Origin of the sequence: Coleofasciculus sp. A1-SPW-01 (assembly GCF_040217205.1) — a bacterium.
Classification (GTDB): Bacteria; Cyanobacteriota; Cyanobacteriia; order Cyanobacteriales; family Coleofasciculaceae; genus Coleofasciculus; species Coleofasciculus chthonoplastes_A.
On the sequence record NZ_JAVJNP010000083.1, the window covers coordinates 1 to 57,671 of the forward strand.

A 57,671-nucleotide genomic window follows, 5' to 3' on the forward strand; every position below is an offset into this window, starting at 1 on the left:
AGTACTACCAACAGGCTTTACCTTTATTCCAAGCTGTAGGCGATCGCGCTGGAGAAGCAATAACTCTGAATAATATTGGTTTTGTCTATGCTGACTTAGGAGAGAAAAAACGGGCATTAGATTACTACCAACAGGCTTTACCCTTATCTCAGACTGTAGAAGATCGCGCCGGAGAAGCAATAATACTGAATAATATTGGTATGGTCTATTTAAACTTAGGAGAAAAACAACAGGCATTAGAGTATTGGCAACGGGCTTTACCCTTATCCCAAGCTGTAGGCGATCGCGCCGGAGAAGCAATAATACTGAATAATATTGGTGGTGTCTATAATGAGTTAGGAGAAAAACAACAGGCATTAGAGTATTGGCAACAGGCTTTACCCTTAAGGCGGGCAGTAGGCGATCGCGCCGGGGAAGCTGTAACTCTCTTCAATATCGCCTCAGCAGAAAGAAGCCGAGGCAATCTCCAACCAGCGCTGACTCAAATACAATCCTCGATTGAGATTATCGAAGACTTGCGGACTAAAGTAGCTAGCCCTGAACTACGGCAAACCTATTTTTCTACTGTACAAATTTATTACCAAGTCTACATCGATCTGCTGATGCAACTGCATCAACAAAATCCGGATCAAGGCTACGATAAACTAGCCTTCCACGCCAGTGAACGTTCTCGCGCCAGAACCCTATTAGAATTACTCACCGAAGCCAATGCCAATATTCGAGAAGGTGTAGATCCTGACTTACTCCAACAAGAACAAACCTTAAACGCCAAACTCGATGCAACCGAAAAACAACGGATTGAAATTTATAGTAATCCGGAATCCACCCCAGCCCAAAAAACTGCCATTGAACAACAACGACAACAACTTTTAGCCGACTATCAACAACTGCAAGACCAAATCCGGGCGACAAGTCCTCAATATGCTGCCCTGAAATATCCACAACCGCTAACCTTAGAACAAGTCCAACAACAGATTCTGGATGAAGACACTATTCTATTACAGTATTCCTTAGGAGACGACAATAGTTATCTCTGGGCAATCACCAAAGATGGCTTTACCAGTTATCAACTTCCTCCCAGAGATGAAATTGAAACTTTCGCCCGCCGCTTCTATAACCTCTTACAAATTCCCGGTTATGAAATTGGCAATCCCAGAGGCATTGCTAAAGTTGTTCCCCGCGATAATTTAAATTCCGTGGCACAACTGAGTGAACTCCTGTTCGGACAAGTGGCTGAACAATTAACAAAAAAACGCATCCTGGTTGTTGCAGATGGGGCATTACAATACATTCCTTTTGCGGCTTTAGCCACTCCCGAAACCGCCGATACCGATACTCCCATCCCCCTCATCAATCAATACGAACTGGTCAACTTACCCTCCAGTTCCACTTTAGGGATTATTCGTGACCAAGTTAACGGACGTCAGAAAGCGCCCCAACAATTAGCGATTCTGGCTGATCCCGTTTTCATGGATAATGATAACCGCCTTAAAAATTCCTCAAGCCGAGGCACAGAACTGGATTTAAACCAACTCTTACTCAACCGTTCTGTTCGCGTTTCTGACATTGAATTAAGTCGCCTCCCCGGAACTCGCACTGAAGCGGAAGCCATTCTCAATTTAGTCGCATCAGCCACCCAAGTTAACGCCTTTGACTTTGATGCCAATCGTGACTTTATCGACAATCCCCAACTGCAAAATTACCAAATCATTCATCTAGCCACCCACGGCATTCTCAATAGTGAAGCGCCTGAATTATCGGGTGTGGTGTTATCCTTAGTGGATAAACAAGGGAATCCGCAAAATGGCTTTTTACGCCTCCATGATATCTTTAACCTGAATCTGCCAGCGGAATTAGTCGTATTAAGTGCTTGTCAAACGGGATTAGGAGAAGAAATTCGAGGCGAAGGATTAGTCGGTTTAACGCGAGGGTTTATGTATGCAGGGGCGCCGCGTTTAGTGGTGAGTTTGTGGAATGTGGATGATGCAGCAACGGCGGAGTTTATGACTCGATTTTATCAGTTAATGTTGAATGAGGGGTTAAACCCTGCCCAAGCGTTGCGGGAAACTCAGTTACAAATGCAACGGGAAACTCAATGGAAATCTCCCTATTATTGGGCAGCGTTTACATTACAAGGCGAGTGGAATTAACTCTAAGCTGTTCGGCATTTAAACCTTAATGTCAATAATGGTGAAAACCTTGTAGTGCGTTTAGCGAAGCCATGCCGCAGGCTTTAGCGAAGCCATGCCGCAGGCTTTGCATCTTGCTCGCTACTAATACCCAATTTAAATGCATGACAGGGGGAAGCCAGAGGATGCTTCGCTTTTTGTTCCATGGGGGATTTAGGGGGATCTAAACTTTGATGCCACGCCACTACGAATACTGTTCGCGTCTCCGAGATTAACTTACCAAGCCGCACGGCGATGCAGTTTCAAATTTTCGGCTGGGGGAACTTCCGTTTAATCAACGCAAGCAAGGCTAAAGCCATAACTACCAACGAACGGGCGTTAGGGCGATCGCACGGCTTGAGTAACCTGAATTTGGCATCATTTCTATGCAATCTGAACAACTGACCCCCCCATCCAGCCGGAAAAGATGTCAAAATTCCTCTAAAGTAAGACGTTTGTTGGTCAATGCCTCTCTAAGATAGGGAGTAAAGTGGAAAAGACTACCATGCCAGGATTGGTATCAGGGCTTCTTGACGATGTACCCTCGCTTACCAACAGCGTGACCGATAAGGAGGAAAGAATATGGCAGATGTCGAGCGGTCTCTAGTGGAAGAGCATTCTCTGGATCGGGATTGTACCACGCTATCCCGTCACGTTCTGCAACAGCTTAAGAGTTTTAGTGCTGACGCCCAAGATCTCAGTGCCTTAATGAATCGTATTGCCTTAGCCGCCAAAATTATTTCCCGACGGTTGAGTCGCGCTGATTTGGTTGAAGGTGCGTTGGGATTTACCGGGAATGTGAATGTGCAGGGCGAATCCGTCAAAAAGATGGATGCTTATGCTAATGATGTATTTATCTCGGTGTTTAAACAAAGTGGACTCGTTTGCCGCTTGGCGTCCGAGGAAATGGAAAAACCCTACTACATTCCCGAAAACTGCCCGATTGGTCGGTATTCCCTGATCTATGATCCGATTGACGGCTCCTCGAATGTTGATATTAACTTGAATATCGGCTCAATTTTTGCAATTCGTCGGCAACAAGGCGAAGATATGGACGGCGAAGCCACGGATCTGTTGCAGGATGGACACCAACAAATCGCGGCTGGATACGTGATCTATGGACCGAGTACAATGCTGGTCTATTCCATTGGCACGGGGGTTCATGCGTTTACCCTTGATCCCAGCTTGGGTGAGTTTATTCTGTCCCAGGAAAATATGCAAGTGCCAGATCATGGACCGGTTTATAGTGTCAATGAAGGGAACTTCTGGCAATGGGATGAATCGATTCGCGACTATATTCGCTACGTCCATCGCCATGAAGGGTATACAGCTCGCTATAGTGGAGCTTTAGTGGGAGACTTCCATCGCATCTTGTGTCAAGGGGGCGTATTCATTTATCCCGGTACCGTGAAAAAACCGGAAGGGAAGTTGCGTCTACTCTATGAAACCGCGCCCTTAGCCTTTTTAATAGAACAAGCTGGGGGTCGAGCCAGTACCGGTACCGAAAACCTGATGGATGTGGTGCCAGAAAAACTCCATACGCGCACACCGTTGGTTATCGGGAGTAAAGAGGATGTGGCGTTAGTGGAGTCCTTTATTCAAGAACGAGCGCGAGAATCCAAAGAAGCGATCGCGTCTCGTTCTTAGCCTAGTATCAATCGTAACGAAGAATTCAGGGTTACTTAACCCAGGGATATGTCCTTGAATCCAGACGAATAGTAATCTATACCCTAACTTAGGAGTTTAAGCATGACAGCAACAGCCAATAATCCTATCTTCCAAATCGAAAATGATTACGGTCAGAGTATCTGGATGGATAATCTTAGCCGTACTATTATCGAATCCGGTGAACTGAAGCAGTTAATTGAAAGTCGCGGGGTTCACGGGATTACCTCCAACCCAGCGATTTTTGAAAAAGCGATCGCCGGAAATGCCATTTACGACGCCGATATCGAAGCTGGGATTAAGGCAGACAAATCGGTAGAGGAGATTTATGAATCCCTAATCTTTGAGGATATTCGCAACGCTTGTGATATTCTCAAGCCGATTTACGACCAAACTGATGGACTTGATGGTTACGTCAGTATCGAAGTTCCTCCTACCATCGCCAACGATACCGAAAGCACGATTAATGAAGCCCGTCGGTATTACCAAGAGATTGGTCGGGAAAATGTAATGATTAAAATTCCCGGCACTTCCGAAGGCTTACCTGCGTTTGAACAAGTGATTAGTGAAGGGATTAACGTCAATGTCACCTTACTCTTCTCTGTACAAAGTTACATTGATACCATTTGGGCATATATCCGAGGCTTAGAAAAACGGGCAGAAAAAGGAGAAGATATTAGCAAGATAGCCTCCGTTGCCAGTTTCTTCCTCAGCCGGATTGACAGTAAGATTGACGATTCCATTGACGAAAAACTCGAAGCTGGGGTAGACCGGATCGAGAAAGAGGCAAAACTAAAAGACGTGAAAGGCAAAGTCGCGATCGCTAATGCCAAAATCGCCTATCAGAAATTCAAAGAAGTCATCCAAACCGATCGCTGGAAAGCCCTATCTGCTAAAGGTGCCAACGTACAACGCCTACTCTGGGCAAGTACCAGCACCAAAAATCCCGACTACAGTGATGTCATGTACGTGGATGAGTTGATTGGTCCTAATACGGTCAACACCCTACCCCCAAATACTATCGAAGCCTGTGCCGATCACTGTTCTCCGGAAAATCGGATTGAAACCGATGTGGAAAAGGCATACCAGTTAATCGAAAACCTCAAAGATCCCGATGTCGCGATCGATCTGGATCAAGTCATGGATGAACTGCTTGAGGAAGGCATTGACAAATTTGTCAAGCCCTTTGAGTCCTTAATGTCCTCCCTGGATAGCAAAGTCAAAGACTTAGCAACGGTATAGCGATACCTTAAGGCGTGAGGTATACCCTACAGTAGGGGCGCAAGCCTTGCGCCCTTACCGATGTAGCGCATTAAACGGGAAATTGCCGATGAGCCGTGTAAACCAATAACCCATGGTATAAACTTGGTCGGGGCGGGTTGAGTCACATCCGGGTGAGGTCTAGAAACGAGATATAGTAAAACCCGCCCCTACACACTTAAAACCAAAGACGCGCCATGGCGCGTCTCTACACTCAACTCAAAACTCGAAATGGTGACATTTACAGAAAATCCCCTGCGCGTTGGTTTACAACAGGAACGGAGTCCAGAACCGCTGATCTTAGTGATTTTTGGCGCATCTGGAGACCTAACCCAACGCAAGCTAGTTCCCTCCCTGTATCAGCTTAAACGCCAACGACGACTTCCTTCAGAAATAACAATTGTGGGAGTCGCTCGTCGCGAATGGAGTCATGACTATTTTCGCGAACAGATGCGGGAAGGGATTGAGGAGTTTTCTGACGGAATTCACTCTGAAGAACTGTGGAATGATTTTGCTGAAGGGCTATTCTATTGTCCCGGCAATATCGATAAACCAGAAAGCTATCAGAAATTGAAAGCATTTTTGGCAGAACTGGATGGTAAACGGGGAACCCGAGGAAATCGAGTATTTTACCTCGCCGTTGCGCCCAAATTTTTCCCTGAAGCCATCCGCCAACTGGGAACAGCCGGAATGCTGGATGATCCAATGAAGCATCGCCTGGTAATTGAAAAACCCTTTGGTCGAGATTTGAGTTCAGCGCAAATTCTCAACCGCGTCGTGCAGCAAGTGTGTCGTGAGGAACAGGTTTATCGCATTGATCACTACTTGGGCAAAGAAACCGTTCAGAACCTGTTAGTCTTCCGCTTTGCCAACGCCATCTTTGAACCCTTGTGGAATCGCCAGTTTGTCGATCACGTTCAGATTACTGTAGCCGAAACCGTGGGCGTCGAAGATAGAGCGGGTTACTATGAAACATCGGGTGCGCTGCGAGATATGGTGCAGAACCATTTGATGCAACTCTTTTGCTTAACTGCAATGGAGCCACCCAATTCCCTAGATGCGGATAGTATCCGGACTGAAAAAGTAAAAGTAGTTCAGGCAACACATTTAGCCGATATTAATAACTTAGAATGTTCAGCGGTTCGGGGTCAGTACAAGGCAGGTTGGATGAAAGGAGAGGCAGTATCAGGATATCGAGAAGAAGAAGGCGTTGATCCCAACTCGATCACACCCACTTATGTGGCGATGAAACTCATGATCGATAACTGGCGTTGGCAAGGTGTTCCCTTCTACCTGCGGACTGGGAAACGGTTACCGAAGAAAGTCAGTGAGATTTCGATTCAGTTTCGCGATGTTCCCTTACTGATTTTCCAATCCGCCGCCCAACAAACCAGTCCCAATGTGCTGACGATGCGGATTCAACCCAATGAAGGCATTTCCCTGCGATTTGAGGCGAAAATGCCGGGTCCCCAGCTTCGTACCCGCACAGTGGATATGGATTTTAGCTATGGTTCGTCCTTTGGCATGGCGACATCCGATGCCTACAATCGATTATTACTCGATTGTATGTTGGGAGATCAAACACTATTTACCCGCGCTGATGAAGTGGAAGAAGCCTGGCGGGTGATCACCCCAGCCCTATCCGCTTGGGAAGCACCCACTGATCCCGAAACCATTCCCCAATACGAAGCCGGAACATGGGAACCTACGGAGGCGGAACACCTGATTAATCGGGATGGACGACGCTGGCGTAGACCTTAGTTTTGGAGATGGGGAAGATGAGGGAGATGGGGAAGATGGGGAAGAGTGTGTAGGGGCGGGTTTCACTACTAACGTTTCGTTTTCACCCTGATATAACTAAACCCGCCCCGACCTAACCGTTCAAGTATCACATAAGACGAATGACGAATGACGAATGACGAATGACCAATGACCAACAACCAAAAACGAAGGATAATTAACAATGGTACAATCGCCTCCAATCCTATCTCTACAATCACCTAAAGACGTTTCCTTAAGTGAAATTGAGGAAGAACTGCGTCATATCTGGCAAAGCTACAGTACAACAGATAATAATACGGATGTTCCTAGTGCTGTACGAGCAACTACTTTTACGTTGGTGGTTTACGAACCGGAAGAAACTCAACTGCTTTTAAGCGCATTGGGATATTATTCGGGTCCCATTGACGGAATTATTGGACCGCGCATGTTTGCCGCCATCAAAGCTGCCCAGAAAACTTATGGATTGCCGAGAACAGGGAAGGCGGATGACAAAACTAAGGAAAAACTGCGCGAAGAGTATAATGAACGGCATCAGCAAGAGGTGGAGGGAAATGGGGAAACCAGACGGCATCCCTATTCGGCTGATGTAGAAGGATCGGGAATTGCTGATGCGATCGCGGCGGCGAATCCTTGTCGAATTATCGCCCTGTGTCCAATTGTTGGTGAAGATGAAGGCGTAACGGCACAGGTTTCTGCTTCTTGTCCGATGCAAAAGCACAGTCAAAGTACCCTAGTTTGCTGTGAATATATTACCTTGAGTGGCACACCAGCAGCTTTAGAGCGCATCGGGGGTATGATCTGTGAACTGATGATTAGTGATCTACCCCAATTTATTTGGTGGAAGGGAACCCCTGATCCAGATTATGGGTTGTTCAAACGACTGGCTGGAATTAGCAATAACGTGATTGTGGATTCCAGTGCCTTCCAAAAACCAGAAGAGGCGTTGGCGCGACTACAGGAGTTCATCACCCAGGACATCCCCATGGCTGACCTGAATTGGCAACGGTTAGCCTCATGGCAAGAATTGGCGGCTGAGGCATTTGATCCGCCAGAACGCCGCTCTGCGCTCAAAGAGGTTGACCAAGTTACTATCGATTATGAGCAAGGTAATCCAGCTCAAGCGTTAATGTTTCTGGGGTGGCTAGCATCTCGACTCCAGTGGCGTCCGGTTTCTTATACGAAAGAGGGCGGGGAATATGATATCCGGCGGGTTAAATTTACGACTCCTGAACATCGCCCAGTCGAAGCTGAATTAGCCGGAATTCCCACGGCTGATGTGGGAGAAGTGGCGGGAGATTTGATTAGCCTGCGTTTGGGTTCGACAAATATGGATGCAGACTGCTGTACTGTGTTGTGTTCCCAAACCACGGGTTGTATGCGGATGGAGGCACATGGCGGGGCGCAAGCGTGCCGGATTCAGCAGGTTACGCCGATGTTTGACCAAAAAACGGAGCAGTTGTTGAGTCAGCAGTTGCAGCGTTGGAGTCGCGATTTGCTCTATGAAGAAAGTCTGGCGGTGACTGGGCAGATCATGAACGCTGGGAGTTAGGGATTCGGTGATGAGTGTCGGGTGTCGGGTGTGGGGGTTGTAGAGATGTTCCGGTGAACGTCTAGGATTAGGGGGAGAGGAGGGCGGGTTTCGTACAAACGTTATCCTCAACAACCAAGCATAAAGTCCCTAAACCCGCCCCTACCCATTCACGCGCAATGTCCGACTAACGAAGTGAAGGAGCAAAACTTCCCCAATTCCCCCTATGGCTTTAATTATTGCTGGTGAACGGAGTGGGGTAGGCAAAACAACGGTGACGCTTGCCCTACTTTCGTGTTTATCGCGGCGGTATCGTCGAGTGCAATCCTTTAAAGTGGGTCCCGATTACATTGATCCGATGTTTCATCAACGGGTAACGGGACGTCCCTGTCGCAATTTAGATCCGGTGTTAACGTCGGAAACTTATGTTCAAGCCTGTTTTAAGCGTCATCTGAATGGGGTAGACTATGCTCTGATTGAAGGGGTGATGGGGTTGTTTGATGGGGCATCAGGACGCGATGATGTTGCCAGTACAGCGCATATTGCCCGACTGTTAAATGTCCCGGTGCTGTTGGTTTTAGATTGTAGTCGCTTATCCCGTTCCGTCGCCGCGATCGCACAGGGGTATTGTTGCTTTGATCAGAGCATCCAAGTGGCTGGGGTGGTGTTGAATCGAGTGGGGAGCGATCGCCATTTAGAATTGCTTCAAGATGCCCTAGAACCCCTACAATTACCTATACTCGGTGTACTCCGGCGTCAGGATAGTCTGACGATTCCCGATCGCCATCTGGGATTAGTTCCCACCGATGAACTGACGTTTCTGGATCAGTTAATTGATCAACTGGCTGATATTGGCGAAACCTGCTTTAACTGGGAGCGTTTATTGCCTCTGTTGAGGGCAGAGATTCACGATTTAACCGTTACCAATCAACCGTTAAATACCTCTGTAACTCAATCCGTTACCCGAATCGCCATCGCTCGCGATCGCGCCTTTAGTTTCTACTATCAAGATAATCTGGATTTATTGCAACAGTTGGGAGCAGAATTAGTTCCCTGGAGTCCCCTGGGGGATACCACATTACCCGAAGACGTGCAGGGACTTTTTTTTGGTGGGGGATTCCCCGAAGTGTTTGCCCAGGAATTGGCGCATAATATCGAGGCGCGTCAGGCAGTATGGAATGCCATTGTTCAGGGAATGCCTACCTATGCTGAATGTGGTGGGTTGATGTATTTATGTCAACAGGTTACAGATTTTGAGGAAAAATGTTGGTCGATGGTAGGGATATTACCCACAAAGGCGGTAATGGGCAAACGTTTAACCCTGGGATATCGTCAAGCAACGGCATTACAACATACGCCATTGGTATTAGTGGGTGAAAGGGTTTGGGGACATGAATTTCATCGTTCCCAGTTAACAGCAAGTCCTGAGCATCCTTTGTTTGAAACAAGAGGATATGATCCGAAGGGAAAAGTTGGGATTGAGGGGTGGCGAATGCATCAATTACATGCGTCCTATATTCATCTGCATTGGGGTGGAACAGTAGATATTCCTCAGCGTTTTTTGAAATGTTGTCAGCAATTTAATCCAAATTAAGTAGCGTAAGACACCGTAGCCCTTCGACTTCGCGGCAACTGAGCCTGTCGAAGTTCAGGCATGCGACCAAGGAAGCCTACACCGTAATCTCTGATTCGGTGTAGGAGGATGTCACCGATTATAGGAAACCGTTGCTACCGATGGTTCCTTAATTTGAGTAACCGATAATCCTTGAGCATAAATCTGGGGCTTATCTTGGGCGACTTGGAAATACGCTTCCCGTAGCTGCGCGTTAACCGCTACCGTCTTCGCGTCATAAAGCTGGGTGGCGAGTTTGGGATAGAACCCAATACCCAGAATCAGCACTAAAAAGCAAGCGGCAATAAAAACTTCCCGTGGTTTAGCATCGGTGTAAACGGCATTAGCAGGCAAAACACAGTCTGTCCCAAAGCAAACGGCTCCTTCTTCATCCTTATTCTCGAAGTTGGAATTATCAAGTTCACAGGTTGGGGCGACGCCTGCTCCGTAAAAGACTTGTCTGAGTAGAGAGAGGAGATAGATAGGTGTAAGGATCAGTCCCAACGCCGAGAGGAAGACTGTTACTGTGCGGAAGGTTGAGCTATAAATATCACTGGTTGTCACCCCGACAAAGACAGAGAGTTCACTGGCAAACCCACTCATTCCCGGAAGGGCGACTGATGCCATCGCGGCGGCGGTAAACAGGGCAAAGACTTTGGGCATAACCTGACCAATACCACCCATACTATCTAAGGCTAAGGTGTGAGTGCGATCGTAGGTAACCCCAGCTAGGAAGAATAGCACAGCGGCAATTAAACCGTGGGAAATCATTTGCAACATCGCCCCACTAATCCCTAAGTCCGTGAATGAGGCGATTCCGAGGAGGACAAACCCCATGTGAGACACGGAGGAAAAGGCAAGACGCCGCTTCATATTCGGCTGGGCAAAGGAGTTGAGTCCACCATAGACAATATTGATCACCCCTAGCATCGCCAGAATTGGGGCAAAGTAAACGTGAGCATCAGAAAGGAGCTCTAAATTCAAGCGAATTAATCCATATCCACCCATTTTCAGGAGTACCCCGGCTAAAATCATTGATACAGGAGCAGATGCTTCACCATGAGCATCAGGAAGCCAGGTGTGCAAGGGGAAAACCGCTAATTTAACTCCAAAGGCAATTAATAATCCCGCATATAGCAGCAGTTCTAATGCCAAGGGGTAATCCTTGATGCCGAGTTCAACCATATCAAAGCTGATTGTGCCCTCGCCATAGAGTGCCATGGCTAACCCAGCTACCAAAATAAATATAGAGGCGGCGGCAGTATAGAGTAAGAATTTGGTCGCGGCGTATTGACGCTTCTGTCCCCCCCAAATCGAGACGAGGAGATAAACGGGAACCAGTTCCAGTTCCCACATAATAAATAGGAGCAGAATGTCTTGGGCGATAAAGACGCCAATTTGTGCCGAATACAGCACCAGCATCAAAAAATAGAAGAGGCGAGGCTTGTGATCGACTTGCCAAGCTGCGAAAATGGAGAGCGTTGTCACCAGTCCCGCCAGAAGTACCAGGGGAAGTGACAGTCCATCCACAGATATTGCCCAACTGAGACCTAATTGAGGTATCCAGGTATACTTTTCGGTGAGTTGGAATGTGGCGCTGCTGGAATCGTAATGCTGCCAAAAGGTGTACAGCATCAACAGAAAATCTGCGATCGCGACACCGAGGGCATACCATCGCACTGTCTTACCCCCCTTATCTGGCAGTAGAGGAATGGCAAGTGAGGCAATGAGTGGTAATAGGACGATCGCACTCAGCCAGGGAAATGAATCGGCTATCATAACGATGGTAAAAATGCTTAGTTAACAGATGATGTTATTTTACTAAGCTTTGTAACACTTTTCTCATAAATATTTATATCAGATCACCATAAGGCATCTCCCCACCATCTACTGAGCTGATTGATCTTGTTTCGCTTCGCATTCTACCTCTGGGAGATGAGGGGAAAAATCTAACCTTTATGTTAAGGTACACCCATCTGAAATTCATTCAATTTTCAATTGTCTAGGGCAAGCGTTGCTCAAAGAGTATTTTGAACGACTAAGTGAATGTCCCACAACCACCATCACCCTCACCATCACGACCACGAATCCTTCAACTACAATCGCGCTTTTGCCATTGGTCTGATTCTCAATGGCGGGTTTGTCATTGTTGAAGCCTTTTCGGGTATCTTCTACAACTCCCTGGCGTTAATGGCAGATGCGGGTCACAATCTCAGTGATGTCTTAGGCTTGGTTCTGGCTTGGGGTGCGAATATGTTGTCCCAACGTTCTCCAACCAAGCGCTATACCTACGGCTTCCGTCGTTCCTCGATTTTGGCGGCTCTTTTAAATGCTACCCTTGTCCTCGTGGCTATGGGTGCAGTGGCGTGGGAAGCGGTGAGAAAGTTCGTTAATCCTCAATCTGTACCCGGTGGTATTGTGATTGGTGTTGCCTTGGTTGGTGTGGTGATCAATACCATTACAGCACTCCTGTTCATGTCAGGTCGTCAAGAAGATATGAACATTCGCGGTGCATTTGTACACATGGCGGCGGATGCGCTGGTGTCTGTGGGAGTCGTGCTGGCGGGTATTGCGATCGCGGTGACGGGGTGGCTGTGGTTCGACCCGGCTGTCAGTTTAGTTATTGTGGTGGTTGTGGTGGTCAATACTTGGCAACTGTTTCGGGAGTCGCTAAATTTAGCCCTAGATGCGGTTCCGGAAGGGATTGAACCCCTTGCCATCCGCACGTATCTAACTGAACTTCCTGAGGTTGATCAAGTCCATGACCTGCATATCTGGGCAATGAGTACGACAGAAATAGCGTTAACGGCTCATCTGGTGATACCCAAAGGGTATCCGGGTGATGCGTTTTTGACTAGGGTATCCCAGCATCTGCATGACCAGTTTGGCATTGAACATCCGACGATCCAAATCGAAACGGGTGATCCGAGTCAACCCTGCACTTTGGCTTCAGAAAATCGGGTTTGAATTGGTCTTATGTCAGGGAATAGGGAATAGGGAATAGGGAATAGAAATTTTGTCTCCCATCTCCCCCATCTCCCTCAGCTTCCCCAGCTTCCCCATCTCCCCCAGCTTCCCCCGCTTCCCCTGCTCCCTCTTAACCACAACACTTATTCAGCAAGCCCTATTATAGGTAGGGTCAGTGGTGCAAAATGTCAGTGTAATGAAGGAATATCCGCTTGTTTTAGGATTGGCTGCACTCCCCGCTTTGAGTAATTTTGTTGGTGGACTTTTGGCAGAAGTCTTACCTGTGTCAAAGCGGACGCTGGGTTTGGCATTGCATGTCGTTATTGGTGTGCTGTTAGCGGTTTTATCCTTGGAGTTAATGCCAAGAGCGATCGCGGTACAACCCGTTTGGGTGCCAATTCTGGCTTTTATCGCAGGTGGAGGGTTCTTTATCCTGACTCATCAGGCGATCGAATTAGCCAGGGTAGTGGCTACAAGATAGCCGCGTTTAGACAAGGATGCGCTGTTGGCTAAGGCTGAGAGCCAATTCCGTCACACAGACTGCGATCGCGTTTGTCCAGACTAGGGTTATTCTGGAGATAATCTCGTAGGCGATCGCAACTACGCTCGATGAGCTGATTTGGCTGCAAAAGCTCCATATCCCACAGAATCAGAGTCTTACCATTAATTGCTGAGGCAATGAGTTCATTCTCAGATTTAAATCTCACCTGCCAATCAAAATCCCTAGGTCCCGACAGGGTATTGAGCAAATCACCGTCTCGATTCCAGAGTCTGACGGTTTTATCTTTACTCATTGTGGCAATTTTCTCACCATTTGGGCTAAACACGACTCCGCTAACTTCATCGGTATGACCCTTTTGACCTTCTAAGGTTTCTAGCAACTCGCCGTCTCGATTCCAAAGTCTGACTGTCTTGTCTTTACCCACTGTGACAATCATCTGACCATCTGGGCTAAACGCTACTCCGTTAACTTCACCGCTATGTCCGTTTAGGATTGCCAGTGACTCGCCGTCTCGATTCCAGAGTCTACCCTCGTCGTCCCAACTCGCCGTAGCAATCATCTGACTATCGGGGCTGAACGCTATTCCCTGAACCTGATCACGATGTCCTGCCAAGGTTGTTACCGAAGTGCCATTGAGTGTCCAGAGTTTGACGGTTCTGTCCTTATTCGCCGTGGCAAGGATTTGGTTATCAGGGCTAAAAGCTAGGCTGTTAATATCGTCAGTCTGCCCGACTAGAGTTGCTAGAAGAGTGCCGTCAGCCTGCCAAATTTTTACAGTATTGTCCCAACTGGCTGTAGCAATAAGTGTACCATCTGGGCTGAAAACAACTTTGTAGACGCCAGACTGATGTTCTTTAAGGATTTTTTCCCAAGTATCGTCAGTCTTCCGGAGATTAACAGTGCTGTCTTCACTTGCTGTAGCAATCTTCTTACCATCTGAACTGAAATCTATACTATAGATCTCTTGAGAATGCTTTTTTAGGATTCTTTTATTTAAGCTTTTATCTCGCTTCCATAGTTTGACTGTGTTGTCTTGACTTGCTGTCGCGATCATCTCACCATCAGGGCTAAAGTCTACGCCAAAAACGCCGTCAGTATGCCCTTCTAAGGTTTCGAGTAAGATGCCATCATTACTCCAGATGTTAATCGTTTTATCCCAACTTGTTGTCGCAATTCTATTGCCATTGGGACTGAAATCTACTCGGATCACTCGCTCAGTATGACCGTTGAGTGTATGGAGTAATGTACCATCAATATTCCAGAGTTTAGCTGTATTATCCTGACTCACAGAGGCAATTATATGACCATCAGGGCTGAATGCTACTCCGAAAACGCGATCGCTATGACTCTTGTCTTCTTTTAAGCTTTCATCTGTTTTTAAGGTTTCATCTGTTAGGATACGGAGTAATGTGCCATCCGTAGTTCTCCAGAGTTTGACTGTCCCATCCCAACTCGCTGATGCAATTGTCTCACTATTAGGACTGAATGCTATTCCGTCAATCACATCTTCATGTCCTGTCAAAGTTTTTAGCAATTTGCCATCTTCAGTGTTCCAGAGTTTGATTGTTTTATCTCCACTTGCCGTGGCAATCAGTTTTCCATCGGAGCTAAAAGCTACGCCAAAAACTCCATCACTATGCCCTTTCAAGGTATGTACTAGGGTTGTATACAACTTATCGTCTATCTTGTTTTCCACCTTCCAGAGTTTGACTGTGTTGTCGAAACTTGCTGTGGCAATCATTTGACCATCAGGACTGAACGCTAAATTATTCACTTTACCATTTTCTTTTATAGTATGAACAAACTTGCCGTCAGGCTGCCAAAAGTTAACCGTATGATCAAAACTTGCTGTGGCAATGATATTTTTGACCGGGCTAAAAGCAACTTGGAGAACTGCATCCTTGTGACCTTCGAGGCTGTTATACTCTTGATACTCTTTAAAACCAGAAACAACTCGCTGTAGCATCTGTTCGACTTGCGGCTTAATTTCTGCTTGAGAATTACCTAATTTTTGCATTTCTTTCCATGCACTTACAGCTGTTTTAAGTGCGTCTAATTTTTGATTATCTCCAAAAAGCTTTTCCGATTCAGCTATAGTTCCTTCAACAGTCACTGCGATTTCATTTTGTCGTAGCCGCCATCCTACTATTGGAGTGGCGAAAACTATAAACACGAAACCAGCCACTGTTACAGTTTGTAGAATTCGCAGTTGTCGCCGTAAAAGTTTATCAAGTTGCACTTGAGTCTGGTGGAGTTTTTCTAAAGTATCATCTCCAATTTTTTGGCGAATAAAAGTAACCAGATAATCATGAATTAACTGATAATGATTATCCGGGACACTTTGCCACAGAAAGACTAAACCTGATTCTTTGAGAATTTGCAAGACAACTTTGAGTGTTTTATCTAACCTTAAATCCTTGCCTTTTGATTTGGTCGTCAAATCAAGAGTAAATATATACCTCCAAAAATTATTCCTGAATCCTTCTAGTAGTTTAGACTTTCGGGAAATCTCTAGTAGCTCCAGAATCTCTTTTTTTAAATCCTCCTGAGTTTTCAATGGACGAGTTTTATTTTCATCCGTCAATAAAAACAAAACTAACCAGGCAATCTCTTCATTCTCGCTACCACAGTCTTGAACAACAGATTCCAAATAGCGTTGGACTAATTGTTGTTTAGCTTGAGAGCCAAGCTGCTTATACTGTGCCAGGGTAGTAATTCCTTCGGCTTGCAATTGTGCGCCAACAATCTGTAACTCAATGGGACGGACTTCTCCCTGATTCTTGGAGAGTTCTCGTACTATTTCATCAATCAAAGATGACTCTAAAGAAAATGCCGAACTCTCCGTTAAACTGTGGATTACATTTTTGGCATCTTCTGGTGATAAATTTCCTAATGTATAGAGACAAGTCTTGCCGAGAACATCCTTGTTAACAATTGCCATTGTCTTGAGACGATTACAAGGCAATAAATAATGGATATAATCTTCCCGGATTGACAGAATAACCTTAACAAAACTCATCCTTAAGCATTCAGCGATAAACTCAAAGAAGATTTGCCGTTGCTTCCGTTCTGTGCTAGCAAAGAAAAACTCTTCAAACTGGTCAAAAATTAAAACCGTAAATAAATTCTCCTCTTCATTGCGTTGTAACGCTTCAAGCAGAGTCACAGTGGAATCCGGTGGAGTCGGTAAGCTTATTCCTCGTTGATCAAGTGCCTTAGCTAAGGATTTACCTAACTCCCGACACCAGTCGGTGTAAACTCTTAGGAGAACAGGCAAGCTATCGCGAATACCGATACTGCGACGATTGAGTTCAGGAATTAAACCCGCATTCACCAGAGAACTTTTACCCACACCTGAGGGTCCACAAATCACCGTCAGTTGATGCTGATTGTTACCCATGCGGGCAATCAAATGCTTAACATCCCGTTCTCTTCCTGAAGCGATAATCTCTGGGGCAATTGTTTTTTGTATTCGCGTAACACCAGATTTTGGCTGTCGCTGGGGTTGTAAATTACCAGCACCAATAAATGCCCGAAATCCAAACTGTTGCTCGATGGAACGCTGATATTGTTTAACCTCAAAAGCCTGGAGATAATCTTGTTGCTCAAAATAGAGCGATCGCAATTCCTCAAGAATCTGAATGTAAAGCTGCGGATTGTCCTCTGGATCACCATTTTTTGCCGCTTCTAGTGTCTCCAACGCCTCTTGAATCTGCCCCAGTTGTCGCAAACTTTGTGCCAATACCAGCAGATGTAACCCCCGATACTGCTGTTGTTCACTGGGGAGACGATTGACAATTTCCAGGGCTTTTTCCGACAGTTCCTTCGCCTCAGTCGGTTTGGGCGGCTTCTGTTTGAGTGCGACTTCTGCCAAAAAGCTGTAATCTTGAGCCAATTCTAGGCTCATCCCATACCTTTCGTGCAGTGGTTTGAATTGATTTGTCAGCTTCTGTAATTTGTCCCAATTCTTAAGCTGTCGCAGTACCTTGCCCAATTCATTGCTAAACTTAGCCACTAAATCCTGCCGCTGTGCCTGTTTAAACCGTTCCAGACATTGTTGTAAATAAGGTAAGGCTTCTTCACAGAAAAAACAGTTATCTGAGCGACACAGTTTTCCGGTGCGGGAATAACACAAGCCAATGTGAAACAGTAGCACTCCTTGTCGCTCTAATAAGCAGGGGGTAGGATTATCCTGAGTTGTGGACTCCCAAAAGTCTAGACTGTTTTGGTAATAGGTTAATGCTTGTTCCAGTTGACCGACGACAAACGCATCTCGCCCCTGCACAAATTGCCAGCAAGCTTCGAGTTCTGGTGACAATGGCAGATTATAGCGCTTCAAATCTGCGATCGCACATTTAATTTCTGAGAGATAGCGCCAGCCAAAGATAGCTTCATTGGAGAGGAAGCGATTAGCCCCTGCATTTAGAACTGCTTTAAAAAGTTGCCTCACCCGCTTGTGGAGAATGTCTTGCAACTCTTGCGGCGTAATCGTTAATTCAGTCAGGGTTCCCCAATTTTTTAAATCAGGCGCAATCCGTGTCAGTTGCTGGGAAATGGAATCATTAATCCATATCAATACTGGGAAGGGGCAATGCTGGCGAAACTCCTCTCGCACTGAATTCATTGAACTCAGCAATTGCTTAATCTCCCGCACTGACTCTATGCCTAAAACCATTAAAGCTGAAGGCTGTTCATCTCCTAATTGCTCACGAATTGTAGCGTAGAGCCTAGTTACTGATGGTTCGAGGACAAGGGTTCGCATCTCTGGATAACGTTGACGCAGCCGCCGCACCATCTGTTGTTGTAAGAGTGCATAGTTACAGTGAACCCAAATTAGGGAAAATTCCCCTTCGGACATGGAAATTGCCCACGTTAGATCCTCTAATGACTGCTCGCTAGGGGAAAGATTTTTCCGAGAAGAGTAAGATTCAATCATGACTGTAATTCCTTTGCCTCTGCCAAAATTGGATTAATATCAAACCAGTACCCATCGTCATCTCGGTACTCATAGACAAACAGGCTGCGGATTAGAGTTTTATAGTCTTGAGCGCCTGCTACCTTTTTGTGTTGGGCAACTTGTCGCAGTAATTCCCACTCGGTATCAATAACGGCTAAAACCGCATCATTACGATGTTCTCGAATTACCTCTTCTAGACAGTCGCGACAAATGGGTAATCCTTTTTGTTTTTTAATCGAGTCATTTAATAGCCGCAGTAAATTCCGCACATGACCGCCACTAATTTGACACAAACGATCTAATGTTGCAGGATGATCAAAAACCTCGGTGATCCGATTAAGACGGTCTGGCTCATTCAAATCAGGAAATGCTCTTGCCAGCACCATTTGTCGCAGTCGCTTCATTCCTTCAGCACATTCTGTTCCATCCCGCAATCGCACGGGGATCATCGGTAACACCTGAGGATTGACCAAAAATCGCTCCACTAAAGTACCAAAGTCCTTGGAGAACCGTAACGCCAAGGGCATGGTATAAATAACATGACAATTCAGTTGACGTAACTGTTGACCTCGGTCTACAAATAAATATTCTTGTTGCGGTCGTCCAAAGGGTTTGGGAGTATTACTGATGCGGTCAAGATTATCGACGATTACCACCAATCCCTTTTTCCCTTTTGCTCTCAGCTGTTCCTGTCCCGGTTCTAATAATTCGGAGTTAATTGCCTCTAAAATTCCCTTGGTTTGCGGTTCCAGATAGCTTCTTAACTTATTCCGTAACTCAGGAGACGCCTTCGCCTTGGCTGAAATCTTGCCAATTAAAGGTGCAATTAGGGAAAGTCCTTCCTCAGAGGATAGGCTGACTTTGCCAATTCCGGGAATACCAACATCCACGGAGAACTCTTCTTCAATTTTCCCGGTAATCTTACCCACTCCCAGTACTGAAGCTTCGGCAGATAATTCAATTTCCGTTTGCAACAGTTTACTGACTTGCTGTAGCCTGGTCTTGAGACTGCTTGATTCTTCAAGCTTCAGGGTATCGAGACTATTACTCACCTGGCGAGCGATGGCTAGCAAAATATCGCTAATATCGACATCCTCAAACTCTAGGTCTTGATCAGACACAAAGTAAACTACATGAAACCCGCGATATTCCAACTCTGCTTTTAGGCGTAACAATTCTGTAGATTTGCCACAACCAATATGCCCAGTGAAGAGCTGACAGGTTGGCGTATCCGGTGACCATAAGGTGATATTTTCCCGTAACTCTTCAATCACCTGACCACCACGCACCACAGAAAAATCAATGTAATACTTATAGTCTGCTTCTGCGTTGTTCAAAAACAAGGTTTTGCCAGGATTTGTGGCTTGAAAAAAACTCCGTAAATCCAGCATCATAACAATATCAATTCATTGTAGGAAGGTATTTCAATGTAGGTGTAATACTTTGAAATACCACCTTGTAATTTAACATCACTAATATATAACTTGTCAAGATTTTTATAAAACTATAGTTTTTTTAAGGAATTATTGGGGTTGGTGTTGTCATTGGTTGGGTTGATAGCAGCTTGCAACGGCGTGAGGTACTTTATTTCGTCCTTTATCTGAGGATAGAACGGATGAAGGGAACATGAGTTTCTAATTCATCTTTCTTAAAACCAATGTTGCTGACTTACGGGTTGGTAGTAAAGGATGCAATCGCTTCTGGTCTGCTTTGTGCTAACTACGAATCTGTGTTAAGTCCATGTCATTCTTCTTAAAACTCAGTCATATTACAAAAAAAGTCCGCGCTAGCCTAGCTTGCCGTAGGCTAACGCAGACTGGACTATAAAAGGGGGGGGGCAACCCAGGTTTGGTATAAAATTACACTCCCATGGGGAAGGTTTCGGGTGCTTCACCTCGATCCCATCGAGGCGTGCGTTCTAAGGGTTCGACGGCGCGAGTCTCGTCAAAATGGATAATTGCATCAAACTGTTCCGGTAATCGCGCCTGGAAATAATGGCTGACGCGCTCAGTTTGGGGCAGATAAATCACCCCGATCGCACGTTCTAAACGCGGCTTGTGTAACCCTTGCACGGCGGGGTTTTGCTCCTGTAAGTTCAGCCAAAAGTTCGGCTGTCCGGTTTGATGAAACAAGGCTTCATAACTTTCCGGTAATGCCCGACGCACTTGCTTGCGTTCCGCTGATGCACCCCAGTTGGATGCGGCGGTAACGGTTCCGGTGTAGGTACTAAAGCCAATCAGGAAGGCATCATCCTGGTATTGCTGACGCACCAGTTGACCGACATTTAGTTCCCCCGCCGCGCCCATATCGGTGGCTCTAGCGTCGCCGAGGTGGGAGTTATGTTCCCAAACTACAACCTTCGTGGGTTGACCCTGTTGCTCAAAGTGAGTCACCAATTGGTTCAGGGTTTCCGCCATGTGGCGATCGCGTAAATTCCAGGAGGAAATTCGACCCCGAAACATGGAACGATAGTATTCTTCGGCATTCTTAATCAGTCGGGCATTCTGTTCGGCATAGAAAAACTCATCTTCAGGAATCCGCCCATCCCGTTGGGCATAATCTGCCGCACGGCGTCGTAAATCTACCAGTTGGTCAACCACCTCATTTTCACAGGGTTGATTCATGCCAATGCTGGTTGCATATCCGTAGGTTTGGGTATCTTCACCAAAGTGATCGAAACAGGAGTAACGGTAACGCGCATGGGCGGCGGCTTCTGGATCAATGGTATCCAGATACTTGAGAACGGCTTCGATTGAGGTATAGAGGCTGTAGAGATCTAACCCATAAAACCCGGCTTTCGTGGCATCCTGCGGTAAGGCGTCATTGTACTCTCGCAGCCAACCGACAAAATTTAATACATCGGCATTGCGCCACATCCAAGTGGGGAAGCGTTGGAAATCTGCTAATGCGTCGATACTGTCGGGATCATCACTAACACCTCGAACGTAGCGATTAATCCGATAAGCATCGGGCCAATCGGCTTCAACGGCGACAGCCGTGAATCCCTTTTCTTGGATCAGCCGTTTGGTGATTTCTGCCCGTTGTTGATAAAATTCGTGGGTGCCGTGGGAGGCTTCGCCGATGAGGACAAAACGAGCATCCCCGATTTGATCGAGTAGGGCATTATAGTCTGATGATGTCCCGGAAATAGGATGTGCGGCTTGACGCACAGCATCGGTAAGTTTAGTTTTTGTAGGCATGATAATTTTATAATCTATAACGTCTGAGCAATTGATCGGATTTTGTGGATCACTTATTTGTGGGTTGGGTTGAGGTAGGAAACCCAACGATAGTGAGGCAGGGCGGGTTTTGTTGTTTCGTTATTGGTGGATATCTGAATTGAGTCCCTAAACCCGCCCCTACAATTGTCCCTAAACCCGCCCCTACAATTGTCCCTAAACCCGCCCCTACAATTGTCCCTAAACCCGCCCCTACAATGTCCCTAAACCCTTACAAATGACGAATGACAAATGACGATCCCTTTAATTGTCCCCACCTACTTAAGCTCTAGTCGGTTGTTGACTGGCTGCACGCTCTATCAAGTCACGTACTTCTTGGTCAGTGGTTTGGTCAAATTTGTCGTACCACAGACCGACGGCGTGGAACGGTTGCGGTGTTTCACTACAGATGATTTTGTCTACCTTGACTTTAAACTCCTTGCAGGTTTCTGGCGCAGCAACGGGGACAGCGGCAACGATTTTCTTTGGGTCATGCTGTCGCAAGGCAACGGCAGCGGCGTGCATTGATGCGCCTGTCGCTAAACCGTCATCCACTAAAAGTACGGTGCGATCGCGTAACTCCAGAGGCGGCAGATCCCCTCGGTAAGCCTTTTCCCGCCGTTCTAATTCTTGTTGCTCTTTTGCCGCTACTTGGTCAATCGCTTGCTCGGATACACCCAGCGATCGCACTACGTCCTTGTTTAAAATGCGGGTACCACCACTGGCGATCGCACCCATGGCTAATTCTTCGTGACCCGGTGCGCCTAATTTGCGAACCAGCCACACATCTAGAGGCGCATTGAGTCCTCTCGCTACTTCATACGCCACCGGTACACCCCCACGGGGTAATCCCAAGACAATCACATCGGGGCGGTTGGCATACTCTTTCAGATCGCTGGTGAGTCTTTGACCTGCTTCTTTTCTAGTTTTGAAAAGCATAATTATTCTAGTTTGTAAATTTTAGACAACTAATTTTAGTCAGTGAATTAAGTTGAAACTGTTCCCTGTTTCCTCGTCTTTTAGATTAGATCGCTAGGTGCCATAAATTCGTCAACCTACAGATAGATACCTGAACAACTCAAAACCCTAGCTAATTTCCTTCGCAAGATCCATGTCATTTAAGGAAATTTTTCTTGGCTGTTGCGATCGCGGTTTGATCGGAATCTCGATTATGAACGTTGTCCCTTTCCCTGGGGTGGACAGGCAACTGAGTTGCCCCTGGTGTTTTTCAACGATAATTTGGTAGCAAATGGATAAACCCAAACCTGTACCACTGCCCACGGGTTTTGTTGTAAAAAATGGATCAAAGATTTGCGGTTGCACCTCCTCAGAAATGCCAATTCCATTGTCAGTAATGCGGATGATCACAACGTCGGTCTGCTGGTTTCCATTTTTCGGGGGTGGTTGTTGGTGAGCATCAGCGACTTCGGTGCTGATCCTAATTACTCCAGGTGACGAGTGACTTTCTATGGCATCAAGAGCATTAACAAGTATATTCATAAACACCTGATTCAATTGATTCGCATAACAAGTCACTGGGGGGAGTTGACCATACTCTTTAATCACCTGAATTTCCTGTCGATTTCCAGGGCTTTTGAGTCGATGCTGTAAAATGAACAGGGTACTGTCTATCCCTTGATGAATATCCACCGACTTCAGGTCAGCTTCATCGAGTCGAGAAAAGTTCTTTAGGGAAAGAATAATCTGATGAATCCGCTCTGACCCTTCTTGGATAGAATTGAGCAGTTTATGCCAATCTTCTTGGATAAATTGTAAGTCAATGGCTTCCGCTATATCTTGAATAGATGAAGAGGGATTGGGATAAGTTTCTTGATAGATATTAATCAGCCGCAGCAAATCATTAAAGTATTGACGACCAATGGTAAGATTGCCCACAATAAAAGAAACTGGATTATTAATTTCGTGAGCTATTCCCGCAATCATTTGCCCCAGACTGGACATTTTTGCCGTTTGCACAAGCTGGGATTGGGTGCGTTTTAATTCTTCGAGGGTGCGTTGGAGTTGATGCGCTCGTTCTCGTTCGCGTGCTTCTGATTGTCGTAGGGCGGTTTCGGCTTTTTGGCGTTGGGTGATATCTAAGGCGGTGCCGAAGAGTTTAATTACCCGATGGTGTTGATCAAAAATGGGTTCAATTCTTACCTCAAGATGCCGAACGGTTGTGCGATTTTTCGGTACAATCTGAAAGTCTAATTCGTAGCAGAGTCCTTGCTCAATGGCTTGCTTGACTGTTTCCTCGAATTCCGAGCAGTCATCGGGATGAATGAAGTCTAGGAGTTGTTGATAAGTGGGTTCCGTGTGATTGGGTTCCAGACCAAAAATCCGAAACAGTTCTGCTGACCAAATAATTTGATTCGTGATTACATCAAATTCCCAATTACCAATATGAGCAATCCGTTGAGCTTGAGCCAGATTTTCTTCTGAGAGGCGCAGTTTTTCTTCCGCCTGCTTGCGCGTGGTAATATCAATGCCAAAGGATTGAACTTCTATAACTTGTCCTTGTTCGTCCAGAATGGGTTGATCTTTCCACTTAAACCAATGAAGTTTCCCCTGATGAGAAATCATGATATGTTCCGAGGTTTCTGGACATTCGTGGTTGACAAGCAATTTGACAAAATCACTGATCTGGTCTTCAATAAAATCAGGCAGTAAATCTACATATTTAGTGCCAATCAGTTCTGTTTGAGACTTAGCAAAAAAACGACAGTAAGACTGATTGACAAACGTGAGGGTGGTATCCGGTTTCCAGCGACAGACGAGGACTTGTTCCTGAAATTCTACCAGTTCTCGATAGCGGATTTCGCTTAAACGCAATGCCTCTTGTGCTTGTTGACGTTCTGTGATATCACTGGCTGTACCGGTTATACCGACAACCTGACCCTGGTCATCAACCACGGCGATCGCGTTGAGTAATAATTGAATGGGTTCCCCTGCTTTAGTGAGATGGGTGGTTTCATATTGGAACACCGATTGTCCCTGAAGTAAACGCTCAAAAAGATTGATATCCGCTTCGCGACGTTCCGGTGACAGAAACTCGGTAAACGAATGTCCCAGCATTTCCTCTGGAGAGTAGCCATAAAGGTGGTGTACAATCGGATTAACAAAGGTGTAAGTTCCATCCCGATTAATCGACCAAATCAAGTCTTGTGACGCTTCAACCAGATGGCGATATTTTTTTTCACTCTCACTCAGGGCAATTTCTACCTGCTGGCGTTCCTGAATTTCTTGTTGCAGTTGGATATTTTGTTCGGTTAGCTGCTTTTGTAACCGTTGCAGACGCAGTTGACTCTCCACCCGCGCTAACACTTCTTGCACTTGAAACGGTTTAGTAATGTAATCGACGCCACCGACTTCAAAGGCTTTTACTTTATCAAAGGTTTCATTTAAACCACTTAAAAAAATGACCGGAATGTTCTGGGTTTTCGGAGAGGCTTTCAACTGTTGGCAAACTTGATAGCCGTCCATATCCGGCATGATAATATCCAGTAAAATCAAATCGGGGGGATTGTTAGCAATAGATTTCAGCGCCAGTCTACCAGTGGGAATGATCCGGATTTTGTACCCTTGTGCGCTTAACATCTCGGTTAACAGGTGCAAATTATCCGGGGTATCATCAATCGTTAGTATTGTCCCTTTGTATAGAGGAATTGACTCCAGAGTCATCGTCTTCATCTGTAGGTGGTTTGGTCAAAGCTAATAGGTACTCGAATTGAAATTCATGAGTTAAAGTAGAGAGAGAATTGGCTAAGGATTCATCGCGATCGCGGATGCCCTCGATGAGGCTCAACATCTTATCAAAATCCCCTTCAATTGTGGCTTGATGGAGCGATATTCGCCACTCCCTCGGTAAATCAGCCAAATCCGTTGGCGTCAAGGTAATGGTTATCGGGGATTCGGGAATCTTGGGTAGCATGTCAGACAGCTCAAAATTTGCAGTATCCCGAATGTGAGTAGACTGGCTTTTGGTTAAGTCTAATAGGTTTTCCAGCAGTTCCAGCAAATGCTTACCCGCACTATAGATAATTCCTACATTTTTCTGATCCTCGGATGAGAGAGATTGAGAACGGTGCATCAGTTGAGCAAACCCGAGAATCGCGTGGAGTGGTGTTCTAAATTCATGGTTTAAATTAGCTAAGAAAGCACGTTTAACTTGGTTAGCGGCGGCGGCTTCGTCTTTGACTTGTTGCAGTTGTTCTTCTAACTTGGCATATTGGCAGAGGTTTTGCTGCAATTGCTCATTGATTTGACTTAACTCCTGGGTTCGCTCATCCACTTGTTGACGCAAAAGTTCAACTGTGGCATACATTTCTATGGGGTTCAGCGCTTCTAGGATTGTACTTTGGGTAATGATTCCGGCGAGTCTTCCAGCTTCGTCTACAACCACTAAACGACGAATTTTATGGCGTTTCATCATTTCATTCGCCAACATCATTGAATCATCGATTTTAATCGGAAGCAGTGGGGTACTCATCACGGTTTCCGCCGACGTTATCGCAAAATTAATTCCCATTTTTTGGAACTGAATAATATCGCGTTCTGTAATAATTCCCTGGGGAACAATATCTGCGTTATTTTGGGTTTTAGTAATCACGATGCAGCTTTTTTTATGGGTCAGCATTTGCTGAGTAATTTCTAGGAGAGACGCCATGACAGAATTCTGAATCACCTGAGACGTCATCACATCTGCCACTCGTTTAAACTTTAATAAGTCAGTCGGTTGAACAACCTCTCGAATGGTTTTAGGCGTAATCACTCCAATAATTTCACCCCCTTTATCGATGACAGGTAAATGACGAATATGATGCTGGCGTAGCAGGTAAAGAATGGAAAAAATGCCTTGATCTTGGTCAATAGAAACGGTGATCGGATCAGGCGTCATCACCGATTGAATGCTTAAGTTTTCCAGGGATAGCTGCTGGGCAGCGATGCGGACAAAATCCCGTTCCGTGAAAATACCCACTAACCGTTTTTCTTGGACGACTAATACATAACTACTCTGATGTTCATTGAGCCGATTAATAACCTCCGTTACCCGCATCTGGGGAGTAACGATTAGGGGATGGCGATCAATAGATTTTGATTGCGATAATTGTGCCAAGAGAGGACTGAAAGATGACATTTTTCCGTTTTATTAGGATTTTTAAAGCCAATTAGTTTAATTGTAATCTATATCGTCATTCGTCATACTCACTTCCGAAAAGTCTTAAGTAGAATAGCACTGAAATAAGCATTTGGGGAGCGCAAAAACCATTTATCTATCGTAGGGTGGGCATTGCCCACCAGCCTTAAGTCAGTGACATTCGTCTTAAGTAGAATGTCACTGACTTAAGCTGGGTTCGTAGTAGGCACTTTAGTGCCAGAAGCGCTAAAGCGCTTACTACAAACTCTAAAGTCAGTGCCATTCGTCTTAAGTAAGAGTTTGAGCAAGGAAAAAGTCGCCAAGGGATAAACAAAATAATTGAGTTATACAATTCAAATAGACCAACTATATAACATGTCGCTCAGTCAAGGTAAGTCGTTGGACAAAAGAAAAGGGGAATGCATAAAGTTTTGTAAATCGCCCTCAAACCCTTACTGTTCCCTGTTCCCTAATCTCAACCGTTAACTTTAATTGTGTCTACCCACTTATTAGGTTAGAATTTGTTCACGACTGATTTAGACGAGATCAGGGTTTCACATTTCGTTATCATTTCATGATTCAGACTCCTTACTTACCCAAGGTTCAGTAATATCGAGTAATCGTTCAAACTGAAAATCATGAGCCAAGTAGGTTAGAGTCTTGGCTAAGGTTTTATCCTGATCCTGGATTTTATTGATCAAGCTTAACATCTCCTCAAAATCTCCCTCAAGGGTAGCTTGGTGCAACGAGGCTAACCAATCAGTAGGAAACATAGCCAAATCATCCGATGTTAAGACAACAGTCTCCGTTGGCATAGGCGTTTCTTCTGGTTCATCATAGATAAAGCTGATTCCCAGATGTTGGTTTATGGCTGCAAACAAATCAGATTCGTGAAACGGTTTGGCAATGAAATCCGCGCAACCCACCTCTAAGGCTTTTAACCGTTCTTCTTCTATTACACTAGCACTTAGGGCAATGATGATTGGGGATGTAGAGACGTAGCATGCTACGTCTCTACACTGTCGAATGTGTTGGGTAACAGCGTAGCCATCCATTCTCGGCATTCGCAAATCCATTAAAATTAAATCAGGTTGCCAATTCTGCCAAATCTCAATCGCCTCTTCACCATTACTCGCCGCTTGGAGTTCAAACCCCAAGGGATTCAGCAATTGCATTAATAGTTGACGGTTTTCCCCTTGATCATCCACAATCAAAATTCGATAGTGGGGTTGATTTGGGGCAAGGGCAATGACGCGACGTGAAGTCGTTTGAGGTGTGCTAGAAGTCACCTGGGTTTCCTTTGCCTGAATATCAAACGTAAAGGTTGTTCCCTGGCTAACTTGGCTTTCAACTCTGATTTCCCCACCCATCAGTTGGATAAACTTGCGCGTAATCGGCAATCCTAAACCCGTTCCACTCTGGGATTGAACTCCGCTTTGGCTTTGCACAAACGCTTCAAAAATACTCTCTAATTCATCCGCCGCAATACCGCATCCGGTATCTTTAATTTCAAAATAAAGCGTCATTCGTCCGTCGTCATTTGTCCGTTGTTGAGTAACCGTCACAACCACACTACCGGCTGAGGTAAATTTAACCGCATTACTCACGAGATTAATTAAGACTTGACGTAACTTAATTTCATCAGTTTGGATTGTGGCAGGAACATCCGCCGCCCAGTTAAACCGTAATTGTAACCCTTTCTCATTTACTTTGAGTCGAAACATATCTTCAACTTCACCCAAAAGATGATGCAGGTTAAACGTAGTTTCATTCAACGTAATACGTCCAGCCTCAATTTTGGATAAATCTAAAACTTGGTTAATTAGCGTCAGTAAATGTTCTCCACTATGGTGAATAATCCGTAGATTGTCTTGGTATTGCTGGGGAAGAGTGACACTATTACTCATCAGTTGAGCAAATCCCAAAATGGCATTTAGAGGACTTCGCAATTCATGACTCATATTTGCCAGGAATGTACTTTTTGCCCGATTCGCGGCATCGGCGGCTTCTTTTGCCTCTTGTAAGGCAATTTCAGCTAACTTGCGTTCGGTAATATCGGTATTCGTGCCAATCATGCGGATACCCTTCCCTTGGGCATCTCGGATGGCTTGTCCCCGGACGACAATCCAACGAATTGAACCGTCTTTGTGCATTATCCGATGTTCAACCCGGTACTCTGAGGTTTCTCCGGCTAAATGTGCCTGGGTTGCGGTTAGGAACGTGGACTGATCATCGGGATGAATTAAGATAATCCAATCGTTAAAGTTATTAGCAATTTCTGTCTCATCGTAACCGAGAATTGCCTTAATTATGGGGTCAATATAAAATTTATTCGTCTCTAGATTCCATTCCCAAACCCCTACCTTTGCCGCACGAGTAGCTAACTCATAGCGCTGTTCACTCTCTTGTAAGGCGGCTTCCATCTGTTGGCGTTCGGTGATGTCTGTAGCGGTACCGAGAAGCTGGTTAACCCTACCGTCAGCAGTTCTAGCAAAGGGAGTTTCTCGACCCAAAAGTGTGCGCCATTCTCCATTGGCATCTCTGACGCGGTACTCGATTTCAAAGATTTCTCCATCCGCCGCGTTTTGGACTTGTTGAAAATAGGCAGGTAATCGGGCTAAATCCTCTGGATGAATCAGAGTTGGCAGAACATTTGCACCCATAGCTTGAATTTGTTCTGTAGTATAGCCTAGAAACACTGCCATTTCCCGGTTGGCGTAGATATTGCGTTGTTCATTCAGGTCAAAAATATATAAAAGATTGGGAGAGGCTTCAGCAATTCGTTGCACAAAATGCTGACTTTCTCGTAGTGCAGCTTCGGCTTGTTTGCGTTCAGTAATATCGCGAACAATGCCAATTCTTTCTCCTCCGGGTAATAATGTAACCGAGACTTCATGGGGAAATGTGCTACCATCACGGCGTAAACCTTGAGCTTCGGTGCGGCAATATCCCTGCTCTAACAATAAGGGTATAGATTCCGCCAGCAGCCGTTGATATTCGCTAATATCGTACAGCGTCTGCCAATTTTGACCTAGGAGTTGGGCAGCACTATCATAACCAAAGATTTGGGCGTGCGCCTGGTTAAGACAGACATACTCTCCCCGCTGATTCAAAATTGCAATCCCATCGGTAGCGGCTGACATGGCGGCGGCTTGCAACTGTAAGGTTTTCTCAACCTGTTTGCGATCGCTAATATTAAAGCTAGTACCAATCAGTCGATAAATTCGCGAGTTGCTATCCCGCAGAGGGGTTAAATTGGTAATCCACCAGGTTTCTTTTCCCTGAATCTGTAGGCATTCTTCATAGCTCATTCGTTCTCCCGCTGCAACACAGGCATGATACCGTTGAGACACTGCCTGTGCCGTTTCTGGAGTTAATGCTTCTTGCGGAGTCTTACCGCTTAGTTCTGAGGAGAGAAGACCAGACATCCGTTCATGGGTGGGATTAATACTAACATAACAGAATTCGCCATTTTCGAGAACATCCACGATAAAAACAGCCGTTTCAATCCCGTCATAGATACTGCGTAAAAAGGTTTCTCGTTCTCTGAGGGATTCCTCGGCTTGCTTACGTTCGGTGATATCCTGAACGACAACCATACCCGCCATAATTTCTCCAGCATCATTTTGCACTGCCCGAGTTTGTACCAGATGAATGCAATGGCGATAGGGTATTTCCAGGGTTTTTTCTATCCCCGCCAAAGCATCACGATACAGCGGTTCAACCAGCGCACATTCTGGTTCCGATAAAGCCTCCCAAATTGTTTGTCCTTCTAATACATTCCGACTATATCCTGAACCTGACTTGCCTAAACTTTGACCATCGGCAACCAAATAACGTAAATTATGATCAAACAAGAAAATTGCCCCATTGGGGAAATGTTTTGCCATGGTACGGTACAGTTGTTCACTGTTGCGTAATTCAATTTCTGCTTGCTTGCGATCGCTGATATCAATTACCGTACCAATCACCTGCTTAACAGTACCATCTGAGGTTCTAGCGAATACCGTTTCTCGACCAAATAAGGTATGCCATTTCCCGTGGGAATCCTGCATCCGGTACTCTATCTCTAAAATTTCTCCATCCGCCGCCGTCGCCAGCTTTTGTAACTGTTCTGAGGCGATAGTGACATCATCGGGGTGCAACAAGCTGGAGATAAACGTTTCGCCCATGGCTTGAATTTGTTCGGGTGTATAACCCAGAATTGTGGTAATTTCTTGGTTGCTGTAGATATTCCGATTTTCAATCAGATCATAAATATATAAGCAATAGGGTGAAGCCGCTGCAATTTGTTCAATAAAATGTTTACTTTGGCGCAGTTGTTCCTCGGCTTGTTTTTGAGCGCTACTATCAATACTGACACCCACATAGCCGATGGGATTTCCTTGGTGATCTCGAATTAGGGTATTCGTGGCATAAACTGGAAACGTGCTACCATCTTGGCGTTGAACGGTAAATTCCCCCTCCCAATAACCGTTTTCTTGTACACCCGCTAAAATTTCCTGCGCCAGGGCTTTATCTTGGGGGAGTACGGTAACATCAAGAATGGATTGACCGAGTATGGTTTCGGGATTGAGTTGATAGATACGCTGAGCAAATTGATTGGTGTAGATAATGGTTCCAGCTAAATCGGTGGCAATCACAGCGTTACTGACTTGATCCAGTAGAGAGGCTTGAAAGGCAATTTGGGCTTCCGCTTGTTTGCGATCGCTAATATCGCGGATGATAGAAAGGATCTCCTGGTTACTACAGGGAACAATACGGGCTTCATAATCCCGCCATTGATTCTTGATCTGGAGTTGATAGTCGAGTTGTTGCACTTCACCCGATACCAAGCTTTCCTGATAAGCCGCCCTAATTTTCTGGGCTATGTCTAGGGGGAAAACATCTTCCGGTTTTTTGCCTAAAAAATCCTGGGCTTGGGCGAATGAGGGGATAGTCGGTGCGGGTTTAAAATCGATAAACGTACCATCCGCCTGGGAACAGAAAATCATATCCGGAATCGCCGCCAGTAGCGCCTGATTTCGGGCTTGGCTATGGCGTAATTCTTCGGTTTGTTCCGCCACCTGTTGCTCTAATTTCTGATTATAATCGGCTAGAATCTGCTCAGGCGGCTGACGTTCACTGATATCAACAAACGCCGCGATCGCATGAGTCAGAGTTCCCTGACAATCATAGATAGGGGCGCCCCAAGCTTCGAGGGAAATTGTGCGATCGCGGTGACGGATTTCCATATCATCAACTCGTACCCGTTTCCCTTGTAACGCTTGCCATAGGGGATGGCGATTCCGGGGATAAAATTCATCGGTTCCCGCCTGATAAATCCGATAGGTTTCAATGAATTGATCCGCCGTCACTGACTCAACCCCCCCTTGACCCAAAATTTGCTTACCGATTTGATTTACATAGTCAGGTTTCCCATCAGCTTCTGACACAAAAATACCCACAGGTACAGCATCAAGAATTTGTTTGAGGCGATGTTCACTCTCTTGGAGTTGGGCAATTAATACGGCTTGGTCTCGATTGGCGTGGTTGAATCCTTGATTCATTGCAGTTGCGCTGTTTTTTGAGGCAAGTCTTGGTCTTAATTATAGCGTCGCCGCGTTTCTTAGCCTATTTATTTGCGATTCAGAACCCCGACTTCTTTAAGAAGTCGGGGTTCTCGTCTCGTCTTCAACTTTAATCCTATTTCTGTTTTTTGTCTAACCCCATTTTCCTGGCGGCATCATGGTAGGTTTTCAACGCTTTAGCCCCTACATTACCTGACTGTTTTTCCTTAGGTGATTTTTCCGAATCCTCTGAATCTCCAGCAGCTTTTTTGAGGGCTTCGGTATGAGCAATTCCTTGCTTTGCCCGATCTGATTCAGTCAGTTGAATCGCATGTTTGTCGGGAACAATGCTTGAGCCAAACTTACGGGCATAAACTTGGGTAAATTCTGCACCGATAAACAGAATTTGGGCGGAATAGTAAACCCAAGCCAGAAAAATTACTAATGACCCCGCTGCGCCGTATGTTGAGGCAAAACTTCCTCGCCCTAAATACATGCCAATTAAAGACTTACCAATCGTGAAAAGTATGGCAGTAATACTCGCACCAATCCAGACATCACTCCAGCTAATTTTAACATCCGGTAAAAACTTGTACATCATCGCAAACAATAGCGTAATTACACCCAGGGAAAGCACCCAATTTAACAGTGACCAGAGGAATCCTACTCCAAAAAGTAAATCATTAGCATAATTACTCAACGCCGCTAACGCTGCACTGACAATCAGAGACACTAAGAGTAAAAAGCCAATCCCTAGCACAACCGAAAAAGACAATAACCGTTTCTGTAAAAAACCTTTAACCGGTCGTCCAGGTTTCGGTTGTACTCCCCAAACGGTATTCAAAGCATCTTGCAGTTGAGCGAAGACTCCCGATGCACCAAACAGCAGCACGACAATACTGATAATTGAGGCAATACTGCTAACATTTGGTCGATTCGCATTTTGAATCGCCGTTTCAATTACCTTAGCCCCCTCAGTGCCAACTAGCCCTTGAATTTGCTCGACAATCTCCCCTCGTGCGGCTTCCGGACCAAAAATCGAACCCGCGATCGCGATCGCGATAATCAACAACGGTGCCAAGGAAAACACCGTGTAATAGGCTAAGGCGGCGGCTAACCGTGACGCTTTATCCTCTTGCCATTCTTGAATCGTTTCCTTAAATAGTTCTCCAACAACCTTAAAATTCATCACCAACCACTCCACGCAGGATTTTCGATATCACATTGTTTTCACCATTTATAAAATTTTAAGCGTTGCAGCGCAACCCTCTAAAGTTATAATTTTAGCCTTATACTAGATGCTATCCTCCCTCTCTTCTCACATTCCCAAGCGCTCTGCTCAATCATGGATTTCAGTCAAGAGTTACTCAAGAAACTAGACTCTATCGTCAACAACTGGGTGGAAGTCGTTCGCCAAGACGGGCAACTGGAGAGTAGCCGTGAACTCACCTATAAGGCGGTGCTAGATGGTTTACCCTCAGTGCTGCGGGCGATCGCCAAAATCCTTTCTGACTCAGAAAACGGCGCACATCAAACAATTGTCGAGAAAAGTTTAGAACATGGGGTAATCCGAGCCAAACAAGGCTACGATCCCAGCGAAGTTGCCCGAGAATATCGAATTCTGCGCCAGATTATCTTTGCTCATTTAGAATCGGATCTATTGCAAGGTTCAACCGCTCAGATTTTGCAAGCTACCCGAATCATCGATATGGCACTAGATGAAGTGATTGGTCGTTGTTTCAACAGTTATACTGAAGAACGATTACAGGAGTTAGAAAAACTGCAAAGTCAAGTCAACCTCACCAATCACGAACTGACCCGCTTAGTGGACACTCATCGAGATAATTTAGCCCATTTAGCCCATGATTTGAAAAATCCGCTACAGTCAATTCTCCTATCCTCTGATCTATTTCTACGTCAACATAACACCCAAGACACTGTTATCAGTCTGGATCACATTGAGCGGGTACTCAGAAATGGGCGACAAATTTTACACCTGATCAACGATGCGTTAGAAGTCTCTCGTCATGAGGCGGGACAGGTAACATTGCAGCCAGAGGTAATTGATGTCTGCACGTTGATCGACAATGTGGTCGATACGTTAACACCCTCAGCCAGTGAAAAAGACCTGACAATAACCGTAGATTACGAACTAGCGCCGAAGCAAGTCACGACTGATCCCTTGCGACTCGAACAGATTATCACCAATTTGGTCAGTAATGCGATTCGTTACACGGAAACAGGAAGCATTACCATCACCTGCCTAGTTGAGTGTAATAATCAACCTAATCAAAATGATCATTTTGAGCATTTTGTGATCGTGATTACCGATACCGGGATTGGTATTGCTCCAGAAGACCAAGCTAAAGTTTTTGACCCGTATTTTCGCGGCAGTTCCCGTGCTAAACGTTTACCGGATAGTACCGGATTGGGGCTGGCGATTGTTGGGCGGCTGGTGCAACTTTTGCAAGGAGAAATTCAGCTTGACTCTCAGGTTAATGTTGGCTCAACGTTTAAGGTGACTTTACCGTTAGCCGTTCAAACCCCTGAGAGAACATCAGTGAATGTAACCCCCGTTAACGAAAACAGTAATGGTTAAGTCTGTAGGCACAATAAAAGTTAACGAATGGGAGCATTACAGCGCTTGGCGCTGTAGATCAAAGTCCCCCTATTAGATCCCCCTTCCGTCCCCCTATTAGATCCCCCTTCCGTCCCCCTTAAAAAGGGGGAAACCAGATGTTTGTTGAGGGGTGTTTGCAGAATTTAATCTAGTGAAAATCATTGCCATTAACCTACTGAATACGCTTTCAAGCGATGCTTGATTTTATTGGCGACAACGGCGACAATTACTACTGCAACTGCCAACAAAACGGCTCCTATTTGCAGCCCCGAATCATCCGCCAAAATTGCCAACGCTGCGAAAACAATCGCCACTCCTACACCCAATTGTTCCACCCGCTGCGAGATCTGATAGGCTCGGTTACAAGAGTGACAAAGTTCAGTATGCCAAAATAACGGCTTCACTGACATTGTATTCAACTGACCTTCAGATTCATTTTCCCTATCTTTCGAGGTTAAATAACCGCGATAATAGGGCAAAGACGCCCCAACCCGATCCAGCCATTTGCGATATTCCATAGCAAACGTGTCACAGGTTGGAATAGGGGAATAAACCTGTTTCACAGGTTCTCCTAACCGTTCAACTTCATGTTGTTGTCCTAATAGTATGGAAATATCCTGAGCCAGAATTTTATTCTGTTTTAGATGAGTCCACCATCTGGGCATCAGCTTCACGGGTTGAGTGACAAAATTGCGATAGGTTCGTGATAAAATTCGACATCTTCCTTTGCTCAAGGGGAATAGGTAAAATGCCTGCCCAAAGAACCAGTCTTTATCAGGAATAGAAAAGTAAAAATGAGCTAAACTCGGAGCAATAAAATCAAACTTAATCCAGGTTGAGTTGGGTTCTCTTGTATTCCGCGATTGACCCCGAAACCCGTTTACGGAACTCTCCAGGATTTCCATTTCCAAGGGTTGAGCTTTGGCGCGATCGCCCTGATTCCCATGATGGGTAATATGAATATGTGCTGGATCTAACATGTGTTCAAGCACATAGCTGATATCACAAGGCACTTCCGTGAGTTTGTCAGAATGGACAAATCCGGGCTGATCCAATTGCGGAATGGTGGGAATCGCTTGTTCATCCGCCAATTCAGCCGCACCGGGCCAAATCCAAATCAGTCCTTGGCGTTCGACAACTTTATGCGATCGCACGTTAGCATTCACAGGTATTGTCCCATCAGCCGATAACTGGGGAATATGCAGACATTGACCCTCATGACCAAATTGCCATCCGTGGTACAAGCACTCCAGTTTACCGTCAATAAGCTGTCCATCGGATAGTTTAGCCGCACGATGAGGACAGCGATCGGTTAAACAGATCAGTTCCTCTTGGTGTTTGAATATAACGAACGGTTCATCATACAACGAAAAACCATAGGGGCGATCTTTGGCAAAATCTTGGCGGAAACAGATAGGATACCAACAATTTCTCCAGTTAAATTCCGATTCAAGTTCTGGTTCAGATAGGGGATTCGTTGATTGGGCTGAGTCAGGTTTATGAGGAGCAACGGTCATAGTTAAGACTAAAACGAATTGTTACTTGGCGTGTGGATGAATATTATACAAGGATAGCTCCCCCAGCTCGCCCTACATAAGAAATGGGGTTTGGAGACCAAACCCCTACAACACCATCTCCCTCATTGAGATTTTTCCGCTAACCGTCCAAACCACTCCAGGACAAGGTATGCTGAAGAACTGATAGTCTGATGCGTGCCTTATGCCTGTGCTGAACTCTGCCCCAGCAACCAATTTTCCCCTAACGGCTGTCGTGGGGCAAGAAGCGATTAAATTAGCGCTGCTGTTGGCGGCGGTTGACCCCGGATTAGGAGGAGTCGCGATCGCGGGACGACGGGGAACAGCCAAATCCGTGATGGCACGCGCCCTTCACGTCTTGTTACCCCCCATTGAAGTGGTCAAGGGTTCCATTTCTAATTGTCATCCCCGCTATCCTCAAGAATGGGATGACCAGCTTTTAGCCCAAGGCGTTGAACCTGATACCGTGGAGACGGAAATTATCCCCGCGCCCTTTGTACAAATCCCCCTGGGGACAACTGAAGATCGCCTCTTGGGTTCCGTGGATGTGGAGAAATCAGTCCAACAAGGGGAACCTGTATTTCAACCTGGACTCTTGGCACAGGCACATCGGGGGGTGTTATATATTGATGAAATCAACCTCCTCGATGACCAAATCGCTAACCAACTGTTAAGCGTTCTCACCGACGGGCGCAACCAAGTTGAACGGGAGGGGATGAGTTTTCAGCATCCCTGCAAACCTTTATTAATCGCCACCTATAACCCCGATGAAGGACCCCTACGAGAGCATTTACTGGATAGAATTGCCATAACCCTCTCTGCTGATGGGGTATTGGCACTGGATCAACGAGTGCAAGCCGTAGAACAAGCGATCGCCTACACGACTTCACCTCAAGCCTTTCTCGGTCAATATAACGAAGACATCGATAACCTGAAAACCGAGATCATTCTGGCACGGGAATGGCTCAAAGACGTGCAAATTACATCCGCTCAAATCGCCTATTTGGTTGAAGAAGCCCTGCGCGGTGGCGTTCAAGGGCATCGGGCGGAACTCTTTGCCGTGCGGGTTGCCAAAGCCTCAGCCGCCCTAGATGGGCGTCAAACCATCAGTGCTGACGATTTGAAACGCGCCGTGGAATTGGTGATTGTCCCCCGTTCTACCATCGTCCAGACCCCACCAGAGGAACCGCCGCCACCCCCTCCACCCCCACCGCCCCAGGATGAGTCATCTCAAGATCAAGATGAACCGGAGGATCAGCAGGAGGAAGAAGAGGACAACCAAGAGGAACCGGAACAAGAACCAGAACAAGAACCTCCCAGCATCCCCGAAGAATTCGTCTTTGATACCGAGGGCGTAGTTCTCGACCCCAGTGTTCTCTACTTTGCTCAAATGGCGCAACGACAAGGAAAATCGGGAACGCGCAGCATTATCTTCTCCGAGGATCGGGGGCGCTATGTCAAGCCGATGTTACCCAAAGGTGCCGTCAAACGCATCGCCGTTGATGCCACATTACGGGCGGCTGCACCCTATCAGAAAGCCCGTCGGGAACGCCAGCCGAATCGCAAAGTTATCGTCGAATCGGGAGATATGCGTTCCAAACGCCTCGCCCGGAAAGCTGGGGCGTTGGTAGTATTTCTCGTAGATGCGTCGGGTTCCATGGCACTCAACCGGATGCAATCGGCGAAGGGTGCGGTAATGCAACTACTCACTGAAGCCTATCAAAATCGTGACCAAGTATCCCTAATTCCCTTTCGCGGCGAACAGGCTGAGGTGTTGTTACCGCCTACTCGTTCCATCGCCTTGGCACGGGGGCGATTAGATCGGTTACCCTGTGGTGGCGGTTCCCCCTTGGCACATGGATTAACCCAGGCGGTGCGCGTCGGTACGAATGCCAAAATGTCAGGAGATATCGGTCAAATCGTGATTGTGGCGATTACCGATGGACGAGGGAATATTCCCTTAGCCCGTTCTCTGGGTGAACCCATACCCGAAGGCGAAAAGCCGGATATTAAAGGGGAATTATTGGAGATAGCCGCAAGAATTCGGGCAATGGGGATTCAGTTATTGGTGATTGATACTGAAAACAAGTTTGTCTCCACAGGGTTTGCCAAGGAATTAGCCAAGCAAGCCGGGGGGAAATATTACCATTTACCCAAAGCCACGGATAAAGCTATTGCCTCAATGACGAAGAATGCGATCGCGGATATGAAATCCGGGTAATTGTGCGATCGGGGAGCATCATCATGTAGGGGCACGGCATTGCCCATTGGTGTCAACTTAAGGTAGAAAATCAATGCTGGTAAGGTTTTAAGCTGTGTCTATCTACTGCTCGACATTTCCCCCCTCATCCCCTAACCCCAACTCCGGTCCGTGGGGAGAAGGGGAACCCTCTCCCCGCTCCCCTCTCCCTCACAAGGGTAGGTTTTTTAAGATGGGGGTTTAGGCTAGACTTGGAAGACAGGTAGACCATCACTTCGACTTCGCTCAGCGACCGTAGACAAGGAAGAGTGAGAACGAAAAATAGGGCGTTTCGGCTTTTTCCCGTTAGCTTGACCGAACCAAATTCTGTACGGTTTTCCCCCCTTGTCTTCTTTCCTTCCTTGTCCTCCAAGTCTTGTCCCCACCCTAAGGTAAAAAACCTACACCTGTCAGCTGGGGGAGAGGGGTTGAGCTTAAGTTGACAGGGATGGGCATTGCCGTGCCCTTACCCCATATTACTAACCCCACACCCGACACAAATCCAACACAAAACCCGGTAAGATTTCCTCACCGGATAACTCAGCCGGATTTGATAATATTTCTACTGTTAAACCGACTCGATAAACTTCTACTGTTCTATTTTGGGGATCGATTAACCAACCCAGTTTAGCTCCATTATCCATATATTCCTGCATTTTCTCTTGCAGCGACTTCAGAGTATCCGACTGCGATCGTAACTCCACCACAAAATCCGGGCAAATATTAGCAAAGGTTCCCTTTTGTTCATCAGTAAGTGCATCCCAACTTTCTTGACTAATCCAACAAGCATCCGGGGCACGAGTAGCACCATTGGGTAAAATGAAAGCCGTTGAGGAATCAAACGCCTCGCCCGGTTCATCTGCATTCCGCCACCATATATACAACTCTCCAGAAATACTCCAATTCCGTTTGCCAGTTCGCCAACCTGTGGGTGGATTCACAATTAATTCCCCTTTTGCCGTTCTCTCCAGGTGTAATTCTCTATTGCACTCTGCTAGGGCTGTAAACTGTTCTGGAGTGACATATAGCTTCATGGTTTTTGGTAACTCAAGTAACAGAGTTTCGGTTTCCGGTTTTGCTGGTGTCTGTACCATTTTGACCTTTCCTGTCATAGAGATTAGCGATCTAGGCAGTTAAAAACCCAGTTTCTGATTTAAAACGTGATTATTTATATTATCCATTTGTGTTGGTGCGTTACGCGGGGAACACAATTCATTGGAGTTTCCCCTAAATTATTGCCGAGCTAACGCACGATGGCGGACTGACACAGCTAAAATTGTGAAATAGATTTGGCGGTGAAATTGGGCGCACGCTATGCGCCCCTACAATTCTAATCCACCAATTAAGGTGTGCCACGCCACTACTTGCTACTTGGGCGACTCTTTCCGCATCACCTCCAACCAAGACATTCAGCAATCGTGCGATCGCACCAATTACGGATTACGGACATCAGATACAATTAACTGGCGCGAAGTCTGATCAGTCGGTTTCCTTCTCCTCTTGCTTTTGCCCAGTTTCCGAGGCTTCTTGAACCTGCTTCAGATGAATCGTATTCACCTGATTAATGAAATTCTCGATTGCCTGTTTCAGCTTTTTCTTACGTTGGGATTCATCGGCTATATCATAGCAACGATACGCCTGAGTTACTCCCAATATGAATTTTTCTCGTTCTGCTTCTAACAGTTCAACTGCCGTATTTGCCGAAATCCAATTTTCTTGAAAAGGAAATGACGTTACCACACTGGCAACAATAGAAGCGACCGCTGGAAAGATAACAGGTAACCACTTAAACCAAACCACACCAATATCTAACTTATCAACCAAAACCAGAATTGGTGTAATCCCAGAAAAGACAATCGTTGCCATTTGGAATGTATAATAGATATTTCTCGAAGTCTGGCGACTTTGTTTATAGTCTTCAATCAGTTCTTGGCAATACTGCAAAGCATTTTCTCTGGCTACCGTTATGGGATTGTTACCCGGTTGTTGCTGTTCATCAACGAGATATTGATAAATTTCCGCTCGTTTGGCAACATCAAGCTGAATTTGACGACTTGCTGCTTGAGCTAACTGTTTATCGAGCAAGACAAGGAAAACAAAAAATGAAACTAAAACAGCTATCCAGATAACGATACTTGCTTTATTGTCAACAACAAAGCTAATGATGCTTGTACCAATTAACGCCGCGAGGAACAGGTATTGTCCAATCTTGATCCAGGGAATCGGCACACTGGGTAAGAGTGAACCCTTTTCTCCTGCCTGAGACGGATCAGATGGATTAGTATTGTTGAGAGTGGTCATAATATTGGAGTTGATGATTGTCCATCGTTTTAACTAGATATTATTTCACGCTGGAATCAACTCAGTCAACCCAAAAAACTTGTACTGCTATAAGTCTTCATCTCCTGCCAAAAGCCATGGCGAATCTATTAATTATCGAATCAGGCGGTAAGGTCAAAAAACTTAAATCCATTCTCGGTGCTGGCTGGACAGTTAAAGCCAGTATGGGTCACGTTCGGGAATTAGCCGATGATGGTGAAGATTCTCTGGGGTTTGATTTGGATGGTTCCCACATCCACTGTCGCTATGTTCCCCGGAGTAGTCAAGCTAAGAAAATCTTATCGGAGTTGCGCGGTGCGATTCGCCAAGCTGACCGCATTTACCTGGGGACTGATCCCGATAGAGAAGGGGAAACGATTGGCTGGCATTTGACCCAGGCTTTGCGATTAAAGAATCCGTTACGAGTGACCTATACCGAGATTACCAAAGCCGCCGTCGATCGCGCGATCGCACATCCGAAAACCCTTGATTCTAATTTAGTCGCCGCCGGACGCGCTAGGGATTGTTTGGATAAGTTGGTGGGATATAAGGGGAGTCGATTAGTCTGGCGTTTAAATAACGGCTGCAAGTCCATGGGACGGGTGCAGAGTGCGACACTGCATCTACTGGTGAAGCGAGAACAAGAGATTTTGGCATTTAAACCCCAGGATTATTGGGTCGTCTGGGTTGAGTATCAGGAGGGATTTAAAGCTGTTTATGCGGGTCGAACTTATCCGCAAACGACGCAACGGCGGAATTCGAGGGATAAAAATAAGACTCAACCCGATGATGCAGGTGAGGAGACTCCAGTATCAGAAGGGACACGGGTACTCTCTCAGGAAGACGCGGATCAACTCGTTGCGATCGCACGAACTCATGCTCATTATGTTGTCACAGTCGAGGGAAAAACGGTTAAGCAATCTCCCCCCGCCGCATTTATAACTTCTACGCTTCAGCAATCTGCTGGTGCAAAACTCAAGCTGAATCCAGAAGTGACGATGAAAATTGCCCAAAGTCTCTATGAAGCGGGACATATTACCTACATGCGGACGGATTCGGTGGCGTTGTCTCCAGAGTTTTGTCAGGCGGCGAAACAGTGGCTTTTACAGCATGACCCGGATAATGTACCCGCTAGAGTAGCCGCCCATCGCTCGAAATCCGGGGCGCAAGAAGCCCATGAAGCGATTCGTCCGACTCATGTTGAACGCACACCGGAACAATTATCGGTTCAACTAACCAGGGATGAGGCAAAACTGTATGATTTAATTTGGAATCGCGCGATCGCCACTCAATGTTGTCAAGCTCAATTGTCCAAAACTCGGATTGTCACCCAATCGGGGGATGTATTTTGGGAAGCCAGGGGACAGGTTTTACTTGTACCAGGTTATACTCGCTATTGGCATAATATTGCCGCCGATTCCCAATTACCACGGGTACAGCCAGGACAACCGCTTACCTTAGATAACGCAGGTGCGGATAAGAAACAGACGCAGCCACCCCCCCGCTACAGCGAACCAAAACTGGTGCAGGCGATGGAACGTTCGGGAATTGGTCGTCCTAGCACCTATGCGCCAACGATTAAAACCTTGAAAGCGCGTAATTATGTTCAGTTAAGCAAAGGGAAATTACAGCCAACCCAACTGGGGATGGAACTAGATGCATTTTTGGCACAGGTATTACCCGACCTAATTCAGCCAGAGTTTACCGCTAAGATGGAATCGGATTTAGATGCGATCGCGTCTGGGAAATTGGATTGGGAGTGTTATTTAACCGGGTGGAATCGGGATTATTTTGCTCCGGCGCTCAACTCGGCATTTTCCCAAGTTCCAGAAATAGCCAGTCAAACTCAGTCTACCCCGAAGGGTGAATCGAAACGGCGTCCGAGAACCGAACTCACGGATTATTCCTGTCCTAAATGTCAGCATCGGATGACTAAGGTATTTTCTACCTCTAAGAAGCTAAAAGCGGATCATTTCCTCAGTTGTGATAATCGTGAGGGGGGATGTGGGGCGGTCATGTTTTGGAATGCTAAGGCTGGGGAGTATGAGTTACCGCGTTCGGATCGTCCTGTAACCGCCAAACCCGCCAAGCCAGCCAAATCAGCCAAACCAGCCAAACCAGCTAACTTAACGGAATATATTTGTCCCAAGTGTGGGAAGCCGTTGGAGTTGTATGAATATGAGAAAGAGGGTCAAACGAAGAAGATGCTACGTTGCGCGAATCCCAAGTCTCGCCAGGGGAAATGTAAAAATGTGGCTTATTTTTGGACGAAAAGGGGGACGTTTTGGAGTCCCAAGCTTGGCGAGGTGAAAGGGTGATGGGTGATGGGTGATGGCTATGTTGCTGGCTAGGAGGAGAAGGGATTGTGACGATTGCGGAATTGTCATAACAGTTGAGCAGAGGGCGACCCGAGCAAATTGAGGGGACTGGAGTTGTTAATTAGTGCAAGCGGGTCGCCCCTACATAGTTGATTAGATTTGTGTACTCACTTCAGGGGCCACCAGGATACTTTATCCCGGGTTGCACTGTAGACTTCCTTTAACCCTTCTGGATCAGCAACGCGGACGATATCGCTAGAGGTATCCTTGGCGGTTGGGGAGGCTAATAATCCAACTTGTTGCATTCCCTTGAGTACCTGTTCTACGGTACGATGGTTAAGCTGACTGGCATGAGCAATCACATCCACAGGCAGATCAAATACATAAACACCATTGGCATCCGGTTGATTCCCCAGCGATCGCTCCTGATACACCAAGGCTCGCAACAGCGCCGCAACAGCTTGAGGGGGATAGGTGCTGCAATTGAGTAAATGGTACTGAAACTTCTCCCGCAACTCAAACAGCAAATCGTAGCGATCGCGAAATGTCTGGTTTTCTTTATAAATGGACTCAATCACGTCCAACGGAATCTGGAATACATCTGTAGTTTTATAGGCTTCCACCAAACTCGGAAAGGATCTCGACACCTGTCCATAGCTAAATGCCAAGTTCCTCATCCCAAAACAACCACCGGGATAGCTAATGGATATCACCCGATCTAACGGCGTACTGCGAGTAATCACCGGTCCGCCATTGACAATCACATACAGGAAATCCAAGGAAACGCCGGGACGAAAGGCGGTATAGACGGGACGACTAGAGTAAAGCTTTTCTCCCTTGAGATCTAAGGTTTTCAGATAATCACCCAACCAGTCGGCGTCTAATTCCTTAAATAGGTAATTACTCTGGAGTCGTATTGTCAAGTCAGATTTAGGCTGTTTGACTGCTTTTGCCATCTCTTAATCCGGGTTGCACATATATTACCAGCTTACCCAGCCTGCTTTTAAACTAGAAATTGATTGGAATTCATTTGAAATTCATTTGGCATCTTATCGCTAGTTCTATCGTATTGGCGACCCGCTTCCACAAATAAACAACGGGAGTTCGCTTAATTAACTCGGGTCGCCCTATCTATGCTCAACTTCCGCTGAACATGGTACGTAACCGTCCCGGAAGATTGCGGTGGTCTGAATCTTGATGGCGAAGCAGCTTTAATAACGGTTCTGGTACATTGGTACTGAGATTAATCTGCAACTGGGGACCCGAAAGGGCGAGTTGAATAATAATCTCATCGGAAATTTCCAATTCCGTAATCGGTTGACCATTCTTGTACGTCCCATTGTTGCCAAAATTAATCAGTTTCCATCGGTTCCCCACACACCGCAGTTCCAGATGGTAACGCGAGACAACCGAACTCCGCAGCACAATATGGTTATCCGCACAGCGCCCAATTTTAATAATCGGTTGATCTGTAAAGTGCCATTGTTGAATTGGCACACTATAAGACGGTGATCGCAGTGATACCGTAATAACATTTGGAGCAAGATTTGCCCCAGAAAAAGATTGATGATTCAATTGATGCACCCCTAAAAATCAAAACTTGATAGTTAGTTTAATCATGACATGCCCAAGAGGGATCGCAAAGAGGGATGGTATAGTGCGATTCACTTCTAGGACATGGCTTTTCGGGTAAAGGTGACGAGAAGTCCCAGATATTCCGTGACTTCCCCTGATATCCCGCTAAGAAAGAGAGTTTTACCTAGAGAGTACGCGATCGCAATAGCCATATTGCTGTTGGTTATCACCCTGAAATAGCTTAATCCAGAATTGAGCTAAGAGGCTCAGTCTCACTAATTCGATAGCTGATATCTTCAGTTTACAGAATTTGACCGAGTTTTTCACACCCTGTTATTACGGAGCCAGTCCAAACGCCATTGGAGTGAATTCCCCGATGCTAAAATACCCGTCCAATAATCAAAATTGAAGGAAAATTTTCTCCGCAATTGTAACACAAGCTACAAAATCATCCCTGACTAAGCAGAATGTCGCTATCCTTAGACGCCAGGAAATAAATGATCCTATTGGCTTGCTTCCCTCCCCTCCCAGGGGAGGGCTAGGGAGGGGTCTGACCCCCCAGTTAAATAAAATAAATTAATAATACGCGCCGACAAAACTGTAAATCAACCCAAACAGAACCAGCCACGTCAAAACAGTATACGTCCAATCTCGCTGTCGGATAAACATCATACAGGAAAAAGCAACTCGGAGAATCGGAGTAGCAATGAGAACCAGTAATCCCAGTTGAATAATACCCCGACGGCGACCGGACAAAACCCCTTGGATGACACCAACAGGCGAGCGGAATTCAGCAGGTTCTCCTTGAAACATCCGGTAATTCACCGGTTCAAATCCGTGGCGAATTAAATAAAGAACTCCCCCCACCAAAACGAGACTGCTGGACAAAATTACGCCATAGTTCAGCAGATTAGCAATCCACTGTTCAAGTTGTAGCGGATTAGCGGATTCCGTAGCTGATTCTTGATCATTAACCTGAAAATTACGGGATAAATCCGTTATCTCATATCCGTCTAAACCGTTATCATTTTCGGCGACATCGCCACATTCCTCCTTTCCTGAAACTCCTTTACCCTCTGACTTCTGTCTCACCTTTCGTTCACAGATAGAATTCGCGATCGCAGGTTCTGGTTTCAGCAACTTGAAATTAACTCGATTCATTTTATCCCACCCCGATAAAACTCTGGTAGATCATCTTAAGCGCCATCACTAAAAGTACCAGACTAAAGACGATTCTCAAAATCTCTGTCTTGGCGCCGATAAGAACATTTGCCCCCAATAAAGCACCCGGTAATACCCCCAATATTACAGGCATTGCCAATCCAGGGTCAATGTAACCTCGGGTTAAATAAACCCCGGCTGACGCCGCCGCCGTTACGCCAATCATAAAATTGCTGGTTGTTGTAGAGACTTTAAACGGTAAACCCATGACTTGATCCATGGCTAGCACCTTAAACGCCCCCGAACCGATACCCAGTAACCCCGATAATACGCCCGCAACAATCATCACGCCAAAACCCATGGGAATAGAATTAGCGTGATACATCATCAATCCATCAGGGGTGGGATACGTTCCATTAAGTTTCAGATAAGTAGCTAGGGAATCAGGGGACTCAGGGGTGTCCGGCTTGGGTTGATTTTGCCAGGAAAAGTAGGCAGAATAAATCAGTGCGATCGCTAACACCAATGTCAAGGCTTTAACCGATACATAAGCGGCAATCAAGGCACCCATAATAGCACCGATTGTGGTGGCGACTTCCAGAAACATGCCAATTCGCAAATTAGCATAGCCTTTTTTTAAATAAGAAGAAGCTGCACCGCAAGACGTGGCAATTACTGACACCAAAGACGCACCTACCGCATATCGGATATCTACCCCAAATACCGACACCAAAAAGGGAACAATAACCACACCACCCCCTAAGCCAGTCATCGCGCCTAAAAAACCAGCGGTGAATGAGCCAGCCCAAACCAGTACAGAAAATTCTAAGATATTCATAGGTTATTTGGTGGTTGTTCCAGTAAAATTGTGGGATAGATTTATGGTTAAATCGGGCGCACGCCATGCGCCCCTACAATGCTAATCCACCCAATTAGGTATGCCACGCTACTAGGTTTTTTAAGACGCTTGATAAATCATCGACGTCAACGCTGGAAACGCCTTCACATCCTTGGGTTTAACAAATACCTGCTGACCGGGCTTTAGATTAAGTGTCTTAAATTGTTCGCGACTCAAATGTGCCACAATCGTTTGTTCATCCATAAAGGCTAACTCAACCTGAATTTCCCAGCCCAAATGAATAACCCGTTTGACGATAGCCGGTGACGTAACTCCATTAGCCGAGGTTTGCACCTGAATATCATGGGGACGAACAAACATCTGAGTTTTTATCGCCGTCATATCATTATTTCGGAAAAGATGGGCGGTACTCGGTAACACATTCACTGGACCAATAAAACTCATTACAAACGCATTAGCTGGATGGTCATAAATTTGGTCAGGGGTGCCAATTTGCTCAATTCGTCCTTGATTCATTACCACAATTTCATCCGCTACTTCCATGGCTTCTTCTTGATCATGGGTAACAAAAATACTGGTAACGTGAACCTCTTCATGTAACCGCCGCAACCAAGCCCGAAGTTCTTTCCGCACCTTAGCATCTAAAGCACCAAAAGGTTCATCTAAAAGCAGTACCTGCGGCTGTACCGCCAAAGCCCGCGCCAATGCGACTCGCTGGCGTTGACCCCCCGACAATTGAGATGGATAGCGATCGCCTAATCCTTGCAACTGGACTAACTCCAATAATTCCTCAACCCGTTGCTTGACAAATCGTCGGGGACGCTTACGAATTTCTAGACCAAAGGCAATATTTTGGCGAATGGTTAGATGTTTAAATAAGGCATAATGCTGGAACACAAAACCAATATTACGCCGACTGACATCTAAATGGGTTGTATCCTGACCATTAATTACAATTGACCCACTATCCGGAGGTTCCAATCCAGCAATTGCTCGTAACAGTGTAGACTTCCCGGAACCCGATGGACCCAATAGCGCCACCAAACTTCCTTCTTTTACCGTCAAATTGACTCGATCCAAGGCAACAAAATTACCAAACTGCTTAGAAACCTGTTCAACAATGATGCTCATAATAACTCCTGGAAATAAGTTTTGATCCTTCGCTTCGTTCAAGAACATAATTTTGGGTGTGTAGGGGCGGGTTTTACTACTATCCTTTCTTACCTCACCCTGATGTAACTAAACCCGCCCTGACTAACCTTTGCTGAGAAAACCCTTTGACCAATGACCCCTTAATGATGAACCGGACGGCTTGTATTGCGCTCTAAAATCTCCTTGACAATCAGGGTCACAAATCCTAACAATGCCAAAATTGCCGCTGCACCAAAGGCGGCTTGTGTTTGATAATTTTTATAGGCTTGCTCCACAAAAATAGGTAACGTTTGAGTCCGACCTAAAATGCCACCAGAAACTACAGCAACCGCGCCAAATTCTCCCATCGCTCTCGCATTCGTCAGTAAAATTCCATAGAGTAAACCCCAGCGAATATTTGGTAAAGTGACGCGCCAGAAAATCTGCCAGTCATTCGCCCCCAAGATACGCGCCGCTTCTTCTTGATCTGAACCCATATCTTCCATCACTGGAATAACTTCCCGCGCCACAAACGGTAACGTCACAAAAATCGTCGCCATTGCCATTCCAGGTATGGCAAAAAGAACCTTGATGTCCAAGCTATTGAGTAGCGGCGCAAACCAGCCATTTCGTCCATAAAGTAAGACAATCATTAAACCCGCAACAACTGGAGAAATGGCAAAGGGTAAGTCAAGAATACTAATCAGTAAAGCACGTCCGCGAAACTGATTACGGGCAATTACCCAAGCCGCACAGAGTCCAAACACCGTATTTAAAGGTAACGCGATCGCAGCCATAATCACAGTCATGCGGACAGCGTGTAAGAATTCCCGACTCCCCATCGCGGCGAACAATTCACCAATCCCTTGATGGAAAGCTTCATAGAACACAGCTAAGGCGGGAATGAATAAAACAAGGAACAGATAACCTAACGCGATCGCGATTAACAATTGTGTTTGGGGCTGGGTTTTACGATGATCATTTTTTGTCACCTTAATGTTACCAAACTCGCCCCCCTTTTCCTTAATGGAGACACGATAAAAAAAATTACGCAGCATAACGACGCCCCCATTGTTGTAGTCCGTTAATCACCAGCAGTAACAGTAATGAACCGAGAAGCAAAACAGTACCAATTACAGTGGCTCCCCCATAGTCGTATTGTTCTAACCGTTGAAACACAAGTACTGGCGCAATTAAATCTTGGAAAGGAATACTCGATGAAACAATCACCACAGAACCATATTCTCCAACCGCCCGCGAAAAACCCAGCGCTACCCCCGTCAGAATGGGTGGAACTAGGGGAGGAAGTAAGACTCTGAAAAAGGTTTGATAGCTAGATGCACCCAAAGACCAAGCCGCTTCTTCGATTTCTTTTTCCATCTCTTGTAAAACAGGTTGTAATGTTCTGACAATAAACGGAAGCGAGATAAATACCATTGCCACAAATACACCCAAGCGAGTGAAAGCAATTTTGATGCCAAATGGAGCAAAGAATTGTCCAATCCAACCTTTATCACTGTAAACAGTAGCTAACACTAATCCAGCCACTGAAGTTGGGAGCGCAAAAGGCAAATCGACCGCCGCATCAACGAATTTTTTACCGGGGAAATCATGGCGGACTAAAACCCAAGCCACGAGCGTTCCCATCACACCATTGATCAGGGCGGCGAGTAAAGCGGTAACGAAGGTAACATTGTAAGCCGAGCGAGCCACGTCAGAAGTTGCAATCCGCCAAAACTCTGAGACTCCTAGGCTTAGGGATTTGCTCATCAATGCCGCGATCGGCAGTAATAAAACTAGACTTAGGTAAACGAAAGTGATCGTCCAGGGTATAGAAATGGTGGCAACCTTATTTCGCCCCCAGGTGGTTAAAGATTGAAAGTAATCTGCTGAATTAGTCATGGGAGGTTGAAGATTTATGATATTTCTCCAGGTAAGAAAGGAGTCGGTGGGCTTTAGGGGTTATTCTTTCTATTTGGATTGAGCGAGTTTTGCTTGCATTTTGTCGAAGGCGGCACCATCTTCAAAAAACTTGGCTTGAATTTGCTCCCAGCCGCCCAAATCTTTCGCCGTGAACAGATTTTCGACAGTAGGATATTTACTGGCAAACTCTTTGGCTACGGTTTCATCCACTGGACGGAAGCCGATTTTGGCAAATTCTCGCTGTGCTTCTGGAGTAAATAGAAATTTAACAAAGGCTTCGGCGATTTCGCGAGTTCCATGTTCATCGACATTGGCATCAACAACAGCGACGGGATTATCGATGGAGATGTTGTAGTCCGTGGGAATAATAAAGGGGTGATTATCTCCCTGTTCCCTGGCGAGAAGGACTTCATTTTCATAATTAATTAATACATTGCCCTGACTTTGTTTAAAGAATACATCACTGGCTTCGCGAGCGTCTTTTGGCAAAACGGGGACATTTTTATAGACGCTTTCGACAAAGGTTTCGGCGTCCTTGTCGCTACCCCCGGCTTGGGTAATCACTCCCCATAGCACCATATAATTCCATCTGGCTCCCCCAGAGGTTTTGGGATTGGCGGTAATAACTTTAATGCCATCTTTAGTCAGGTCAGACCATTGAGTCACGTTTACTTTATCATCTCGTGTGACCAGAGCCGCCACGGATTTATGAACGATGGAATCGTTGGGAAATTCTTGTTCCCAACCCGGTTCAATGAGTCCAGCTTTTTCAATCTTTTTCGTATCCAAAGCCAAGGCTAAGGCGACAACATCGGCTTCTAAGCCATCAATGATGGCGCGAGTTTGGGAGCCTGATCCGCCATAACTTTGGTCAAAGGTTACGGTTTGACCGGTCTTGGCTTTCCACTGTTCGACAAACTGGGGAATGATTTGTTCATAGGCTTTCTGGGTTACCGCATAGGAGACTAGGGTTAACTTGACGGGACTGTCGGCGTTAGGGGTGTTACTGGGGGGACGGGAACAGGCTGCGATCGCGCTACTCATGGCTACCCCTGCTAGCACTAGAGCCATGAACCGTTGACGCGATCGCCAGATGTGCTGAGTGGATTGGGTTCTCATACTGTACAACTCCTATAACGAATCCGTATTTTTGCTTTAATTCGCCTACAACTCAATTCTAGTTGCATTTTAAAACATTTGCAATACAAACTTGATTCAATTTTATTGTGAACAGCGGTGAAAACCTTGATTGATAACCTTTTCACAAGCATTGGCAACAGGCGCAACACCAAGACTGGCTTTCGCGATCGCGTAACCTCACCCCCTGTGGCTATCTCTGCGGCGGTGTGCTATTCATTCCCATCATGTAGTGTGGCATTTTGTTTTAAAAAGTATTTTTTTAGGCTAAATTACCCTATTTCCCTGTTTATGTTGTTCCCATTTGGCTGAATTAGTTAGACAATTAATCAAGCAGCAATAGTTCTAAACTCTAAAATCCAAGCTTCAAAATCTAAAAGCTACCCTGATTATCCCCAGGTTTAGAGGTAAAGTATTGACATGATTGTCTACGCAAGGAGATTAGTTATGGTCGCGACTCGCGAAGTGATTATTCCCACAGGGATGGAACTCCTATATGAAAAATATCACTATTGTCCGGGTATTAGAATCGGAAATACAGTTTATGTCTCCGGTCAAGTGGGTCGCGACGAAAACTTACAAGTGGTTGAGGGAATAGAAGAACAATTTATCCAGGCGTTTGAAAATGTCAATAAAGTTCTTTTAACCGCAGGCGTAACCTTTGACAATGTTGTAGAACTTGTGACCTATCATGTCACAATTCCAGCCTCTATTCCAGCTTCGCAACCCCTAATGATTCCCCATTTGCCGCTGTTTATGGAAGTAAAAGATCGGTATTTTATTGAGAAATATCCGACTTGGACAAAAGTAGGTGTCACCGCGTTGTCTGACCCTGGACTCATCGTGGAAATCAAGTGTACAGCGCTGCGATAAAATCTAAGCTGTCAGTCTGAAACAATAGAAGGATGCCAACTAACAATAAGTATGGCAAAGTAGACAGCAAAGCTCAAGACGTGGTGCATTTTAATGAAATTCCGATCCAAACTTGCTGAAAAAGGCTCAATTTCTGCAACAGATCAAACAGTTCCCAGAAGGTTACTACATCCTAACTATCCCTTCTCTACCACTCGTTTCCCGTTTTTTTATGGCTGGATTATTGCGGTGGTTTGCACGATTGGGATCATTATGAGTATTCCGGGTCAAACTGTAGGAGTGAGCGTTTTCACGGATCATTTACTACAGGCGACGGGTGTATCACGTTTGGAATTGAGTAATGCTTACCTGGTGGGAACCTTAACCAGTGGTCTGCTATTACCCATGGGGGGAGTGTTGCTTGACCGCTTTGGCGCACGAGTTATTGTGGTGGGTTCGTCGCTGTGGCTGGGGGGGACACTCTGTTATTTTAGTTTGTGCGATCGCATCGCTATCGTTGTCAATAGTATACTACCCCTTGATCATTCAGTTATTGCCCTAGTGATCCTCGGACTCGGCTTTACCAGCCTGCGCTTTTCCGGTCAAGGAATGCTGACAATGACCAGCCGTACCACCTTAGGCAAATGGTTTGACCGTCGTCGTGGGTTTGTCTCCGGTACAACCGGTGTATTTGTCTCCTTTAGCTTTTCCATTGCACCGTTAATTCTGAGTACCTGGATTAACAGCTTCGGTTGGCGATATACCTGGGTAACAATGGCAGCGATTGTGGGGATTGGCATGGGATTTGTTGGCTGGTTATTCTACCGAGATAATCCAGAAGAATGTGGTCTGATTATGGACGGAGACGCCACAACTCCAGCTACTACCGGAGACACTTTCGGTGAGAACAAGATACGAGATTTTACTCGTTCTCAAGCGCTGCGTACCCGAATTTTCTGGGCAGTCACGTTAACCTTATCTTCTCACGCTTTAGTCGTTACCGGGATTACCTTTCACATCGTTGATATTGGCGCAGAAGCAGGATTATCGCAAATTCAGGCAGTATCTCTGTTCTTACCCATGGCAATTCTCTCCACGATTGTGGGATATTCAATGGGACTAAGCGCCGACCGAGTTTCTTTGAAATATCTATTCTTGTTCATGATTGTGTTTCAAGCTATCGGCTTTACTTGTGCCGCAAACCTGGGTATAGGCTGGTTACGGGGACTGACAATTGTGGGATTAGGTGCAAGTGGCGGCTGTTTTAGCACCTTATCTACTGTAGCTTTACCCAGATTCTTTGGTCGAATGCATTTAGGGGCTATTTCTGGCGTTCAGATGATGAGTATGGTGTGCGCGAGTGCGATCGGACCTTCATTCTTAGCTGTATTTAAGGATCAATTGGGTTCCTATCAACCGGGTCTCTACACTTGTGCTATACTCCCAGTCATGACACTAATTCTGACTCTTTTTTCCCATAATCCACAGCAGTAAAATGACGGCGAATCTAGCCTAATTTTTGGGAACAGAAAACGTTATTATGTCCAGTTAAACGCTGGCTTAATTCGGCATATTCTGTTCCCCATTCCCAGAAAAACTTGGCTTTCCACCACCTGTCCGACAGCGAAAAAAAACCTAATGAACAAAAAGGTCAAGAACTTATTCACATCGATTGGTATCTTCGTCTTTTGGGTTTAAATAGGTCGGCAGAAACATTTGATAGCATAACCCAAAACCAGAATGATACCGAGTTGCGTTCTATCATGTCATGCTGAGCGAAGCGAAGAATCTGGACAGATGCTTCGCTACTGTTCCTTCGCTTCGCTCAGGACTTCGCTCAGCATGACAAATTCTACCTTAGACTGCAACTTGGTATGAGACTCAATTCTAACGGGTATACGGAAGGATGCTTCGCTTTTTTTTTGCCGGGAAGGGAGAGAATTCAAAGCCTCTCTCCTTGCAGGAGAGAGGTTTGGAGAGAGGTTTTCCAGACTCCGTGAAAAGTAAGAAATGCTATCCCCTCATAATCCCAGAATTTCCCAGGATTTTTCGACCACTTCATCGGGGTCAAAGGGCTTAGTCATATACAAATCCGCCCCGACTTGTTGCCCTTTTTCTTTATCAAACTCTTGTCCCTTTGCCGTTAACATAATAATGTAGACATCTTTAATATCCAGATTGTTTTTAACAGCATAACAGACATCAAAACCATTCATTTTCGGCATCATCACATCCAGAAACACTAAATCCGGTTTTTCCAGTTTAATGGTTTCAATTGCCTCTTCCCCATTTTCCGCAATCAGGACTTCTACGCCTTCATCTTCCAATTCCTCTAAAGTTTGTGCCATTAACAGGCGAATATGCGGTTCATCATCAACAATCAAGATTTTCTTGTCCATCTTAATAGATCACTTCAAATACATCGACAGGCTTTTTCTTCCCCTTAACTTGCACAGTGCCAACTTCCTTAAAATCAAACAGATTATAGGTGACATCATAGACACTGCGACACACCAGAATTTGTTCCCCTTTGGCAATAGATTGTAGACGAGAGGCAATATTGACCTTATCCCCAATAGCAGTATAATCCATGTGCTGAGGAGAGCCAACATTTCCCACAATCACTTCCCCTGAACTGATACCAATTCCGGTAATAAAATTTTGGCGAATCCAAGGAACCGGAATGGCTTTGATCCGCTTTTGCATTTCAATTGCTGTTTTAATCGCACCTTGCTCACTGTAAACTAAGCGAGAGGGAGCGCCAAACATTGCCACAATCATATCACCCACAAACTTATTGACAGTTCCGCCATTGCTGAAAATTACATCAACCATGTGGGTAAAATATTCATTCAAGTATTCGACGATTAGTTCCGGAGGTAATTCCTCACATTTCGTGGTAAAATTTCTAATATCTGAAAATAAAATGGCAATATCCCGTTTAGCTGGCTCGAAGGAAAAATCATCTTTTTCTTCCAGGATGGCTTCAACAACTTTAGCCGAGACATAACGTTCGAGATTACTTTTAATCCGCTCTTCTTTGAGTTTTTGTTCATGCAACATTGCATTTTCAATAGCAGATGCTGCTTGGGATGCTAAAGCCGTCAATAACTTTAAATCAGCCGCCGTATAATTAATTGGCTCTTGATGACTAATATTAATCACCCCAATGATACCATCTTTGGTTTGCAGAGGAGCGCAAATCAGAGAGTAAATTTGATTCCGACCTTCGACAAATCGAATATCCGCCTGCACATTATTAATAATTTCGGCTTTACCCGTCAAAATTAAATTCCCAGCGATTCCTCTCCCCAATGCCAAGGGCGCTTTGGGGTCATATTCTTGACCAATAGCAGCGACTAACTCAAACTCACTCGTGTCGGGATTTAATAACATGAGTGAACCACTGGTGGCTTTAATTAATCGCGTGGCTTCATCAATGATTAAGTTGGCAACTTGTTTTAGATCAAGGCAAGCGGTTAACCGTCCTGATATATTATAAAGCATGTTAATCTCTTTATATTTATCCAAGGTTTCCCGCGCCAGCATTTTTTCCTGAATTTCTTTATTGGCAATATAACTCAGGAGGGACGCCAATGATGCGGATTTTTCACCCCCTGTGATCCAACCAATAATATCATCAGCCAGCTTTACCGGATAATGTCCCAGTTCCTTTTGATTTTCTTCACCAAAAAGGAGACGACCCTGGGTATCCTGAATCAGAATCGGTGTCTCCATGACGGCACTCATTTCCTTAATCAGAGATAAAACATCCTTTTTATTCAGCAACTTTTTTAGACTGATGGTTACCATCTGCTTTTTCATTCGCTAATAAGAGAAAAAATACATTTTCCAGCCCCTTTTCAAAGCGCAGGGTTTTCACAATATTATATCGCTCCGACAACTCAGAATTGACAATAATCATATCCGGCTTAACGGAAATAGCTTTTTCTTTAAAATCCTCCCCATCAAAGACCTCAATCACATTATATCCTCTGGTGGTTAGGACATCAGCCAGGGTTTTAACGGTGGATATATTTTCATCAACGACTAATATTTTCTTTTTAGAACTTCCTTGAGCAATTAAAGAATCGATTTCCTGAAGCAATTGTTCTGATTCAAAGGGTTTAGTGATATACTTGTCGATTCCTAATCGATAACCTCGTTCGTGGTCTTCAATAATGGACAAAATAATAATTGGAATGTCCATAGTTGATGGGTCATTTTTTAATACAGCAGCAACATCAAAACCATTCATTTCCGGCATCATCACATCCAGAGTAATTAGATCGGGTCGTTCTTGCTTAACGAGTGCGATCGCTTCTAGACCATCTTTGGCTTCCCGGACTTGATATCCCCGTGACTCGAGTTCTTGTCGCAACAGTTGACGAATTAAGGCTTCATTATCGACAACCAGTACTGTTCTATTGGAAGTCTTTTTCGTGGATGATTTGTCAGGGGTGACCGTTACTTGAAGCTGCTTAACCAATGTGTCCATATCCATCATATTTACTTGGACAGGTAGATTAGTATGAATGGGAAGAGTAAACGAAAATGTACTTCCTTTTTTGAACTCACTTTCGACCCAAATTCTGCCACCATGATGTTCGACAATTTGTTTACATATCGGTAATCCTAGACCGGTTCCTTTCGGTTTATCTGTTAACGTATCCCCAACTTGCTTAAATTTTTCAAAGACTTGAGGCTGATCAGCAGGAGCAATACCCATACCTGTATCAATAACACTAATAATAATTTCACTATGCCTTTGTGTCGCTCGGCAGGTTATTGTTCCTTTTTGAGTAAACTTAACAGCATTGGAAATTAAATTAATCAGAACTTGAATCAGTCTATCTTTATCCCCAGAGATTTCTGGAAGCTCAGTTTCCACCTTTTTAATAAATTGAATGTGTTTAGTCTCAAATAACGAGGATGTCGCCGCGATTGCCCGTTCAATAATCTCGTGAACCAACAACGGCTGCATATTCCAATCAACTTTCCCGGCTTCCATTTTGGCAATATCGAGAACATCATTAATTAAAGCCGTTAACCGTTCTCCTTCCGAGACAATAATAGTGACATTATCTTTGACTTGGCGAACAGTTCGCTGAATTTTCTTGTTGTCGGTTTGGACTTGGGGAAAAATGACATCTTCGAGTTTTTTCTTGATAATTTTGGTAAATCCCAAGACAGAAGTTAGCGGGGTTCTTAATTCGTGAGAAACGGTAGAGATAAAATCCGTTTTCATCTGATCCACTTCTTTTTCAACGGTAATATCTCGAATCAGGATAACTGAACCCAGAAACTCCTCAACTGCACCATCAGCCAAAGCCACCTTATCAATGGCGGTAGCTACAGCTTTACCAATACGTCCCCCCGCTAGATCAATTTCTGCGGTAAAGACTTCCCGGTGATGGTTTTGGGTTTGGGTGACTAATTCCACTAACTCGCTGTTTAATATATCTTGACCCTTTTTATCCGTAATATCCAGTTCTCCTAACCCTAACATCCGGAGGAAAGCGGGATTAAACTGAGATATTTTTCCTTGAGTGTCGGTAACCAGTAAGCCATCAACTAAATTATTAATAATAGCTGTTAAATGAGCGGTTCTTTCTTCAACGCGACCTTCAAGAATTTGATTAATACTTTCAACATGC

The 57,671-nt window shown here is 45.4% G+C and carries 37 protein-coding genes (1 of these 37 running past the window's edge); 14 read left to right on the forward strand and 23 right to left on the reverse strand.

From position 1 onward, the window contains the following. The 6 genes from RH949_RS12490 to RH949_RS12515 form a co-directional block, all read left to right on the forward strand. On the forward strand, positions 1-2,150 hold a 2,150-nt coding region (locus RH949_RS12490; protein WP_446353474.1), incomplete at its 5' end, for a CHAT domain-containing protein. Between the two features lie 600 nt (positions 2,151-2,750). Then, positions 2,751-3,815 carry a class 1 fructose-bisphosphatase gene (gene fbp / locus RH949_RS12495; RefSeq protein WP_446353476.1) on the forward strand — a complete coding sequence of 355 codons (1,065 nt, stop codon included), beginning with the start codon at positions 2,751-2,753 and terminating at the stop codon, positions 3,813-3,815. Positions 3,816-3,917: 102 nt separating this feature from the next. Next, positions 3,918-5,075, forward strand: a complete 1,158-nt coding sequence (gene tal / locus RH949_RS12500; protein WP_446353478.1) for a transaldolase — start codon at positions 3,918-3,920, stop codon at positions 5,073-5,075. Positions 5,076-5,324: 249 nt separating this feature from the next. After that, positions 5,325-6,854 carry a glucose-6-phosphate dehydrogenase gene (gene zwf / locus RH949_RS12505; RefSeq protein WP_006101630.1) on the forward strand — a complete coding sequence of 510 codons (1,530 nt, stop codon included), beginning with the start codon at positions 5,325-5,327 and terminating at the stop codon, positions 6,852-6,854. A 202-nt stretch (positions 6,855-7,056) separates the two neighbouring features. After that, the gene (opcA, locus tag RH949_RS12510) at positions 7,057-8,424 is read left to right on the forward strand and encodes a glucose-6-phosphate dehydrogenase assembly protein OpcA (protein ID WP_446353480.1); all 1,368 of its coding nucleotides are present in this window, start codon (positions 7,057-7,059) and stop codon (positions 8,422-8,424) included. Between the two features lie 205 nt (positions 8,425-8,629). Further along, positions 8,630-9,997: a cobyrinate a,c-diamide synthase gene (locus RH949_RS12515; RefSeq protein ID WP_446353482.1), complete on the forward strand. Its 1,368-nt coding sequence runs from the start codon at positions 8,630-8,632 to the stop codon at positions 9,995-9,997. Positions 9,998-10,108: 111 nt separating this feature from the next. Here RH949_RS12515 and RH949_RS12520 read toward each other — a convergent pair whose 3' ends face one another. After that, the gene (locus RH949_RS12520; RefSeq protein ID WP_446353484.1) at positions 10,109-11,794 is read right to left on the reverse strand and encodes an NAD(P)H-quinone oxidoreductase subunit 4; all 1,686 of its coding nucleotides are present in this window, start codon (positions 11,792-11,794) and stop codon (positions 10,109-10,111) included. Positions 11,795-12,061: 267 nt separating this feature from the next. Here RH949_RS12520 and RH949_RS12525 point away from each other — a divergent pair, with 267 nt between their 5' ends. Beyond that, on the forward strand, positions 12,062-12,982 hold the full coding sequence (locus tag RH949_RS12525) for a cation diffusion facilitator family transporter (RefSeq protein ID WP_006101682.1): 921 nt from the start codon (positions 12,062-12,064) through the stop codon (positions 12,980-12,982). 175 nt (positions 12,983-13,157) lie between these two features. Continuing rightward, the gene (locus RH949_RS12530) at positions 13,158-13,463 is read left to right on the forward strand and encodes a hypothetical protein (protein WP_446353487.1); all 306 of its coding nucleotides are present in this window, start codon (positions 13,158-13,160) and stop codon (positions 13,461-13,463) included. Positions 13,464-13,491: 28 nt separating this feature from the next. On the opposite strand, the gene RH949_RS12535 is transcribed toward RH949_RS12530, so the two are convergent. The 8 genes from RH949_RS12535 to RH949_RS12570 form a co-directional block, all read right to left on the reverse strand. Continuing rightward, positions 13,492-18,420 (reverse strand): WD40 domain-containing protein, encoded by a 4,929-nt coding sequence (locus RH949_RS12535; protein WP_446353489.1) that lies wholly within the window; start codon positions 18,418-18,420, stop codon positions 13,492-13,494. Continuing rightward, positions 18,417-19,835 carry an ATP-binding protein gene (locus RH949_RS12540; RefSeq protein WP_446353491.1) on the reverse strand — a complete coding sequence of 473 codons (1,419 nt, stop codon included), beginning with the start codon at positions 19,833-19,835 and terminating at the stop codon, positions 18,417-18,419. The genes RH949_RS12535 and RH949_RS12540 overlap by 4 nt, the downstream gene beginning before the upstream one ends. Positions 19,836-20,300: 465 nt before the next feature. Next, on the reverse strand, positions 20,301-21,641 hold the full coding sequence (locus tag RH949_RS12545; RefSeq protein ID WP_446353493.1) for an erythromycin esterase family protein: 1,341 nt from the start codon (positions 21,639-21,641) through the stop codon (positions 20,301-20,303). A gap of 300 nt (positions 21,642-21,941) precedes the next feature. Then, a complete protein-coding gene (locus RH949_RS12550) occupies positions 21,942-22,598 on the reverse strand; it encodes a phosphoribosyltransferase (protein WP_006101724.1) in 657 nt (218 codons plus the stop codon). Between the two features lie 147 nt (positions 22,599-22,745). Then, positions 22,746-25,340, reverse strand: a complete 2,595-nt coding sequence (locus RH949_RS12555) for a PAS domain S-box protein (protein WP_446353495.1) — start codon at positions 25,338-25,340, stop codon at positions 22,746-22,748. Beyond that, entirely contained in the window at positions 25,291-26,796 is a 1,506-nt protein-coding gene (locus RH949_RS12560; protein ID WP_446353497.1) for a CBS domain-containing protein, read from the reverse strand. The genes RH949_RS12555 and RH949_RS12560 overlap by 50 nt, the downstream gene beginning before the upstream one ends. 572 nt (positions 26,797-27,368) lie before the next feature. Continuing rightward, positions 27,369-32,345, reverse strand: coding sequence for a PAS domain S-box protein (locus tag RH949_RS12565; protein WP_446353498.1), 4,977 nt, complete (start codon positions 32,343-32,345; stop codon positions 27,369-27,371). Between the two features lie 136 nt (positions 32,346-32,481). Then, positions 32,482-33,534: a YihY/virulence factor BrkB family protein gene (locus tag RH949_RS12570; RefSeq protein ID WP_044207736.1), complete on the reverse strand. Its 1,053-nt coding sequence runs from the start codon at positions 33,532-33,534 to the stop codon at positions 32,482-32,484. A 156-nt stretch (positions 33,535-33,690) separates the two neighbouring features. On the opposite strand from RH949_RS12570, the gene RH949_RS12575 reads away from it, so the two are divergent. Then, on the forward strand, positions 33,691-34,944 hold the full coding sequence (locus RH949_RS12575) for a sensor histidine kinase (RefSeq protein WP_446353500.1): 1,254 nt from the start codon (positions 33,691-33,693) through the stop codon (positions 34,942-34,944). Between the two features lie 188 nt (positions 34,945-35,132). On the opposite strand, the gene RH949_RS12580 is transcribed toward RH949_RS12575, so the two are convergent. Further along, positions 35,133-36,482: an aromatic ring-hydroxylating dioxygenase subunit alpha gene (locus RH949_RS12580; RefSeq protein WP_446353502.1), complete on the reverse strand. Its 1,350-nt coding sequence runs from the start codon at positions 36,480-36,482 to the stop codon at positions 35,133-35,135. A 202-nt stretch (positions 36,483-36,684) separates the two neighbouring features. Here RH949_RS12580 and bchD point away from each other — a divergent pair, with 202 nt between their 5' ends. After that, the gene (gene bchD / locus RH949_RS12585) at positions 36,685-38,721 is read left to right on the forward strand and encodes a magnesium chelatase ATPase subunit D (protein WP_446353504.1); all 2,037 of its coding nucleotides are present in this window, start codon (positions 36,685-36,687) and stop codon (positions 38,719-38,721) included. Positions 38,722-39,218: 497 nt separating this feature from the next. On the opposite strand, the gene RH949_RS12590 is transcribed toward bchD, so the two are convergent. After that, the gene (locus RH949_RS12590; RefSeq protein ID WP_044207643.1) at positions 39,219-39,833 is read right to left on the reverse strand and encodes a Uma2 family endonuclease; all 615 of its coding nucleotides are present in this window, start codon (positions 39,831-39,833) and stop codon (positions 39,219-39,221) included. 220 nt (positions 39,834-40,053) lie between these two features. Here RH949_RS12590 and RH949_RS12595 point away from each other — a divergent pair, with 220 nt between their 5' ends. Continuing rightward, the gene (locus RH949_RS12595) at positions 40,054-40,218 is read left to right on the forward strand and encodes a hypothetical protein (RefSeq protein WP_446353506.1); all 165 of its coding nucleotides are present in this window, start codon (positions 40,054-40,056) and stop codon (positions 40,216-40,218) included. On the opposite strand, the gene RH949_RS12600 is transcribed toward RH949_RS12595, so the two are convergent. After that, the gene (locus RH949_RS12600; protein ID WP_006101774.1) at positions 40,219-41,040 is read right to left on the reverse strand and encodes a DUF4231 domain-containing protein; all 822 of its coding nucleotides are present in this window, start codon (positions 41,038-41,040) and stop codon (positions 40,219-40,221) included. Positions 41,041-41,156: 116 nt separating this feature from the next. On the opposite strand from RH949_RS12600, the gene topA reads away from it, so the two are divergent. After that, on the forward strand, positions 41,157-43,376 hold the full coding sequence (gene topA / locus RH949_RS12605; RefSeq protein ID WP_446353508.1) for a type I DNA topoisomerase: 2,220 nt from the start codon (positions 41,157-41,159) through the stop codon (positions 43,374-43,376). 167 nt (positions 43,377-43,543) lie between these two features. On the opposite strand, the gene RH949_RS12610 is transcribed toward topA, so the two are convergent. From RH949_RS12610 to RH949_RS12645, 8 genes are all read right to left on the reverse strand, one after another. Then, positions 43,544-44,332: a Crp/Fnr family transcriptional regulator gene (locus RH949_RS12610; protein WP_446353510.1), complete on the reverse strand. Its 789-nt coding sequence runs from the start codon at positions 44,330-44,332 to the stop codon at positions 43,544-43,546. A 181-nt stretch (positions 44,333-44,513) separates the two neighbouring features. After that, positions 44,514-44,951 (reverse strand): FHA domain-containing protein, encoded by a 438-nt coding sequence (locus RH949_RS12615; protein ID WP_446353512.1) that lies wholly within the window; start codon positions 44,949-44,951, stop codon positions 44,514-44,516. A gap of 576 nt (positions 44,952-45,527) precedes the next feature. Further along, positions 45,528-46,112, reverse strand: a complete 585-nt coding sequence (locus tag RH949_RS12620) for a DUF1634 domain-containing protein (RefSeq protein ID WP_446353514.1) — start codon at positions 46,110-46,112, stop codon at positions 45,528-45,530. A 1-nt stretch (position 46,113) separates the two neighbouring features. Further along, on the reverse strand, positions 46,114-46,950 hold the full coding sequence (locus RH949_RS12625) for a sulfite exporter TauE/SafE family protein (RefSeq protein ID WP_446353516.1): 837 nt from the start codon (positions 46,948-46,950) through the stop codon (positions 46,114-46,116). Positions 46,951-47,070: 120 nt separating this feature from the next. Next, positions 47,071-48,102, reverse strand: a complete 1,032-nt coding sequence (locus RH949_RS12630; protein ID WP_446353518.1) for a sulfate/molybdate ABC transporter ATP-binding protein — start codon at positions 48,100-48,102, stop codon at positions 47,071-47,073. Between the two features lie 161 nt (positions 48,103-48,263). Then, positions 48,264-49,160: a sulfate ABC transporter permease subunit CysW gene (gene cysW, locus RH949_RS12635; RefSeq protein ID WP_446353520.1), complete on the reverse strand. Its 897-nt coding sequence runs from the start codon at positions 49,158-49,160 to the stop codon at positions 48,264-48,266. Continuing rightward, positions 49,150-50,004, reverse strand: coding sequence for a sulfate ABC transporter permease subunit CysT (gene cysT / locus RH949_RS12640; protein ID WP_446353522.1), 855 nt, complete (start codon positions 50,002-50,004; stop codon positions 49,150-49,152). The genes cysW and cysT overlap by 11 nt, the downstream gene beginning before the upstream one ends. Before the next feature lie 69 nt (positions 50,005-50,073). Next, on the reverse strand, positions 50,074-51,144 hold the full coding sequence (locus RH949_RS12645; protein ID WP_446353524.1) for a sulfate ABC transporter substrate-binding protein: 1,071 nt from the start codon (positions 51,142-51,144) through the stop codon (positions 50,074-50,076). A 465-nt stretch (positions 51,145-51,609) separates the two neighbouring features. On the opposite strand from RH949_RS12645, the gene RH949_RS12650 reads away from it, so the two are divergent. Next, positions 51,610-52,035: a RidA family protein gene (locus RH949_RS12650; protein WP_446353526.1), complete on the forward strand. Its 426-nt coding sequence runs from the start codon at positions 51,610-51,612 to the stop codon at positions 52,033-52,035. Positions 52,036-52,128: 93 nt separating this feature from the next. After that, positions 52,129-53,508, forward strand: coding sequence for an MFS transporter (locus RH949_RS12655; RefSeq protein WP_446353528.1), 1,380 nt, complete (start codon positions 52,129-52,131; stop codon positions 53,506-53,508). Positions 53,509-54,035: 527 nt separating this feature from the next. On the opposite strand, the gene RH949_RS12660 is transcribed toward RH949_RS12655, so the two are convergent. The 3 genes in view from RH949_RS12660 to RH949_RS12670 are tightly spaced (at most 1 nt apart) and all read right to left on the reverse strand, a layout consistent with a single transcriptional unit that may run on beyond the window. Next, positions 54,036-54,413 (reverse strand): response regulator transcription factor, encoded by a 378-nt coding sequence (locus RH949_RS12660; RefSeq protein ID WP_006101731.1) that lies wholly within the window; start codon positions 54,411-54,413, stop codon positions 54,036-54,038. Between the two features lies 1 nt (position 54,414). After that, positions 54,415-55,827, reverse strand: coding sequence for an adenylate/guanylate cyclase domain-containing protein (locus RH949_RS12665; protein ID WP_446353530.1), 1,413 nt, complete (start codon positions 55,825-55,827; stop codon positions 54,415-54,417). Further along, positions 55,793-57,671, reverse strand: the 3' portion of a protein-coding gene (locus RH949_RS12670) for a response regulator (protein ID WP_446353532.1). 1,361 nt of this gene lie beyond the right edge of the window; the window shows 1,879 of its 3,240 coding nt (coding positions 1,362-3,240); the start codon falls outside the window, past its right edge — the gene reads right to left on this strand; it ends in the stop codon at positions 55,793-55,795. Before RH949_RS12670 ends, RH949_RS12665 begins: the two co-directional genes overlap by 35 nt.

Excerpts from the sequence above, each read along its gene's own strand:
- fbp (WP_446353476.1), top strand. The coding sequence starts at position 2,751 with ATGGCAGATGTCGAGCGGTCTCTAGTGGAAGAGCATTCTCTGGATCGG.
- tal (WP_446353478.1), top strand. The coding sequence starts at position 3,918 with ATGACAGCAACAGCCAATAATCCTATCTTCCAAATCGAAAATGATTAC.
- zwf (WP_006101630.1), top strand. The coding sequence starts at position 5,325 with ATGGTGACATTTACAGAAAATCCCCTGCGCGTTGGTTTACAACAGGAA.
- opcA (WP_446353480.1), top strand. The coding sequence starts at position 7,057 with ATGGTACAATCGCCTCCAATCCTATCTCTACAATCACCTAAAGACGTT.
- RH949_RS12515 (WP_446353482.1), top strand. The coding sequence starts at position 8,630 with ATGGCTTTAATTATTGCTGGTGAACGGAGTGGGGTAGGCAAAACAACG.
- RH949_RS12520 (WP_446353484.1), bottom strand. The coding sequence starts at position 11,794 with ATGATAGCCGATTCATTTCCCTGGCTGAGTGCGATCGTCCTATTACCA.
- RH949_RS12525 (WP_006101682.1), top strand. The coding sequence starts at position 12,062 with ATGTCCCACAACCACCATCACCCTCACCATCACGACCACGAATCCTTC.
- RH949_RS12535 (WP_446353489.1), bottom strand. The coding sequence starts at position 18,420 with ATGATTGAATCTTACTCTTCTCGGAAAAATCTTTCCCCTAGCGAGCAG.
- RH949_RS12540 (WP_446353491.1), bottom strand. The coding sequence starts at position 19,835 with ATGATGCTGGATTTACGGAGTTTTTTTCAAGCCACAAATCCTGGCAAA.
- RH949_RS12545 (WP_446353493.1), bottom strand. The coding sequence starts at position 21,641 with ATGCCTACAAAAACTAAACTTACCGATGCTGTGCGTCAAGCCGCACAT.
- RH949_RS12550 (WP_006101724.1), bottom strand. The coding sequence starts at position 22,598 with ATGCTTTTCAAAACTAGAAAAGAAGCAGGTCAAAGACTCACCAGCGAT.
- RH949_RS12555 (WP_446353495.1), bottom strand. The coding sequence starts at position 25,340 with ATGACTCTGGAGTCAATTCCTCTATACAAAGGGACAATACTAACGATT.
- RH949_RS12560 (WP_446353497.1), bottom strand. The coding sequence starts at position 26,796 with ATGTCATCTTTCAGTCCTCTCTTGGCACAATTATCGCAATCAAAATCT.
- RH949_RS12565 (WP_446353498.1), bottom strand. The coding sequence starts at position 32,345 with ATGAATCAAGGATTCAACCACGCCAATCGAGACCAAGCCGTATTAATT.
- RH949_RS12570 (WP_044207736.1), bottom strand. The coding sequence starts at position 33,534 with ATGAATTTTAAGGTTGTTGGAGAACTATTTAAGGAAACGATTCAAGAA.
- RH949_RS12575 (WP_446353500.1), top strand. The coding sequence starts at position 33,691 with ATGGATTTCAGTCAAGAGTTACTCAAGAAACTAGACTCTATCGTCAAC.
- RH949_RS12580 (WP_446353502.1), bottom strand. The coding sequence starts at position 36,482 with ATGACCGTTGCTCCTCATAAACCTGACTCAGCCCAATCAACGAATCCC.
- bchD (WP_446353504.1), top strand. The coding sequence starts at position 36,685 with ATGCCTGTGCTGAACTCTGCCCCAGCAACCAATTTTCCCCTAACGGCT.
- RH949_RS12590 (WP_044207643.1), bottom strand. The coding sequence starts at position 39,833 with ATGGTACAGACACCAGCAAAACCGGAAACCGAAACTCTGTTACTTGAG.
- RH949_RS12595 (WP_446353506.1), top strand. The coding sequence starts at position 40,054 with ATGCGCCCCTACAATTCTAATCCACCAATTAAGGTGTGCCACGCCACT.
- RH949_RS12600 (WP_006101774.1), bottom strand. The coding sequence starts at position 41,040 with ATGACCACTCTCAACAATACTAATCCATCTGATCCGTCTCAGGCAGGA.
- topA (WP_446353508.1), top strand. The coding sequence starts at position 41,157 with ATGGCGAATCTATTAATTATCGAATCAGGCGGTAAGGTCAAAAAACTT.
- RH949_RS12610 (WP_446353510.1), bottom strand. The coding sequence starts at position 44,332 with ATGGCAAAAGCAGTCAAACAGCCTAAATCTGACTTGACAATACGACTC.
- RH949_RS12620 (WP_446353514.1), bottom strand. The coding sequence starts at position 46,112 with ATGAATCGAGTTAATTTCAAGTTGCTGAAACCAGAACCTGCGATCGCG.
- RH949_RS12625 (WP_446353516.1), bottom strand. The coding sequence starts at position 46,950 with ATGAATATCTTAGAATTTTCTGTACTGGTTTGGGCTGGCTCATTCACC.
- RH949_RS12630 (WP_446353518.1), bottom strand. The coding sequence starts at position 48,102 with ATGAGCATCATTGTTGAACAGGTTTCTAAGCAGTTTGGTAATTTTGTT.
- cysW (WP_446353520.1), bottom strand. The coding sequence starts at position 49,160 with ATGCTGCGTAATTTTTTTTATCGTGTCTCCATTAAGGAAAAGGGGGGC.
- cysT (WP_446353522.1), bottom strand. The coding sequence starts at position 50,004 with ATGACTAATTCAGCAGATTACTTTCAATCTTTAACCACCTGGGGGCGA.
- RH949_RS12645 (WP_446353524.1), bottom strand. The coding sequence starts at position 51,144 with ATGAGAACCCAATCCACTCAGCACATCTGGCGATCGCGTCAACGGTTC.
- RH949_RS12650 (WP_446353526.1), top strand. The coding sequence starts at position 51,610 with ATGGTCGCGACTCGCGAAGTGATTATTCCCACAGGGATGGAACTCCTA.
- RH949_RS12655 (WP_446353528.1), top strand. The coding sequence starts at position 52,129 with ATGAAATTCCGATCCAAACTTGCTGAAAAAGGCTCAATTTCTGCAACA.
- RH949_RS12660 (WP_006101731.1), bottom strand. The coding sequence starts at position 54,413 with ATGGACAAGAAAATCTTGATTGTTGATGATGAACCGCATATTCGCCTG.
- RH949_RS12665 (WP_446353530.1), bottom strand. The coding sequence starts at position 55,827 with ATGGTAACCATCAGTCTAAAAAAGTTGCTGAATAAAAAGGATGTTTTA.